At 50.3% G+C, this 55,166-nt stretch carries 70 protein-coding genes and 1 pseudogene (2 of these 71 cut by a window edge); 66 read left to right on the forward strand and 5 right to left on the reverse strand.

The genetic code is table 11. The features are described from left to right. Positions 1 to 208 carry the 3' end of a methylenetetrahydrofolate reductase [NAD(P)H] gene (gene metF, locus ACGG90_RS04680; protein ID WP_390406479.1) on the forward strand. Its footprint begins 665 nt before the window's first position, so only the last 208 of its 873 coding nucleotides appear in the window; its start codon lies beyond the left edge, outside the window; the stop codon is at positions 206 to 208. 406 nt (positions 209 to 614) lie between these two features. Here the strand turns inward: metF and ACGG90_RS04685 are convergent, their stop codons facing one another. Further along, positions 615 to 1,415, reverse strand: a complete 801-nt coding sequence (locus ACGG90_RS04685) for an alpha/beta hydrolase (RefSeq protein ID WP_390406481.1) — start codon at positions 1,413 to 1,415, stop codon at positions 615 to 617. Positions 1,416 to 1,523: 108 nt separating this feature from the next. On the opposite strand from ACGG90_RS04685, the gene ACGG90_RS04690 reads away from it, so the two are divergent. The 7 genes from ACGG90_RS04690 (at position 1,524) to ACGG90_RS04720 (ending at position 9,447) form a co-directional block, all read left to right on the forward strand. Then, on the forward strand, positions 1,524 to 2,363 hold the full coding sequence (locus ACGG90_RS04690; protein WP_390406483.1) for a metallophosphoesterase family protein: 840 nt from the start codon (positions 1,524 to 1,526) through the stop codon (positions 2,361 to 2,363). A 15-nt stretch (positions 2,364 to 2,378) separates the two neighbouring features. Then, on the forward strand, positions 2,379 to 3,182 hold the full coding sequence (locus tag ACGG90_RS04695) for a fumarylacetoacetate hydrolase family protein (protein WP_390406486.1): 804 nt from the start codon (positions 2,379 to 2,381) through the stop codon (positions 3,180 to 3,182). 281 nt (positions 3,183 to 3,463) lie between these two features. Further along, the gene (gene leuB, locus ACGG90_RS04700) at positions 3,464 to 4,507 is read left to right on the forward strand and encodes a 3-isopropylmalate dehydrogenase (RefSeq protein WP_390406487.1); all 1,044 of its coding nucleotides are present in this window, start codon (positions 3,464 to 3,466) and stop codon (positions 4,505 to 4,507) included. Between the two features lie 31 nt (positions 4,508 to 4,538). Beyond that, a complete protein-coding gene (gene leuC / locus ACGG90_RS04705; protein ID WP_390406489.1) occupies positions 4,539 to 5,915 on the forward strand; it encodes a 3-isopropylmalate dehydratase large subunit in 1,377 nt (458 codons plus the stop codon). Positions 5,916 to 5,931: 16 nt separating this feature from the next. Then, a complete protein-coding gene (gene leuD, locus ACGG90_RS04710) occupies positions 5,932 to 6,516 on the forward strand; it encodes a 3-isopropylmalate dehydratase small subunit (protein ID WP_390406490.1) in 585 nt (194 codons plus the stop codon). A gap of 70 nt (positions 6,517 to 6,586) precedes the next feature. Then, complete coding sequence (locus tag ACGG90_RS04715; RefSeq protein WP_390406493.1) at positions 6,587 to 7,882, forward strand: MFS transporter; 1,296 nt, start codon at positions 6,587 to 6,589, stop codon at positions 7,880 to 7,882. Between the two features lie 218 nt (positions 7,883 to 8,100). Beyond that, positions 8,101 to 9,447 carry an FAD-dependent oxidoreductase gene (locus ACGG90_RS04720; protein WP_390406496.1) on the forward strand — a complete coding sequence of 449 codons (1,347 nt, stop codon included), beginning with the start codon at positions 8,101 to 8,103 and terminating at the stop codon, positions 9,445 to 9,447. Positions 9,448 to 9,510: 63 nt separating this feature from the next. Here the strand turns inward: ACGG90_RS04720 and ACGG90_RS04725 are convergent, their stop codons facing one another. Both ACGG90_RS04725 and ACGG90_RS04730 read right to left on the reverse strand, forming a co-directional pair. Further along, positions 9,511 to 10,377, reverse strand: coding sequence for a DegV family protein (locus tag ACGG90_RS04725; protein WP_390406499.1), 867 nt, complete (start codon positions 10,375 to 10,377; stop codon positions 9,511 to 9,513). 125 nt (positions 10,378 to 10,502) lie between these two features. Next, entirely contained in the window at positions 10,503 to 11,054 is a 552-nt protein-coding gene (locus ACGG90_RS04730; RefSeq protein ID WP_390406501.1) for a cysteine hydrolase family protein, read from the reverse strand. Positions 11,055 to 11,458: 404 nt separating this feature from the next. On the opposite strand from ACGG90_RS04730, the gene rpsJ reads away from it, so the two are divergent. The 36 genes from rpsJ to rpsI all read left to right on the forward strand — a co-directional run bounded on the left by rpsJ (position 11,459) and on the right by rpsI (position 31,487). Then, the gene (gene rpsJ / locus ACGG90_RS04735; RefSeq protein WP_057894786.1) at positions 11,459 to 11,767 is read left to right on the forward strand and encodes a 30S ribosomal protein S10; all 309 of its coding nucleotides are present in this window, start codon (positions 11,459 to 11,461) and stop codon (positions 11,765 to 11,767) included. A gap of 24 nt (positions 11,768 to 11,791) precedes the next feature. Next, positions 11,792 to 12,424 carry a 50S ribosomal protein L3 gene (gene rplC / locus ACGG90_RS04740; RefSeq protein WP_390406504.1) on the forward strand — a complete coding sequence of 211 codons (633 nt, stop codon included), beginning with the start codon at positions 11,792 to 11,794 and terminating at the stop codon, positions 12,422 to 12,424. Positions 12,425 to 12,446: 22 nt separating this feature from the next. After that, the gene (rplD, locus tag ACGG90_RS04745; protein ID WP_390406506.1) at positions 12,447 to 13,070 is read left to right on the forward strand and encodes a 50S ribosomal protein L4; all 624 of its coding nucleotides are present in this window, start codon (positions 12,447 to 12,449) and stop codon (positions 13,068 to 13,070) included. After that, the gene (rplW, locus tag ACGG90_RS04750; protein WP_390406508.1) at positions 13,070 to 13,354 is read left to right on the forward strand and encodes a 50S ribosomal protein L23; all 285 of its coding nucleotides are present in this window, start codon (positions 13,070 to 13,072) and stop codon (positions 13,352 to 13,354) included. The genes rplD and rplW overlap by 1 nt, the downstream gene beginning before the upstream one ends. A gap of 32 nt (positions 13,355 to 13,386) precedes the next feature. Then, a complete protein-coding gene (rplB, locus tag ACGG90_RS04755; protein ID WP_390406511.1) occupies positions 13,387 to 14,226 on the forward strand; it encodes a 50S ribosomal protein L2 in 840 nt (279 codons plus the stop codon). 37 nt (positions 14,227 to 14,263) lie between these two features. Next, positions 14,264 to 14,545 carry a 30S ribosomal protein S19 gene (gene rpsS, locus ACGG90_RS04760; RefSeq protein ID WP_390406514.1) on the forward strand — a complete coding sequence of 94 codons (282 nt, stop codon included), beginning with the start codon at positions 14,264 to 14,266 and terminating at the stop codon, positions 14,543 to 14,545. Positions 14,546 to 14,562: 17 nt separating this feature from the next. Continuing rightward, positions 14,563 to 14,916 (forward strand): 50S ribosomal protein L22, encoded by a 354-nt coding sequence (gene rplV / locus ACGG90_RS04765; RefSeq protein WP_390406517.1) that lies wholly within the window; start codon positions 14,563 to 14,565, stop codon positions 14,914 to 14,916. A 13-nt stretch (positions 14,917 to 14,929) separates the two neighbouring features. Further along, a complete protein-coding gene (rpsC, locus tag ACGG90_RS04770) occupies positions 14,930 to 15,589 on the forward strand; it encodes a 30S ribosomal protein S3 (protein ID WP_390406520.1) in 660 nt (219 codons plus the stop codon). Between the two features lie 3 nt (positions 15,590 to 15,592). Further along, positions 15,593 to 16,027 (forward strand): 50S ribosomal protein L16, encoded by a 435-nt coding sequence (gene rplP / locus ACGG90_RS04775; protein ID WP_390406522.1) that lies wholly within the window; start codon positions 15,593 to 15,595, stop codon positions 16,025 to 16,027. Next, positions 16,017 to 16,211, forward strand: coding sequence for a 50S ribosomal protein L29 (rpmC, locus tag ACGG90_RS04780; RefSeq protein WP_390406525.1), 195 nt, complete (start codon positions 16,017 to 16,019; stop codon positions 16,209 to 16,211). The genes rplP and rpmC overlap by 11 nt, the downstream gene beginning before the upstream one ends. 18 nt (positions 16,212 to 16,229) lie before the next feature. Then, the gene (rpsQ, locus tag ACGG90_RS04785; protein ID WP_390406528.1) at positions 16,230 to 16,493 is read left to right on the forward strand and encodes a 30S ribosomal protein S17; all 264 of its coding nucleotides are present in this window, start codon (positions 16,230 to 16,232) and stop codon (positions 16,491 to 16,493) included. A 30-nt stretch (positions 16,494 to 16,523) separates the two neighbouring features. Further along, complete coding sequence (gene rplN / locus ACGG90_RS04790) at positions 16,524 to 16,892, forward strand: 50S ribosomal protein L14 (RefSeq protein WP_125752962.1); 369 nt, start codon at positions 16,524 to 16,526, stop codon at positions 16,890 to 16,892. A gap of 14 nt (positions 16,893 to 16,906) precedes the next feature. Then, complete coding sequence (gene rplX, locus ACGG90_RS04795; protein ID WP_390406530.1) at positions 16,907 to 17,218, forward strand: 50S ribosomal protein L24; 312 nt, start codon at positions 16,907 to 16,909, stop codon at positions 17,216 to 17,218. A gap of 21 nt (positions 17,219 to 17,239) precedes the next feature. After that, complete coding sequence (gene rplE / locus ACGG90_RS04800; protein WP_125752956.1) at positions 17,240 to 17,782, forward strand: 50S ribosomal protein L5; 543 nt, start codon at positions 17,240 to 17,242, stop codon at positions 17,780 to 17,782. Between the two features lie 13 nt (positions 17,783 to 17,795). Further along, entirely contained in the window at positions 17,796 to 17,981 is a 186-nt protein-coding gene (locus ACGG90_RS04805; protein ID WP_054717680.1) for a type Z 30S ribosomal protein S14, read from the forward strand. Positions 17,982 to 18,010: 29 nt separating this feature from the next. Next, positions 18,011 to 18,409, forward strand: a complete 399-nt coding sequence (gene rpsH, locus ACGG90_RS04810; protein ID WP_390406533.1) for a 30S ribosomal protein S8 — start codon at positions 18,011 to 18,013, stop codon at positions 18,407 to 18,409. A gap of 24 nt (positions 18,410 to 18,433) precedes the next feature. Then, a complete protein-coding gene (gene rplF, locus ACGG90_RS04815; protein ID WP_390406535.1) occupies positions 18,434 to 18,964 on the forward strand; it encodes a 50S ribosomal protein L6 in 531 nt (176 codons plus the stop codon). 23 nt (positions 18,965 to 18,987) lie between these two features. Beyond that, a complete protein-coding gene (gene rplR / locus ACGG90_RS04820) occupies positions 18,988 to 19,353 on the forward strand; it encodes a 50S ribosomal protein L18 (RefSeq protein ID WP_390406538.1) in 366 nt (121 codons plus the stop codon). Between the two features lie 21 nt (positions 19,354 to 19,374). Then, positions 19,375 to 19,878, forward strand: a complete 504-nt coding sequence (gene rpsE, locus ACGG90_RS04825) for a 30S ribosomal protein S5 (RefSeq protein WP_390406540.1) — start codon at positions 19,375 to 19,377, stop codon at positions 19,876 to 19,878. A gap of 13 nt (positions 19,879 to 19,891) precedes the next feature. Beyond that, on the forward strand, positions 19,892 to 20,077 hold the full coding sequence (rpmD, locus tag ACGG90_RS04830) for a 50S ribosomal protein L30 (RefSeq protein ID WP_390406543.1): 186 nt from the start codon (positions 19,892 to 19,894) through the stop codon (positions 20,075 to 20,077). Between the two features lie 29 nt (positions 20,078 to 20,106). Continuing rightward, positions 20,107 to 20,547 carry a 50S ribosomal protein L15 gene (gene rplO / locus ACGG90_RS04835; protein WP_390406546.1) on the forward strand — a complete coding sequence of 147 codons (441 nt, stop codon included), beginning with the start codon at positions 20,107 to 20,109 and terminating at the stop codon, positions 20,545 to 20,547. Beyond that, the gene (secY, locus tag ACGG90_RS04840; protein ID WP_390406548.1) at positions 20,547 to 21,854 is read left to right on the forward strand and encodes a preprotein translocase subunit SecY; all 1,308 of its coding nucleotides are present in this window, start codon (positions 20,547 to 20,549) and stop codon (positions 21,852 to 21,854) included. Before rplO ends, secY begins: the two co-directional genes overlap by 1 nt. A 258-nt stretch (positions 21,855 to 22,112) precedes the next feature. Continuing rightward, complete coding sequence (locus tag ACGG90_RS04845; protein ID WP_390406551.1) at positions 22,113 to 22,769, forward strand: adenylate kinase; 657 nt, start codon at positions 22,113 to 22,115, stop codon at positions 22,767 to 22,769. A 138-nt stretch (positions 22,770 to 22,907) separates the two neighbouring features. Next, positions 22,908 to 23,126, forward strand: a complete 219-nt coding sequence (infA, locus tag ACGG90_RS04850; protein WP_054717703.1) for a translation initiation factor IF-1 — start codon at positions 22,908 to 22,910, stop codon at positions 23,124 to 23,126. Between the two features lie 47 nt (positions 23,127 to 23,173). Beyond that, positions 23,174 to 23,290, forward strand: a complete 117-nt coding sequence (gene rpmJ, locus ACGG90_RS04855; RefSeq protein ID WP_003567518.1) for a 50S ribosomal protein L36 — start codon at positions 23,174 to 23,176, stop codon at positions 23,288 to 23,290. A 31-nt stretch (positions 23,291 to 23,321) separates the two neighbouring features. After that, a complete protein-coding gene (gene rpsM, locus ACGG90_RS04860) occupies positions 23,322 to 23,687 on the forward strand; it encodes a 30S ribosomal protein S13 (protein WP_390406562.1) in 366 nt (121 codons plus the stop codon). Positions 23,688 to 23,712: 25 nt separating this feature from the next. Then, the gene (gene rpsK / locus ACGG90_RS04865) at positions 23,713 to 24,102 is read left to right on the forward strand and encodes a 30S ribosomal protein S11 (RefSeq protein ID WP_390406565.1); all 390 of its coding nucleotides are present in this window, start codon (positions 23,713 to 23,715) and stop codon (positions 24,100 to 24,102) included. A gap of 74 nt (positions 24,103 to 24,176) precedes the next feature. Then, positions 24,177 to 25,115: a DNA-directed RNA polymerase subunit alpha gene (locus tag ACGG90_RS04870; RefSeq protein WP_390406568.1), complete on the forward strand. Its 939-nt coding sequence runs from the start codon at positions 24,177 to 24,179 to the stop codon at positions 25,113 to 25,115. A 24-nt stretch (positions 25,116 to 25,139) separates the two neighbouring features. Further along, positions 25,140 to 25,520, forward strand: a complete 381-nt coding sequence (rplQ, locus tag ACGG90_RS04875; protein WP_390406571.1) for a 50S ribosomal protein L17 — start codon at positions 25,140 to 25,142, stop codon at positions 25,518 to 25,520. Positions 25,521 to 26,023: 503 nt separating this feature from the next. Next, positions 26,024 to 26,860 carry an energy-coupling factor ABC transporter ATP-binding protein gene (locus ACGG90_RS04880; RefSeq protein WP_390406573.1) on the forward strand — a complete coding sequence of 279 codons (837 nt, stop codon included), beginning with the start codon at positions 26,024 to 26,026 and terminating at the stop codon, positions 26,858 to 26,860. Next, a complete protein-coding gene (locus ACGG90_RS04885) occupies positions 26,836 to 27,702 on the forward strand; it encodes an energy-coupling factor ABC transporter ATP-binding protein (RefSeq protein WP_390406575.1) in 867 nt (288 codons plus the stop codon). Before ACGG90_RS04880 ends, ACGG90_RS04885 begins: the two co-directional genes overlap by 25 nt. After that, positions 27,695 to 28,489 (forward strand): energy-coupling factor transporter transmembrane component T family protein, encoded by a 795-nt coding sequence (locus ACGG90_RS04890; protein ID WP_390406577.1) that lies wholly within the window; start codon positions 27,695 to 27,697, stop codon positions 28,487 to 28,489. Before ACGG90_RS04885 ends, ACGG90_RS04890 begins: the two co-directional genes overlap by 8 nt. An 80-nt stretch (positions 28,490 to 28,569) precedes the next feature. Continuing rightward, on the forward strand, positions 28,570 to 29,313 hold the full coding sequence (gene truA, locus ACGG90_RS04895) for a tRNA pseudouridine(38-40) synthase TruA (protein WP_390406580.1): 744 nt from the start codon (positions 28,570 to 28,572) through the stop codon (positions 29,311 to 29,313). Positions 29,314 to 29,341: 28 nt separating this feature from the next. After that, a complete protein-coding gene (locus ACGG90_RS04900) occupies positions 29,342 to 30,505 on the forward strand; it encodes an MFS transporter (protein ID WP_390406583.1) in 1,164 nt (387 codons plus the stop codon). Positions 30,506 to 30,634: 129 nt separating this feature from the next. Continuing rightward, positions 30,635 to 31,081: a 50S ribosomal protein L13 gene (gene rplM / locus ACGG90_RS04905; RefSeq protein WP_390406585.1), complete on the forward strand. Its 447-nt coding sequence runs from the start codon at positions 30,635 to 30,637 to the stop codon at positions 31,079 to 31,081. Between the two features lie 13 nt (positions 31,082 to 31,094). Continuing rightward, positions 31,095 to 31,487 (forward strand): 30S ribosomal protein S9, encoded by a 393-nt coding sequence (gene rpsI / locus ACGG90_RS04910; RefSeq protein ID WP_125709042.1) that lies wholly within the window; start codon positions 31,095 to 31,097, stop codon positions 31,485 to 31,487. A gap of 193 nt (positions 31,488 to 31,680) precedes the next feature. Here rpsI and ACGG90_RS04915 read toward each other — a convergent pair whose 3' ends face one another. Together ACGG90_RS04915 and ACGG90_RS04920 are read right to left on the reverse strand one after the other, a co-directional pair. Continuing rightward, entirely contained in the window at positions 31,681 to 32,949 is a 1,269-nt protein-coding gene (locus ACGG90_RS04915; protein WP_003663021.1) for a site-specific integrase, read from the reverse strand. A 128-nt stretch (positions 32,950 to 33,077) separates the two neighbouring features. After that, positions 33,078 to 33,383: a hypothetical protein gene (locus ACGG90_RS04920; protein WP_003663023.1), complete on the reverse strand. Its 306-nt coding sequence runs from the start codon at positions 33,381 to 33,383 to the stop codon at positions 33,078 to 33,080. Positions 33,384 to 33,637: 254 nt separating this feature from the next. Here ACGG90_RS04920 and ACGG90_RS04925 point away from each other — a divergent pair, with 254 nt between their 5' ends. The 22 genes and pseudogenes from ACGG90_RS04925 to ACGG90_RS05030 form a co-directional block, all read left to right on the forward strand. After that, positions 33,638 to 34,063 (forward strand): sigma-70 family RNA polymerase sigma factor, encoded by a 426-nt coding sequence (locus tag ACGG90_RS04925; RefSeq protein ID WP_003663025.1) that lies wholly within the window; start codon positions 33,638 to 33,640, stop codon positions 34,061 to 34,063. Then, complete coding sequence (locus tag ACGG90_RS04930) at positions 34,063 to 34,287, forward strand: helix-turn-helix domain-containing protein (RefSeq protein ID WP_003663026.1); 225 nt, start codon at positions 34,063 to 34,065, stop codon at positions 34,285 to 34,287. The genes ACGG90_RS04925 and ACGG90_RS04930 overlap by 1 nt, the downstream gene beginning before the upstream one ends. 123 nt (positions 34,288 to 34,410) lie before the next feature. Continuing rightward, the gene (locus ACGG90_RS04935) at positions 34,411 to 34,713 is read left to right on the forward strand and encodes a hypothetical protein (RefSeq protein WP_003663027.1); all 303 of its coding nucleotides are present in this window, start codon (positions 34,411 to 34,413) and stop codon (positions 34,711 to 34,713) included. A 940-nt stretch (positions 34,714 to 35,653) separates the two neighbouring features. Next, on the forward strand, positions 35,654 to 35,884 hold the full coding sequence (locus tag ACGG90_RS04940) for a hypothetical protein (RefSeq protein WP_003663028.1): 231 nt from the start codon (positions 35,654 to 35,656) through the stop codon (positions 35,882 to 35,884). A gap of 2 nt (positions 35,885 to 35,886) precedes the next feature. Beyond that, entirely contained in the window at positions 35,887 to 36,225 is a 339-nt protein-coding gene (locus tag ACGG90_RS04945; protein WP_016363138.1) for a hypothetical protein, read from the forward strand. Between the two features lie 1,465 nt (positions 36,226 to 37,690). Further along, positions 37,691 to 38,308 (forward strand): sortase, encoded by a 618-nt coding sequence (locus ACGG90_RS04950; protein ID WP_390406590.1) that lies wholly within the window; start codon positions 37,691 to 37,693, stop codon positions 38,306 to 38,308. A gap of 140 nt (positions 38,309 to 38,448) precedes the next feature. Beyond that, positions 38,449 to 38,868, forward strand: a pseudogene (locus tag ACGG90_RS04955) (thioester domain-containing protein); the annotation flags it as partial. 6 nt (positions 38,869 to 38,874) lie between these two features. Then, on the forward strand, positions 38,875 to 40,362 hold the full coding sequence (locus ACGG90_RS04960) for an MSCRAMM family protein (RefSeq protein ID WP_390406637.1): 1,488 nt from the start codon (positions 38,875 to 38,877) through the stop codon (positions 40,360 to 40,362). Then, positions 40,363 to 42,414, forward strand: a complete 2,052-nt coding sequence (locus ACGG90_RS04965; protein WP_390406593.1) for a SpaA isopeptide-forming pilin-related protein — start codon at positions 40,363 to 40,365, stop codon at positions 42,412 to 42,414. It begins immediately after the preceding gene. A gap of 3 nt (positions 42,415 to 42,417) precedes the next feature. Then, on the forward strand, positions 42,418 to 43,254 hold the full coding sequence (locus tag ACGG90_RS04970) for a class C sortase (protein ID WP_390406596.1): 837 nt from the start codon (positions 42,418 to 42,420) through the stop codon (positions 43,252 to 43,254). After that, positions 43,241 to 44,104, forward strand: a complete 864-nt coding sequence (locus ACGG90_RS04975; RefSeq protein WP_003663035.1) for a pilin N-terminal domain-containing protein — start codon at positions 43,241 to 43,243, stop codon at positions 44,102 to 44,104. Before ACGG90_RS04970 ends, ACGG90_RS04975 begins: the two co-directional genes overlap by 14 nt. 215 nt (positions 44,105 to 44,319) lie before the next feature. Then, positions 44,320 to 44,547: a hypothetical protein gene (locus ACGG90_RS04980; protein ID WP_003663036.1), complete on the forward strand. Its 228-nt coding sequence runs from the start codon at positions 44,320 to 44,322 to the stop codon at positions 44,545 to 44,547. Continuing rightward, a complete protein-coding gene (locus tag ACGG90_RS04985) occupies positions 44,540 to 44,758 on the forward strand; it encodes a hypothetical protein (protein WP_003663037.1) in 219 nt (72 codons plus the stop codon). Before ACGG90_RS04980 ends, ACGG90_RS04985 begins: the two co-directional genes overlap by 8 nt. 16 nt (positions 44,759 to 44,774) lie before the next feature. After that, positions 44,775 to 46,064, forward strand: a complete 1,290-nt coding sequence (locus ACGG90_RS04990; protein WP_016363131.1) for a hypothetical protein — start codon at positions 44,775 to 44,777, stop codon at positions 46,062 to 46,064. Between the two features lie 5 nt (positions 46,065 to 46,069). After that, on the forward strand, positions 46,070 to 47,518 hold the full coding sequence (locus tag ACGG90_RS04995) for an immunoglobulin-like domain-containing protein (protein WP_003663040.1): 1,449 nt from the start codon (positions 46,070 to 46,072) through the stop codon (positions 47,516 to 47,518). Between the two features lie 65 nt (positions 47,519 to 47,583). After that, positions 47,584 to 48,054 carry a single-stranded DNA-binding protein gene (locus ACGG90_RS05000; RefSeq protein WP_003663042.1) on the forward strand — a complete coding sequence of 157 codons (471 nt, stop codon included), beginning with the start codon at positions 47,584 to 47,586 and terminating at the stop codon, positions 48,052 to 48,054. 9 nt (positions 48,055 to 48,063) lie between these two features. After that, positions 48,064 to 48,294, forward strand: a complete 231-nt coding sequence (locus tag ACGG90_RS05005) for a hypothetical protein (protein ID WP_003663044.1) — start codon at positions 48,064 to 48,066, stop codon at positions 48,292 to 48,294. 2 nt (positions 48,295 to 48,296) lie between these two features. Beyond that, entirely contained in the window at positions 48,297 to 49,445 is a 1,149-nt protein-coding gene (locus ACGG90_RS05010; protein WP_003663046.1) for an ArdC-like ssDNA-binding domain-containing protein, read from the forward strand. Positions 49,446 to 49,450: 5 nt separating this feature from the next. Further along, positions 49,451 to 50,041, forward strand: coding sequence for a hypothetical protein (locus ACGG90_RS05015; protein WP_016363420.1), 591 nt, complete (start codon positions 49,451 to 49,453; stop codon positions 50,039 to 50,041). A gap of 146 nt (positions 50,042 to 50,187) precedes the next feature. Further along, the gene (locus tag ACGG90_RS05020) at positions 50,188 to 50,271 is read left to right on the forward strand and encodes a putative holin-like toxin (protein WP_225420736.1); all 84 of its coding nucleotides are present in this window, start codon (positions 50,188 to 50,190) and stop codon (positions 50,269 to 50,271) included. A gap of 259 nt (positions 50,272 to 50,530) precedes the next feature. Then, positions 50,531 to 53,080, forward strand: a complete 2,550-nt coding sequence (locus ACGG90_RS05025) for a VirD4-like conjugal transfer protein, CD1115 family (RefSeq protein WP_003663049.1) — start codon at positions 50,531 to 50,533, stop codon at positions 53,078 to 53,080. A gap of 10 nt (positions 53,081 to 53,090) precedes the next feature. Next, a protein-coding gene (locus ACGG90_RS05030) for a pLS20_p028 family conjugation system transmembrane protein (RefSeq protein ID WP_225441061.1) crosses the window boundary here: on the forward strand, positions 53,091 to 55,166 show its 5' portion. 324 nt of this gene lie beyond the right edge of the window; only the first 2,076 of its 2,400 coding nucleotides appear in the window; the start codon lies at positions 53,091 to 53,093; its stop codon lies off the right edge, out of view.

A 55,166-nucleotide genomic window follows, 5' to 3' on the forward strand; every position in this document is an offset into this window, starting at 1 on the left:
GGTAAGCTTGCCGAAGAAGTTCACCGAGATGATGGCGCATTATGATGGCAATCCGATCGCCATGCGCGATGCCGGCATCGCTTACGCCGTTGATCAAATCGTGGACTTGTTGGTGCATGGCGTTGATGGCATTCATGTGTACACCATGGATAATCCAACGGTTGCCGCCCGCATTGTGCAAGCCACCCGCAGCTTGGTGCGCGCGTAAATTATAAGGACCTGTGAAAACCCGTAGCACGGATTTCACAGGTCCTTATTTGTATCCCAGAGCGGAGCAGCCCCGCACTTAGCCGCAAGTATCACGCCGCAATGCCGCAGCGGCGCCGCTTCGGCGCGCGGGGCAAGCGGCGGCGCTCCTTCGATATTTGAAGCAGGATATTGGGCAGTATGATGCACGAATTTTGACAGGCCAGTTTTTTGGTTGAATGGCAATTCCAGTCAAAGCGGCCTGATTAATGAGCCGAACATCATGATTAGACGACAACACAGTAAGATGCCTTGATATTTCGACGAATGTGGGCGAAGTCTGCGCCACATCTTGAGTTGTGCACAATGTTTCACGTGAAACATCATATACAGGGTAATTTATATGCCGAACGATTGGCGGCTGCGCTTTAGCTTTGACTGCGTTCGGCAAAGCAGCGGGCGATGAAGGTCAGCGTGTCGTCGAAGACATCCGGCAAATACGCGGTGCCATGGCGGCTGCCGGCCAGCATCCGCGTGAAATGAGGGATGCTGTGGGCGTTTAGGGCTGCCGACAATTGGGTGACGCCGCTGGCAGGGACGAATTCTTCCAGTGAATTGGCCAGATACATCGGGCCGCTGTGGCTGCTGACGTGCTTGGCTGGGGTGGCCGGCGTGTAGTCGGCGCGATCCGGCAGGTAGTTGGTGAGAAACCACTTATAGAAGCGGTCGTCGTTGCCACTTTGGTTGACAGTTTCTGAAGCGGCTTGGTCGTTGGCATCAGCGTGGCCTTTGCGCGCTGCCAAGTCTTGGTGGGCGTCAAGCCAATCGTCAATGGTTAAGATGCCAGACAAACTGACAGCGGGCATCCCGTATTTCAGCGCCAATTCCACGGCCAAGTTACCGCCAGCACTAGCGCCAACAGCTGCGATATGGCGGAAGTCAAAAGGCAGCTCGCGGCGCTTGACCCAATCGCACAGCCGCGCCATGTCTTCCAGCGGGGCCGGGTAAGGATCTTTTGGCGCCAGCCGGTAATTGGGGACAATGGCGAAATACCCTTCCGCGGCTAATTGCGTGGCCCAACCGGCGACTTTGGCCTTGTCGCCTTGAAACCAGCCGCCGCCATGGATCACGATCACGCCGCCTTTGGCCACGCCGCGGGTCGGGTAGAGGTCTAAAGCTAACTCGTGCGGATCATCATAGTAGACGTTTTGAATCACATTAGTTGCCATGCTATCCCTCCTATTAGTGATTACACTCCGCCTTAAGCATAAGCGCGAGCAGGGCAGAATGGCAAATTTTTGACATGACAGGTACAATAATGGCGAGGTGAGACCCATATGGAACAACGAATCGCATTGATGGCAGATATTCACGGCAACGTCGGCGCCTTCACCGCAGTGTTGGCAGATGCCAAACAACAACACGTCACCGCCCATTGGTTTCTTGGCGACTTATTCTTGCCTGGCCCTGGGGCTAAGGACTTGTTGGCAACATTAACGACGCTGAAACCGCAAGTGTGGCTGCGCGGCAATTGGGAAGACGCGGTGCTGGCGATGCTGCGCGGCGATTTTCCATTGGCGGATCCTGGCGCGATTTATTTGGCGACGTTATCGGCATATTTGAAAGACCACACCCAACCAGACATTGCCCAATTGTTGGCCAGCCATCCAATCGTGCAGGTGCAAACTGTCAACGGTGTGCGCATTCAAGCCACCCACAACTTGCCTGATCAAGACGAAGGCCGCAGTTTATATCCGGCCCAGCCGCAGGTGAATTTCGAGGAATTGGTGGGCGCAGATATCGATATCGCCGTATATGGCCATACCCATCAACAAGTGATGCGCACCACGCAAGCCGGTCAGTTGATCATTAATCCCGGCGCGGTGGGCCAGCCGTATAGTTTGTGGCCGCGCTTCTTTGCCGATCAGCGGGCGCATTACGCGATTTTGACCGTGGATGACGCTGGCCGGGTGCAGGTGGATTTTCGCAAAGTTGAATATGATCGCGCCCAAGAAATCGCCTTGGCTGGCAAAAAACACCTGCCATACCTTGACCAATACGCCTTTTTGCGCGAAAGTGGGAACACCATCACCCATGATCAAGCGCTGTTGCGGCAAGTCAACGCTGCTCATGATTATGTCAACAAGGTGGCGGCCTATTATCATAAAACGCATTAAACGGGAGGCTTCATGATGAAAATTGCCAATATCAATGCAGTACCACATTTGATCCAAGCTGATCATACCGCGCAAGCAATTACCAACTTCACGTCGGTAGTTGCCGCCGCCAATGCTGGCGCCAAAGCTTGGCAGCTTGGGCCCAAGCAATCTTATACCGATGCACAGCTGCAAGCGCCAGTACCGCGGCCAAGTCAAGTCTTTGCCATTGGCATGAACTTTGCGGCCCATTCGCAAGAAATCAACTTGGCTTTGCCTAAGACCCCAAGTATCTTTACCAAATTCCCCAGCGCCATCACTGGCCCCAGCGCGCACATTCACCGCCACGGTCCGCGCACTGATTGGGAAACGGAGTTGGTGGCAGTGATCGGCGTTGGCGGCCGTGATATCTCGGAAGCTGAAGCCGATGCGCATATTGCCGGCTATATGGTTGGTGAAGACTTATCAGATCGTGATGTGCAATTTGCCAATGACCCGGCGCAGTTCTCATTGGGTAAGTCGTTTGCCAATTTTGCACCGATCGGGCCTTGGCTGACGACGCCAGACGAAGCCGGCGAATTAGGCAAACTTGAAATCACCACCACCGTTGATCAGCAGGTGATGCAGCATGCGCCACTAAGCCAAATGGTGTTTACCCCGCAAGCCTTGATCGCGTATTTGTCAACGATTGTGGCGCTGCAGCCAGGGGATTTGGTATTCACCGGCACCCCAGTGGGTACTGGGGTCGGCCATCAGCCGCCGATTTTCTTGCAAGCTGGCGATCGGCTGATTGGTGAAATCACCGGGTTGGGCCGGCTTGAATTAACGATAGACGATTAAATTATGAAAAACCGTTGACAGAATTATTAGAACTTGTTAATATTACCTCATACTTAATTCACAGGAGGTTGCGATCATGATGAATTCTAATGCTAATTCAGTTAAATCGATTCGTATTGCAGCCTTGTTGTTGAGCACTGTCGTGTTGAGATAGTCGGTGCCCAACTTTTTGAAGCTGGTCACCGACTGATACGGTGGCTAGCCGACAACAATTCGACTAGCTTTGATCGTTGATCAAAACTGGCCGAATTTTTTTGTTTCGCGAAAGGGGAAAAATTAAGATGACTCATCAAATTGCCATTCTACCCGGAGATTACATCGGACCGGAGATCATGCAGGCGGCGTTAGCGGTGTTGGCGCATGCGGCAAAGCAGTTCGACTTTACATATACGACCACGGAATACCCCTTTGGCGGTGCCGCCATTGATGCCGTTGGCGAACCGTTGCCGCAAAGCACCATTGACGGGGCCAAAGCCGCTGATGCGATTTTGCTGGCAGCGATTGGCGGACCGAAGTGGGACGCCGCGCCGAAGCGTCCGGAAGCCGGGTTGTTGGCGATTCGCCAAGCCTTGCAGCTGTACGCCAACATCCGGCCCACTAAGGTCGCCGAATCGCAAATCGATGCCAGTCCGGTGAAGGCTGATATCGTCCGCGGCACGGATTTCGTGATTGCTCGCGAATTGACCTCCGGCGCATATTTTGGCAAACCGCGGGAATTAGCAGAAGATCACGCGATCGATACCATGTATTATTCACAAGCCGAAGTCGAGCGGATCATGATCACCGGCTTTGAGCTTGCCGAAAAGCGTAAGCACCATGTCACCATCGTTGATAAATCCAACGTCTTGGCCACGTCGAAGTTCTGGCGGAAGACAGCCGAACGCATTGCCCAGCGTTTCCCAAAAGTGACTGTCGACTACCGTTACATCGATGCGACCACCATGGCGATTTTGACGCAGCCAACGGCTTTTGATGTGATCATCACCGCCAACTTGTTCGGCGACATCTTATCTGATGAAGCGGCGCAAATCACCGGCTCGATCGGCACCATTCCGTCAATGTCAGCTGGGGCCAGCGGACCGAACTTGTACGAACCGATCCACGGTTCAGCCCCAGACATCGCCGGCAAGGGCATCGCTAATCCCATTGCGATGATCAAGTCGGTGGCGATGATGCTGCAATATTCCTTTGACCGCCAAGACATGGCCGAAGCCATCGAAGCCGCGTGTGATCAAGTGATCGCTTCAGGCACCACCACCCCAGATCTCGGTGGTCAAGCCACCACCACTGAAGTCACGCAAGCAATCATCGCTGCGCTGTCGTAACTCGCATTTATATCGAAAGAAGGCAATTCTTATGACCACCATGTTTGACAAGCTTTGGCAAGATCACGTTGTTGCAGGCAAACCAGGCGAACCTCAGCTGTTATATATCGATTTGCAATTGATCCATGAAGTCACTTCCCCACAGGCTTTTGAAGGCTTGCGGATGAACCACCGCACTGTGCGGCGGCCGGATCTGACCTTTGGGACGATGGATCACGATGTGCCAACGGAGAACATTTTCAACATTCAAGACACCATTGCCAAGGCCCAAATCGACACGTTGGAGAAGAACTGCAAGGAATTCGGCATCACGCTAGCTAAGATCGGCGATTCGCGCCAAGGCATCGTCCATGTGGTTGGCCCGGAACGCGGCTTGACCCAACCTGGCAAAACCATTGTCTGCGGCGATTCACATACCTCAACTCATGGGGCGTTTGGAGCGTTGGCCTTTGGGATCGGCACTTCAGAAATCGAACATGTGATGGCCACGCAAACGATTTGGCAAACTAAGCCCAAAGCCATGGGTGTGCATGTTACCGGCAAGCTGCCGCATAATGTTTTTGCCAAAGACATCATCATGGGCCTGATTGGCAAATACGGCGTGTCATTCGGTCAAGGTTATGCGATGGAATTCTTCGGCGACACGATTTCTGAGATGTCCATGGAAGGGCGCATGACGATTTGCAACATGTGTATCGAAGGCGGCTCCAAAACCGGCATGGTCGCCCCTGATGCTAAGACTTACGATTATGTGGCTGGCCGCGAATATGCGCCAAAAGACATGGCTAAAGCCATCAACTATTGGAAGAAGTATAAAACCGATGACATCAGCGACTATGACAAAGTGATCGAATTTGATGTGTCGACTTTGGCGCCGATGATCACTTGGGGTACCAATCCAGGTATGGCCACTTCTGTGCAGAAGCCGCTGCCAGAAGCCGAAGATGCTAACGACCAGAAAGCCTATGACTACATTGGTTTACGTCCTGGCATGAAAGCCGAAGACATTCCGTTGGATTACGTCTTCATCGGTTCTTGCACCAACGGCCGTTATGAAGATTTGAAGAAAGCAGCCGAGTTCATGAAAGGCAAGCACATTGCGCCTAACATCACGGCATGGGTCGTGCCAGGTTCGCGTGCTGTGCGCAACCGGTGCATGGAAGAAGGCATCGCCCAAACCTTCATTGATGCCGGGTGTGAATGGCGCGAACCAGGCTGTTCCGCTTGCTTGGCGATGAACCCAGACAAGATCCCTGCCGGCAAGCATTGTGCCTCGACTTCCAACCGCAACTTCGAAGGCCGTCAAGGCGCCGGCGCCCGCACCCACTTAGCCAGCCCGGCGATGGTTGCAGCCGCAGCTGTGGCCGGCCACTTCGTTGATATCTCTAAGCAAACCGTTACCGCTTAATAGGAGGAATTCCATCATGGAAGCATTCACCGTTGAAACCAGCAAAGCTATCGTGATCCCCAATGACGATATCGACACTGACATCTTGATCCCGAAGCAATTCTTGAAGAACATCTTGCGCACCGGCTTTGGTATCAGCGCCTTTTACGATTGGCGCTATAACGAAGACGGCAGTAAGAAAATGGACTTCCCGCTTAACCAGCCAGAACACCAAGGCGCCACGATCTTGATCACTGGCAACAATTTCGGTTGCGGCTCCAGTCGTGAACACGCGGTGTGGGCCTTGACAGATTACGGCTTTCGCGCCGTGATCGCCGGCGGATTCTCGGATATCTTCTTCATGAACGCCACCAAGAACGGCTTGCTGCCGATCATCTTGCCAGAAGCCGACCGCGCCATTTTGCGTCAATGCCAAGCCGATGAAGAAGTGACTATCGACTTAGCTGCCCAAACCGTTAACTTCCGCGATCACAAGTTCCATTTTGACATCAACGCCACTTGGAAAGAGAAATTCCTCAAAGGTCAAGACGATATCAGCTTAACGGAACAATATGAAGACCAGATCAAAGCTTATGAAGCCAAGCGGCCGGTATTCAATTAACCCTTTTATATAGAAGCAAAATGCATACGTACCACCCAAGCCCCGCAATATTGAATAAGGAGAGATTCGAATGGAAATTACTCAAACAGATATGTCGATCGACAAACGCATGAACTACGGGAAAGAATCTTCCTTGTTCTATAAGGTATTTGGCTTAGCCAGTGCGGGGATGTTCCTCGACGCCGCAGATGTGTATATGGCCAGCGCAATTAACACCCAAATCGTTTCTGAGAAGTTCGCCACGACTATGCAAAGCTCATATTTTCTCTCAGCCGGGTTCTTAGGGCTGTTTATCGGCGCCATTATTTCCGGCTACATCGGCGATTTCTACGGCCGCAAGCGCTCGTATCAAATCAACTTGTTTATCTTTGGCATCTTTACGATGATCGCCGCGCTTTCGCCGAACATCTACTTCTTGATGGGCTGCCGCTTCATTGCCGCCATTGGCTTAGGCGCTGAAATCGTCACCGGTTATGCGGTGGTTAATGAATTTGCGCCAGTGCAGCGGCGTGGGCACTGGACTGGGATGACCAGCCTGATCGGCAACACCGCCGCCCCAATTACTTTAGTCATTGCCAGCTTCATGATCGCCCATTTTGGCTGGCGCTCGATGTTTATCCTGGTGGGCTTCGTGGCGTTGATCTTATGGGTGGCGCGGCATAATTTTCCAGAATCGCCGCGCTGGCTGATGACCCAAGGCCGTGAAGCAGAAGCCAATGCCATTGTTGAAGAAATGAATCAACGCGGTTACTATGATGTCCCAGATGTTGCCCCAGAAGAACGCGTTTCGAAAACCAGCTTTATGCGCGGCGTCATCGTCGCTTCGGTCGCCGTTTCTGCAGTATGTTTATGCCAATACACCTTCACCACTTGGGTACCGACGCTGCTGGTGCGCAGCGGCCATTCCGTAGTCGGTTCCATCGGCTTCTCGGCGATCATGATGTTAGGCGCTCCAGTCGGCGGCTTTATCGGCACCATGACTGTTGATCATGCCGGCCGCAAGAAGATGATCGTCGGCAGCTTCATCGCCGCTGCGATCCTGGGGGTCATGTATGCGCATGAAACCACCAACCTGGGGATCTTAATCAATGGCTTTGCGATCACCATCACGTTCTACATCTTAATGGCAGTTGCCGTTTCGGTATACAACAACGAATTATTCGACACCGAACACCGTTTCCGCGGGGCCGGCATTGCTCATGGCATCTCTAAAGCGCTAAACGCCTTAATGCCAACGGCGGTGGCTTTTGCCATCAGCCAAGTTTCAGCCAACTACATTTATTACGCTATTGCGGTATTAGCTGTTATCGCTGCGGCAGTAGTTGGCTTCTTCGGTCCGGAAACGGCTCGCAAAGAGATCCGTTAGCTTCAACGAAAAAACAAAATATTTTATCAGCCATGATCGCGTCGTTTGCAATAAGCGGCGCGTTTTTGAATGCTGACGCGGCGTACAAGGTACCGGTTACAATAAATTTACGTATATAACGGGCGTCTGATGGCTATTTGAATATTTTTAATTAGACTTTGCTAATGCCCACGTGCTACAATTTGGTCAAAAGTGTTCATGTGAAAGGATGGCTATAGATGAAAATTGTTGTAATTGGTGCCACGCATGCCGGAACGTTTGCAACGCAACAGATCCTGACCGACCACCCGGATTATGAAGTGGTGGTGTATGAACGAAACGATACCTTGTCGTTCTTGTCTTGCGGGATCGCCTTGTGGGTCGGCGACCATGTGTCAGATCCAAACAAGATGTTCTACTCTTCGCCAGATGCCTTAGCAGAACTTGGCGCAACCATGAAGATGCGCCATGAAGTGACCAGCATCGATGTTGATTCGCGTACCGTGGCAGTCAAAGATCTGCAAACCGGCGCAGAATTCACCGACAGTTATGACAAGCTGGTGTTCACACCAGGTTCTAAAGCTGTCCACCCGCCGATTCCTGGCATCGATAATCCGAATCTCTACCATTGTAAAGATTACAATGATGCCAAGCGCCTGCGCGCGCAAGTTGGCGACATTGATTCGGCGATCGTCATTGGCGCCGGTTATATCGGTGCAGAAATTGCCGAACAGTTTGCTTTGAATGGCAAGCAGGTGACTTTGATCGATGCTTTTGATCGTGTGTTGGCGAAGAATTTTGACGCAGAAATCACCGATCGTGTGGCCCAAGACTATGTGGACCATGGCACAACGCTGGCGTTAGGGGAGAAAGTTGTTGGTTTCTCCGGCGACGACAAGATCACCGTCACCACAGATAAAGGCGAATATACTGCCGATATCGCAGTGTTGGCGATTGGCTTTGTGCCGCGCACCGACTTGTTGACTGGCCAAGTGGACATGCTGCCTAATGGCGCGGTGATCACCGACGAGTATATGCGCAGCTCCCGGCCGGAGATTTTTGCGGCAGGGGATTCAGCAGCGGTGCACTATAACCCAACCGGCAAAGACGACTACATTCCACTGGCCACCAATGCGGTGCGCCAAGGGATGCTGGTCGGCAAGAACATCGCCCAACCCACTGAAGCTTATCTTGGCACGCAAGCCACCAGCGCAGTGGAACTATTCGATCATGCCATTGCCGCTTCTGGGTTGACGGTAGCCGGCGGCGCAGCGCGCGGCTTGACGTTAGAAAGTGTGTCGATTGAAGAGAACTATCGCCCAGAATTCATGTTGACCACCACACCTGTATTGGCTTCTCTGGTATGGGATCCGCAAACTCGCGAAGTCAAAGGCGGGGCTTTCTATTCGGCGCATGATGTAACGATGTCGGCTAACGTGATCTCCATGGCGATCCAAACGCATATGACGATCGATCAATTGGCGATGGTAGATACGTTCTTCCAGCCCAACTTCGATCAGCCGATCAACTGGGTCAACAAAGTGGCCATGGCTGCTGTGGCCAAGCAACAAGAATTCGTGCATTAACCAAAACTGCTTAACAAAAAAAGCGTGTGACGATTGCAGTCGTCACACGCTTTTTTGTTGAGGTCAGCTGCGATCAGGATCGCGCATCCAAGCCAAGGCGATAGCTTTCTCGCCGATGTGGGTGGTGATTGCCGGGCCAAAGAAGGAGCGTTCAATGGTCAAATCAGGAAACTGCTGCTTGAGACTTTCATGCCAGCGCTTGGCCGCTGGTTCATCGCCAGCGTCGATCACCCAGGCTTTTAACGGGTAGTCTGCATCAGCCACGGCTTTGGCGAAAAGCTCTTCCACGCGGGAGTAGGCGCGATTTAAGGTGCGGATCTTCTCAAACACCACGATCTTATGGGTTTCGTCAAACGTCAATAAGGGTTTGATGTGCAGCATGCTGCCTAACATCCCGGCGGTATTGGACAAGCGGCCGCCGCGCACCAAATGCATTAAGTCGTTGACGATGAAGTATTCATCCATCGAAGCGCGCAATTGATCGAGCCGGGCGATAATCTCGTCTAAACTGGCACCGGCTTGGGCCATTTGGCCGGCAGTCAGCACCATTTGACCCATTAAGATCACGGTGATTTGCGAATCATATACGACTGCGTGGACGCCAGGGATCTCTGGTGCGGCGGCAGAAACCGTGGAATTAATGCCGGAGATGGTTTTAGATAAGTAGATATTAAGCACCGTGTCAAAGCCTGCTTGCCGCAGTTCTTCATGCGTGGCCAAAACATCAGCCAAGCGTGGTTGCGAGGTGTGCGGGAAGTCGCTGGCAGCGCGCATTTTGGCGTAGAATTCTGCCGGGGTGATGTCGACGCCTTCATTGAAGGTCTCGCCGCCAACAACCAGCGGGGTGGTGACAATGCGGATCGGTAACCCAGCGATTTGTTCAGGGGTGAGATAGGCAGTACTATCAGTGACAATGGCGATCTTGCTCATGGATACCCAACTTTCTTCTAACGTGGCGATGAAGTCTTCTCCATGTTAACAAATTCACCCAAAAAAACAATCAATGAATAACGATCCACTCAAAAAGCCGCCAGGAATCGGCGGCATGTCACATCTTAATCAACGATTGTGGCGTTCAATGCAGACTTGAAGTGGTTAAGGGCCCATTCCTGGCCGCCAGGATTGAAAGTGGCGACAGCCTGTTCGTGGATCACCATCGGGTAGTTCAAGTTGTATGCGTCAACGGCGGTGTGCAAGACGCAAATATCCGAGCATACACCGACCAAATGCAACTCAGTCACATGACGCTCGCGCAGCCATAAGTCCAATGGCGTACCGGCGAAGCTGGAATAGCGCGTCTTGTCGAATAACTGTACATGAGCGTCGCCTTGGTGGGCAGCATACCATTCGCCTACCTCGCCATATAACTCGCGTCCCCAAGTACCGCGCTGGTTATGCGGTGGGAAGAGCTTGGTTTCAGGATGGTATGGATCGTTGGCGGTATGCACATCAGTCGGCAGATATACAAAGTTACCACTTAATAGGAAATCTTGCGCAAGGGCGGCGATGTTGGCATCAAGGGCTTGGGCAGGCGCACCCGCGGTCAATGCGCCGTCAGCTGCGACGAAATCGTTGGTGTAATCGATGATCAATAAGGCTTTAGGCATGAGTTATTCCTCCTTGGAGTCGTCAGTGAGCCAATGGGTTAATGATTTAGCTGCCTGATGAAGCTTGCTCTCACGATACTGCCGGACCAAGCGCTTGTCAAGACAATGCGAAAAGGCCCATCGAGCTGGCGGTGCATGGCTGCCTGGCCAGCTGCAAGCATTGGCATGGCGGCGTTGGTTGTGAAATTAATTCAGAAAACTCTTGCCTTGGTCAATGAGTTTTTGTATACTAGTCAAGTGCTGTGTAATCCCGATTGGGTTATTCTGCACTTTTGGTTCAATGCGAACCAAGGTAGCGAGGATGTGAGAGGTTGCGACACGCCCGGCCGCTTTGCCACGGCAGCGCGTCGGGAATTCCCACGGAGCTAGTCTACTAAATGATAATGGACGAAGGAGGTACCACAATGGCAAAACAAAAGATCCGTATCCGCCTTAAGGCATACGAACACCGGATTCTTGATCAATCCGCAGATAAGATCGTTGACACTGCAAAGCGCACCGGCGCTACTATTTCAGGTCCGATCCCGCTGCCAACTGAACGCACCCTTTACACGGTGTTACGTTCCCCACATAAATACAAGGATTCGCGTGAACAATTCGAAATGCGCACGCATAAGCGTTTGATCGACATTGTTAACCCAACCCCTAAGACAGTTGATGCTTTAATGAAGCTCGACTTGCCAAGCGGCGTTGATATCGAAATCAAGTTATAATTCTAAAGAATTGGAGGTGTACCCATGGCACGTAAAGGAATCTTAGGTAAGAAAATTGGCATGACGCAAGTCTTCACCGATAACGGCGAACTCGTTCCCGTTACTGTGATCGACGTAACGCCTAACGTTGTCTTGCAAGTCAAGACCGTTGAATCAGACGGTTACGAAGCAGTTCAACTGGGCTACGGCGACAAACGTGAAGTGCTTAGCAACAAGCCAAGCGTTGGTCACGCCAAGAAGGCTGACACAACCCCTAAGCGCTTCATTAAGGAAATCCGTGATGTAGCGCTTAGCGAATACGAAGTAGGCAAAGAAGTCAAAGCTGACGAATTTGCAGCAGGCGACATCGTGGATGTCACCGGTACTTCCAAAGGTCACGGTTACCAAGGTAACATCAAGAAAGATGGTCAGTCTCGCGGTCCTATGGCCCACGGTTCTCGTTACCATCGTCGTCCAGGTTCTCTTGGCGCCATCATCAACAAGGTGTTCAAGGGCAAGAAATTACCTGGCCGAATGGGTAACCATACCCGCACCATGCAGAACTTAACGGTTGTTTCCACTGACTTGGCCAACAACGTCATCTTGATCAAAGGTAACGTTCCAGGCGCTAACAAGTCTAACGTGATCATCCGTTCCGCCGTTAAGGCAGCTAAGTAATACGAAGGGAGGAAAATAACTAATGGCTAACGTTACTTTATTTAAGCAAGATGGTTCAGAGAATGGCACTGTTGAATTAAACGATGCGATCTGGGCAATCGAACCGAACGACAACGTCGTCTTTGACGCAGTGATCATGCAACGCGCTTCCCTTCGTCAAGGTACTAGCAAGGTTAAGAACCGTCACGAAGTTTCTGGTGGCGGTCGCAAGCCTTGGCGTCAAAAGGGTACTGGCCGGGCCCGTCAGGGTTCTATCCGCAGCCCGCAATGGCGTGGCGGTGGTATCGTCTTTGGCCCACATCCGCGTTCATATTCTTACACTATCAACAAGAAGGTTCGTCGCTTGGCAATCAAGTCCGTCCTTTCTCAGAAGGTGTTAGATGACGCTTTGGTCGTCGTTGATGCATTAGCATTCGACCAACCAAAGACCAAGGCATTTGCAGCAGCTTTATCCGCACTCAATGTCAACGAGAAGGCTTTGGTAGTCCTCGAAGATGGCAATGATAACGCCGCATTAGCAGCTCGCAACCTGCCGAACGTCAAGGTCGTTGCCGCAGATGGGATCAACGTTTTGGATGTGGTCAACCACACCAAATTGATCTTGACCCAATCTGCGCTCCAAAAGATTGAGGAGGCGCTCGCATAATGGAAGCACGCGATATCATTTTACGCCCGATCGTGACTGAACAATCGATGGCTGACATGGACAACAAGAAGTACACCTTCGAAGTTGCTCTGCATACCGAAAAAGGTGCGGTTCGCCGCGCTGTCGAAGAAATCTTCGACGTTAAGGTAGCCAACGTCAACATCGCCAACGTTCGCGGCAAGAAGAAGCGCCAAGGTAACTTCGTGGGTTTCACCCGCAAGCGTCGTAAGGCGATCGTTACTTTGACTGCTGATTCCAAAGAAATCAAGTTATTCGAAGACTAGTTCCAGAAATTCACTTATAGGAGGTTATACAATTGGCGATTATCAAGTACAAGCCAACGACGAACGGTCGCCGGAACATGTCCGGCTCCGACTTCGCCGAAATCACCAAGAAGCGTCCTGAAAAGACTCTTCTGGAAGATCAAAGTCATACCGCCGGCCGTAACAGCTACGGCCACATCACCGTTCGTCATCGTGGCGGCGGTCACAAGCAACATTACCGTGTGATCGACTTCAAGCGTCAAAAAGACGACATCGTGGCAAAGGTCGTTGCGATCGAATACGATCCTAACCGGACTGCCAACATCGCATTGTTGCATTACGAAGATGGGATCAAGTCCTACATCTTAGCACCTAAGGGTCTTAAGGTTGGCGACACGATCGTTTCTGGTGAAGAAACTGATATCAAAGTCGGTAACGCTTTGCCATTAAAGAACATCCCTGATGGGACAACGATCCATAACATCGAATTGAAGCCTGGCAAAGGCGGCCAATTGGCTCGCTCCGCCGGTGCTTACGCCCAGCTGTTAGGTAAGAACGATGATGGCAAGTACGTCACAGTTCGCTTGGCTTCTGGCGAAGTTCGTATGATCTTGGCTGTTAACCGTGCAACCATCGGTGCTGTTGGTAACGAACAACACGAACTGATCAGTATTGGTAAAGCCGGCCGCAAGCGCTGGTTGGGCTTCCGGCCAACGGTCCGTGGTTCTGTCATGAACCCTAACGATCACCCGCATGGTGGTGGTGAAGGTAAGGCACCTATCGGCCGTCCATCTCCATTATCTCCATGGGGTAAGAAGACGCTTGGTAAGAAGACTCGTAGTCATCGCGCTAAGTCCGAGAAGTTCATTGTTCGTCATCGTAAGACGAAGTAAACACGTCTGAATCACACCGAATAAAGGAGGTTCCATAATGGGTCGCAGTCTTAAAAAAGGACCTTTCGCCGACGCTCATCTGATGAAGAAGATCGACGCGCAGGCAGATAGCGAAAAGAAGCAAGTCATCAAGACTTGGTCTCGCCGTTCCACCATTTTCCCTAGTTTCATCGGTTACACCATCGCCGTTTATGATGGTCGCAAACATGTCCCAGTCTTCATTTCTGAAGATATGGTTGGTCACAAGTTAGGCGAATTCGTGCCTACTCGGACTTTCCGTGGACACGCTACTGACGATAAGAAAACCAAGGCTCGCTAGAAAGGAGCGCAATCAATATGGCTGAAACAATTACTTCTGCTAAAGCCACGGCTAAGACCGTGCGGATCGCTGCTCGTAAGGCCCGCCTGGTCGTTGACCTTATCCGCGGCCGCGACGTTGCGGAAGCTTTAGCAATCCTCGAATTCACTCCTCGCGGTGCTTCACCGATCGTTGAGAAGGTCTTGAAGTCTGCTATTGCTAATGCAGAGCACAATTTCGACTTAGATGCACAAAACCTCTTCGTAAGTGAAGCTTACGTTAACGAAGGCCCAACCCTCAAGCGGTTCCGTCCTCGTGCCAAAGGTAGTGCATCGCCAATCAATAAACGGACCAGCCACGTTACCGTGGTCGTTTCCGAAAAAGAAGCTTAAGGAGGGATAACGCGTGGGTCAGAAGATTAATCCTAAAGGTTTCCGTGTTGGCGTCATTCGCGATTGGGAATCCAAGTGGTATGCTGAAAAAGATTTTGCCACCTTCCTGCACGAAGACATCAAGATCCGGGAATTCATTAACAAGAAGCTTGCGGACGCATCTGTTTCGACCATCGAAATCGAACGTGCCGCAAACCGCGTCAACATCTCCATTCATACCGCAAAGCCAGGGATGGTTATCGGTAAGGGTGGCGCTGAAGTTGAAAGCTTGCGCAAGCAGCTCAACGATTTGACAGGCCGTAAAGTCCACATCAACATCGTCGAGATCAAGAAGCCTGACTTAGATGCACATCTGGTCGGCGAAAGCATTGCGCAACAACTTGAACAGCGTGTTGCGTTCCGTCGTGCGATGAAGCAAGCCATGCAACGTACCATGCGTGCCGGTGCCAAGGGTATCAAGACCCAAGCTGCTGGTCGCTTGAACGGTGCTGATATTGCCCGTCGCGAACATTACACTGAAGGCACTGTGCCGTTGCATACGCTGCGCGCCGATGTCGACTATGCTTGGGAAGAAGCAACCACGACTTATGGCCAGATCGGGATCAAGACCTGGATCAACCGTGGCGAAATCCTGCCAGACAAGCCGAACCATTCTACGAAGGGAGGCAAATAATCAATGCTAGTACCTAAGCGTGTTAAGCACCGTCGCGAATTCCGTGGGAAGATGCGCGGTGCTGCTAAAGGTGGCAAGAAAGTCAGCTTTGGCGAATATGGTCTGCAAGCCTTAGAATCCTCCTGGATCTCTAACCGTCAGATCGAAGCTGCCCGTGTTGCAATCACCCGTTACATGAAGCGTGGTGGGAGAGTTTGGATCCGCATTTTCCCACAAAAGTCATACACCTCCAAAGGTGTCGGCGTACGTATGGGTAATGGTAAAGGTGCACCAGACGGCTGGGTTGCTGTTGTTAAACGTGAGAAAGTGATGTTCGAAGTTGCCGGGGTACCGGAAGAAGTTGCCCGTGAAGCACTGCGTCTGGCCTCGAACAAACTCCCTGTTCGCACTAAGATCATTACGTCTCAGGAAGTAGGTGGGCAATCAAATGAAGGCTAAAGAAATTACCGCGTTGACCGCTGCTGAAATGCTTGATAAAGAAAAGCAGTATAAAGAAGAACTCTTCAACCTGCGTTTCCAACAAGCTACCGGCCAACTTGAAAATACCGCCCGCTTGAAGCAAGTACGCAAGAACATTGCGCGCATCAAGACGGTCCTTCGTCAGGCTCAAGACAACAAATAACGGAAAGGAGACATACCATTGGCTGAACGCAATTCTCGTAAAGTCTATCAAGGTACCGTGGTTTCTGACAAGATGGACAAGACCATTACTGTCGAAGTTTCCACGACCAAAACACACCCTGTTTATGGCAAGCGTGTTAAGTATTCGAAGCGTTACTACGCACATGATGAAGACAACACTGCGCAAACTGGCGACGTTGTCCGCATTATGGAAACTCGTCCAATGTCCCGCAACAAACGTTTCCGTTTATTAAACGTTGTCGAAAAGGCTGTTCGTATCTAATAAATCGAAGTGTGAAAGGAGGACCTACCCGTGATTCAACAAGAAAGTCGTCTTAAAGTGGCCGACAACTCTGGCGCCCGCGAATTACTGGTGATCAAGGTGCTTGGCGGTTCTTTCCGCAAGACCGGGAACATCGGTGACGTTGTGGTCGCAACTGTCAAACAAGCTACACCAGGTGGCGTTGTCAAACTGCATGATGTTGTGAAGGCTGTCATCGTCCGTACCAAGTCCGGTGCGCGTCGTACAGATGGTTCTTACATCAAGTTTGATGAGAATGCTGCTGTGATCATCAACGCCGACAAGAGCCCTAAAGGCACTCGTATCTTTGGCCCCGTTGCACGCGAACTGCGTGACGGTGACTTCATGAAGATCGTGTCTTTGGCGCCTGAAGTTCTGTAAGAGGAGGTGCAAGCATGAAAATCAAGACTGGTGATAAGGTACGTGTTATGCGTGGTAAAGACGCTGGCAAAGAAGGTACCGTAACCAAAGTGCTTCTCAAAGCGGACAAAGTGATCGTCGAAGGCGTGAACGTTGTCAAGAAGCATCAGAAGCCAAACAATGCCAACCCTCAAGGCGGCATCGTGGACGTTGAAGCAGCTATCCACGTTTCTAACGTGATGCTGCTCGATCCAGAATCCAACAAGCCAAGCCGTACCGGCGTAGAAATCAAGGACGGCAAAAAAGTGCGCATCGCCAAGAAGTCCGGCGCCGCACTCGAAAAATAACGAAGGGAGGACAATACTGCAATGACGAACCGTTTACAAGAACGCTACACTAAGGAAATCGCCCCTAGCTTGATCGAGAAGTTCAGCTACAAGTCTTCCATGCAAGCACCTAAGGTCGAAAAGATCGTGCTGAACATGGGCGTCGGCGATGCAACGCAAAACGCCAAGAACCTTGACGAAGCCGTTGAAGAACTGAAGCTGATTTCTGGCCAACAACCATTGATCACTAAGGCTAAGAAGTCCATCGCGAACTTCCGCTTACGTGAAGGTATGCCGATCGGTGCCAAGGTCACACTGCGTGGTGAACGCATGTATGATTTCTTGGACAAGCTGATCAATGTCTCCCTGCCTCGTGTCCGTGACTTCCACGGTATCTCCGCTAAGTCCTTCGATGGCCGCGGTAACTACACGTTAGGCGTTAAGGAACAACTGATCTTCCCAGAAGTGGATTACGATAAGGTAAACCACGTCCGCGGCTTAGACGTTGTCATCGTAACGACTGCCAACACTGATGAAGAAGCTCTCGAATTGCTTACGCAAGTCGGGATGCCATTCGCTAAATAAGGGAGGGACACACTTGGCTAAGAAGTCAATGATCGTGAAGAACAACCGGCCTGCAAAGTTCGCAGTGCAAGAATATACACGCTGCCAACGTTGTGGCCGTCCACATTCCGTTTATCGTAAATTCAAGCTCTGCCGGATTTGCCTTCGTGAATTAGCCCATGCCGGCCAAATTCCTGGTATGCGCAAGGCTAGCTGGTAAACAACACCCAGTCAAAGGAGGTTAAATCAATGGTCCTGACCGATCCAATCGCAGATTACTTGACCCGGATCCGTAACGCCAACATGGTGCGTCACGAATCCCTGGTCGTTCCTGCATCTAAGATGAAAAAAGACATTTCGGAGATCCTTAAGGTTGAAGGCTTCATCCGTGACTACGAAGTCATTGAAGACGACAAGCAAGGCATCATCCGCATCTTCCTGAAGTATGGGAAGAACAACGAACGCGTCATTTCTGGTTTGAAGCGTATCTCCAAGCCAGGCTTGCGTTCATACGTGAAGTCTGCTGACGTGCCAAAGGTCTTAAACGGCCTTGGCATCGCCATCATCTCCACATCTGAAGGGGTTCTTACCGATAAGGATGCCCGTGCTAAAAACGTCGGCGGCGAAGTACTCGCCTACGTTTGGTAATACCCTAATAAGGAGGAACACACCTTGAGTCGTATTGGTAATAAAGTTATCACCGTACCTGCTGGCGTCGAAGTCAAGCAAGATGGCGACAACATCACCGTTAAGGGGCCTAAGGGCGAATTAACTCGCACTTTCGTTCCAGAAATCAAGATGAGTCAAGAAGGCAGTGAAATTTCTTTCACCCGTCCTGATGACTCTTACAAGGCTTTGCATGGTACTATGCGTGCCAACTTGAACAACATGATCGTTGGGGTAAGCGAAGGCTTCTCCAAGAAGTTGAAGTTGGTCGGTGTTGGTTACCGTGCTCAAAAGCAAGGCGAAAAGCTGGTCTTAAACGTTGGCTACTCCCATCCCGTTGAGATGGAAGCACCAGCCGGTGTGACCTTCGAAGTGCCTAGCAACACTGAGATCAACATCAGCGGTATCTCCAAGCAAGTTGTTGGCCAATTCGCTGCTGTTGTCCGTGCCGTTCGTGCCCCAGAGCCTTACAAAGGCAAAGGTATTCGTTACGTCGATGAAGTTGTTCGTCGTAAGGAAGGTAAGACCGGTAAGTAATCGTTCCTAACTCAATCTAAGAGGTGAATATTGTGATTTCAAAGCCAGATAAGAACAAAACTCGGCAACGTCGTCACGCACGCGTCCGGGGTAAGATCTCTGGTACGAGCGAGCGCCCACGCTTGAACATTTTCCGTTCCAACACAAACATCTACGCGCAATTAATTGATGACGTAGCGGGTGTGACGCTAGCAAGTGCCTCCAGTCTTGATAAGGAAGTATCCGGTTCTACTAAGACCGAACAAGCTGCTTCCGTCGGTGCATTGGTTGCCCAACGTGCAGTTGCAGCCGGTCATAAAGTTGTGGTCTTTGACCGTGGTGGTTATCTCTATCATGGTCGCGTGCAGGCTTTAGCTGAAGCTGCCCGCGAAAACGGCCTCGAATTCTAATCAAAGGAGGATAACCTACACATGGCATCATACATTGATCCAACCCAATTGGACTTAGAAGACCGCGTTGTTGCGATCAACCGGGTCACCAAAGTTGTCAAGGGTGGTCGTCGTCTGCGTTTTGCAGCCATCGCCATCGTTGGTGACAAGCACGGCAATGTCGGCTTCGGTACCGGTAAGGCGCAAGAAGTGCCTGAAGCGATCCGTAAGGCTGTCGACGACGCTAAGAAGAACTTGATCGCAGTGCCTATCGTTGGCACTACCATCCCGCACGAAGTGATCGGTCACTTCGGTGCAGGTAAGGTCTTGCTCAAGCCTGCTGTTGAAGGTTCCGGGGTCGCTGCCGGCGGCGCCGTTCGTGCCGTTATGGAACTTGCTGGTATCACCGATGTTACTTCCAAGTCCCTTGGCCGTAACACCCCTATCAACATGATCCGTGCGACGATGGAAGGCCTCAAGCAATTGAAGACTGTCCAAGATGTCGCTGAACTGCGCGGTGTTTCTGCTGCGCATTTACAAGACTAGGAGGAAGCATACAATGGCTCAATTAAAAATCACGTTGACCCGTAGTGCTGCACACCGCCTGCCTAAGCAACGTAAGATCGTCAAGGAACTCGGCTTAGGCCGTGTTTCCAGCTCCGTTATCAAGCCTGATAACGCCGCGACTCGCGGTGCGATCTTCCAGATCTCGCATCTGGTATCCGTAGAAGAAATCAACGACTAAAATTTTTCGAACAAGGAGGTGCCCAAAGCATGAAGTTGCATGAATTAAAAGCCCCAGAAGGCTCCCGTCAACACGGCAAGCGTCTTGGTCGCGGTACTTCCAGCGGTCAAGGTAAGACTGCTGGTAAAGGCCAAAAAGGCCAATTGGCTCGCCAAGGCGGTAAAACGCGTCTCGGCTTCGAAGGTGGCCAAATGCCATTGTTCCGTCGTATGCCTAAGCGCGGTTTCAACAACATCAACCGCAAAGTATACGCGGTGGTCAACGTCTCTGACCTGAACCGTTTTGAAGACGGTGCCGAGATCTCCAACACCACGTTGGTAGAAGCAGGTTTGGTCAAGAACGAAAAAGACGGCATCAAGTTGCTGGCTAATGGCTCGCTGGACAAGAAGCTCACTGTTAAAGTGGACAAAGCTTCTGCAGCAGCCAAGGCAGCAGTTGAAGCTGCAGGCGGTTCTGTAGAGGTGATCTAATGCTGAAAACCCTCAAAAACGCGCTCAAGGTCAAAGAAATCCGCAATAAGATCCTTTTTACCTTAGGCGTTTTGCTGGTTTATCGGTTAGGTGCACAGATTTCGGTTCCGGGTGTTGATGCCAAGTCTTTGACTGACATCAGCGCGACCGGCCTGATCCCATTGCTGGATACAGTCAGTGGGGGCGGGTTGTCGAACTACTCGATTTTCTCGATGGGGGTTTCACCATACATCACGGCTCAGATCGTTATCCAATTGCTCCAAATGGATATCGTGCCAAAGTTTGTTGAATGGAGCAAACAAGGGGAAGTCGGGCGGCGCAAGCTGAATCAAGTGACGCGTTACTTGACCATCTTTCTCGGATTCTTCCAAGCCATTGGGATCACGGCTGGTTTCCAGCAGTTGTCTTCATTAGGCTTGGTCAAGAATCCCACGATGCAGACTTATATTACGATCGGGATCATCTTGACCGGTGGTACCATGCTGCTGACTTGGATGGGTGAGCAGATCACAGACAAAGGGATCGGTAATGGCGTGTCCATGATCATCTTTGCTGGGATCATTGCCCGTTTACCAGACGGCGTGAAATCACTAGTCAATGACAACATCATCAACACCGATAACATCGCCATGGGGATCGCATTCCTGGTTGCGCTGGTTATCATCTTGATCTTAGTTGTCACCTTCGTCACATGGGTTCAGCAAGCGAACCGCAAGATCCCGATTCAATACACTCGGCGCGTGACTGCCGCCGGCAACAATTCCTACTTGCCGTTGAAGGTCAACGTCGCTGGGGTTATCCCGGTGATCTTCGCCAGTTCGTTCATCGTGACACCGCAAACGATCTTAATGGCTTTCCAGAAGAATTACGCTGACGCCACTTGGTATCAAGTGATGACCAACGTCTTCAGTATGCAAAAGCCGATCGGGATCGCGGTGTACACCTTGCTGATCGTTGTCTTCACCTTCTTCTACGCCTTTGTTCAGGTCAACCCCGAGAAAGTCGCAGAGAACTTGACCAAACAAGGGAGTTACATCCCAGGGGTTTGGCCAGGCAAAGAAACTGAGAAGTATCTTTCCAGCTTATTGATGCGCTTGTCGACTGTCGGGGCTTTGTTCCTCGGCGTGATCGCCTTGCTGCCACAATTGGCTTCGACGCTTTGGGGCTTGCCTCAATCCATCGGCTTAGGCGGCACCAGCTTATTGATCGTCGTCATGACGGCCATCGAGTTGGTTCGCCAACTCAACGGGCTCTTGATGAAGCGCGAATACGTTGGCTTCATCCAAGGGGACTTGATCAAAGACTAACAGAGCGGAGGGTCGCGCATTTAGCCGCGAGTGAAAGACGGGATGACGTTTGGGCGGTTTAGGCCTAAGCGGCGTCACGACTTTCACGCTGTGGCGTTGCGACCCGCAGCTCGACTAACAGAGCGGAGACTCGCGGGTTTTGCGGGTCGGCTAGCCTAGCAATCGGACTTGGGGCTGGGTTTTGCCCCGAGTTCGGTTGCGTCGCTAGCCGCACTCGCATTGCGAGTTGCAGCTCGACTTAAGTAGGAGGAATATCTCGTGGATCTTATCTTAATGGGCTTACCAGGCGCCGGCAAAGGCACGCAAGCGGAACGCATCGTGGATGAATATCCAATTGCACATATCTCCACTGGGGATATGTTCCGCGCAGCGATGGCTGCCGGCACTGAATTAGGCCTCAAAGCTAAGTCGTTCATGGATGCGGGGCAACTCGTTCCCGATGATGTCACCAGTGGCATCGTCAAGGACCGCTTAGGCGAGAAGGATACAGACGCAGGTTACATGCTCGACGGCTTCCCACGCACGATTGCGCAAGCTGAAGCGCTTGAAACTATCACCGCAGACCTCAACAAGCCTGTTGACGCTGTGATCAACATCGCAGTGGCACCGGAGAAGTTGGTGGAACGGTTATCTGGTCGTTATATCTGCAAGAATTGCGGCGCCACTTATCACAAGCTCTACAACCCAACCAAGGTTGAAGGCACTTGCGATCGCTGTGGCGGTCACGAATTCTTCCAGCGTGACGATGATAAGCCGGAAACGGTGAAGAATCGCCTGAAAGTAAACATCGAAATGAACACGCCGTTGTTGGACTTTTATGAGAAGAAGCAGCTCTTATATACCGTCAACGGTGACCAAGACATCGACTTGGTTTTCGCCGAAATCAAAAAGATCCTGGCCGCAGTTGCAAAGTAGATGACTTCGTCTTTTGCCTGACTCCGGCTTTCCAAAGTCATGAAACTATGGTACAATATCGCGGTATGTGCGGTGAGTGCCTAGGCCTCGCCGCTTTAACGCGTGTTAATGATCCAGAATTTTAGGAGGAAATATTTAGTGGCAAAAGACGATGTAATTGAAATTCAAGGCACCGTGGTGGATACGTTACCCAACGCGATGTTTAAAGTCGAACTTGAGAACGGCGCGACGATCCTGGCTCATGTTTCAGGTAAGATCCGGATGCACTACATCCGCATCCTGCCTGGCGACCGTGTGACAGTTGAATTATCGCCATATGATCTGACCAAAGGCCGGATCACTTACCGTTTCAAGTAATTGCCAGCAGTGGGTTCGCTCACTATCCAATGAGGAGGCTCTATACAATGAAAGTACGTCCATCTGTTAAAAAGATGTGCGAGCATTGCAAGGTCGTACGCCGCAAAGGCCGCGTCATGATCATTTGCTCTGCAAACCCGAAGCACAAGCAACGCCAAGGTTAATTCTAAACAATAAATAGGAGGTGTCTATCGTATGGTTCGTATCGCAGGTGTTGACTTACCACGTGGTAAGCAAATCGTCATTGCCTTGACCTATATCTATGGTATCGGCAAGACTACTGCTCAAAAGATTCTGGCTGAAGCCGGCGTTCCCGAGAACGTTCGCCAAGAAGACCTCACCCCAGATCAAGAAGACAAGATCCGTGCAGCCGTTGATACTGTTAAAGTTGAAGGCGACTTGCGCCGTGAAGTCAACTTGAACATCAAGCGTCTGATGGAAATCGGTTCCTACCGTGGGATCCGTCATCGTCGTGGCCTGCCTGTTCGCGGTCAACATACCAAGAACAACGCACGCACTCGCAAAGGTAAGAAAACTACCATTGCCGGTAAGAAGAAATAATTAACTAGAAGGAGGTAAGCATTCGATGGCAGCACGTAAAACAACACGTAAGCGTCGTGTTCGTAAGAACGTTGAAGCCGGCGTGGCACATATCCACTCCACTTTCAACAACACCTTAGTCATGATCACTGACCCTCGCGGTAACGCGATCGCCTGGTCTTCTGCTGGTGCCCTTGGCTTTAAGGGTTCCCGTAAGTCCACGCCTTTCGCCGCACAAATGGCCGCTGAAGCCGCAGCGAAGGAATCCATGGAACATGGCATGAAGTCCGTAGAAGTCTCTGTTAAAGGCCCTGGTTCTGGCCGTGAAGCCGCGATCCGTTCCTTGCAAGCGACTGGCCTTGAAGTGACCGCGATCCGCGACGTCACCCCAGTGCCGCATAACGGTTCCCGTCCTCCAAAGCGTCGTCGTGTGTAATTTGTCACCCCACGACCCATTTGTGTCGGGTAGGCAAAACTTCACTTCTCGTTTTGAAAGGGGTACAGACTTAGATGATCGAATTTGAAAAGCCAAACATCACCAAAGTTGACGAAAGCACCAACTACGGTAAGTTTGTCGTTGAGCCGCTAGAACGCGGTTACGGCACGACATTGGGCAACTCGCTTCGGCGGATCCTGTTGTCGTCCTTGCCTGGCGCTGCTGTCAGCAACATCCAAATTGATGGCGTACTCCACGAGTTCTCCACGATCGACGGTGTGCTGGAAGACGTCACGCAGATCATCCTGAACATCAAGAAGCTTGCTTTGAAGATGAACACGGAAGAAGACAAAACCGTCGAGATCGATGTTACCGGTCCGGCTACTGTTACCGCTGCAGACATCGTCTCTGATAGTGACGTGACGGTGCTCAATCCTGAGCAGTACATTTGTACAGTTGCAGAAGGCGGCCACTTCCACATCCGGATGACCGTTCGTACCGGCCGCGGCTATGTGGCAGCTGATCAAAACAAAGTTGATGACATGCCGATCGGGGTATTGCCTGTCGACTCGATTTTCACCCCAATCTCTCGGGTCAACTATCAAGTCGAAAGCACCCGTGTTGGACGGCGTAACGACTTCGACAAGCTGACGCTGGACGTTTGGACCAATGGTTCGATCAGCCCACGCGAAGCCATCAGCTTGGCAGCGAAGATCCTCACCGAACACTTGGACATTTTCGTCAACTTGACCGATGAAGCCAAGAACGCTGAGATCATGGTTGAGAAAGAAGAGACCCACAAGGAGAAGATGCTCGAGATGACCATCGAAGAGCTCGACTTGTCTGTCCGTTCATACAACTGCTTGAAGCGTGCCGGCATCAATACGGTTCAGGAATTGACCAACAAAACAGAAGCCGATATGATGAAGGTCCGCAACTTAGGCCGCAAGTCGCTTGAGGAAGTTAAGAACAAGCTTAGCGACCTTGGCTTGGGCCTGCGCACCGAAGACTAACTAGGTAAAGGAGGCAAAACATTCATGAGTTACCGTAAATTAGGACGGACTAGCTCCCAACGTAAGGCTTTGCTTCGCGATCTGACGACGGATCTTTTGATCCACGAACGGATCACGACTACTGAAGCCCGCGCGAAGGAAGTTCGTTCCACCGCTGAAAAGATGATCACGTTAGGTAAGCGTGGCGACTTGCACGCCCGCCGTCAAGCCGCAGCATACCTGCGCAACGAGATCGCTGATGTTAAAGAAGACGGCGACACTGTTGTTGTGCAATCTGCATTGCAGAAATTGTTCAGCGACGTGGCACCGCGTTATGCAGAACGCAATGGTGGTTACACCCGCATTCTGAAAACCGCACCTCGCCGCGGCGATGCTGCGCAAATGGTTATCCTGGAACTGGTTTAGTCACCCAAAGCGCAGTGGCGCGCTTGAGCGGGTCAGGTAGCCTAGCTATTGGACTTGAGGCGTTCTTTGCCTCGAGTACAATAGCGTAGCTAGCTGCACCCGCGATGCGCCAAGCAGCTCGAGGACCAGAGCGGAGCAGACCGGGTTGGCCTGCGCAGCTCGACGACAACACCATTTCCACTACCATTAACATTTTCGATGGTCCACCGGCAACGGTGATCATCTTTTCAAAACCGTTGCGACCCTTGAGGCCGCAGCACTTTGGTCATTTGATCGATGGAGCGTTACGATGATGGTTATCCTCGTTTGATAACTTAGTCTAGCTTGTGAGCACCGGGCAACCGGTGTCTCCATCATTAAATGATTTTTTTTGTACATAAGTTTTCAAGAAGGCTGCTGCGGCAGCCTTTTTTGCGTGGGGTGAGCCAAAGGCAGATGAATCGGCCAAAATATGTTATGATATTGCGGTATGCAAAGTGCGTGACGAGAAAGGATGAAGCGGTTTGGCAGATGCCATCGAGATCTCACATTTGAGTTATCATTATCCACAAGAGCAGCGGGCCGCCTTAGATGACGTGTCGTTTGCTGTGCCGGCAGGCCAATGGTGGGCGATCATCGGGCACAATGGGTCCGGCAAGTCGACTTTAGCCAAGAACATTAACGGCTTGTTAGCGCCTGAGTCAGGAACTGTGACAGTCGCAGGCCTTAAGCTGACTGAAGAAACGGTGTGGGACATTCGCGCCAAAGTCGGTATTGTCTTTCAAAATCCCGATAATCAGTTTGTTGGCGCCACAGTGGCTGATGACGTTGCGTTTGGCTTGGAGAATCGCGCCGTACCGCGCGATGAAATGGTAGTGCGGGTACATGATGCCTTAGAGGCGGTCGGGATGCTGGAATTTGCTAAGCGTGAGCCGGCGCGCCTTTCAGGTGGCCAGAAACAGCGTGTGGCGGTAGCCGGGATCGTGGCGCAGCGCCCAGACATCATCATTCTGGATGAAGCCACGTCGATGCTGGATCCGGCTGGGCGCCAAGAAATCTTGGCGTTGATCCGCGATTTGCGCAAACGTCAGGACTTAACGGTGCTGTCGATCACTCATGATATCGACGAAGCCGCGGCAGCGGATCGCATCTTGTTGTTAGATGACGGCAAGGTCTTAGAAGTCGGCACGCCGGCGCAGATCTTCGCGCATGGTGAAGAATTGCTGCACTTAGGCCTTGATGTGCCATATCCCGAGAAGCTCAAGGCAGCCTTGGCTGCCCGCGGGGTCCAATTACCCGCAACTTACTTAGATGAAGAAAAGGCGGTGTCAGCGCTTTGGACATTACGTTCGACCATGTAAGCTTTACTTATCAAGCAGGAACGCCTTTTGCCGGAGTGGGGCTGAAGGATGTTTCCACGACCATTCATTCAGGCAGTTACACCGCCATCATTGGCCACACCGGCTCAGGCAAATCGACGCTGTTGCAGCATCTCAACGCCTTGTTGAAGCCGACCAGCGGCACGGTGACGATCGGCAAGCGGCAAATCACCAATGAAACCTCTAACAAGAATCTGCGGCCTTTGCGCCAGAAAGTCGGGATGGTGTTTCAGTTTGCTGAGAACCAATTGTTCGAACAAACCGTGGCCAAAGACATCGCTTTTGGCCCAATGAACTTCGGCGCCAGCGAACAAGACGCTTTAGCGTTAGCCGCGAAGATGGTTGAACAAGTCGGCTTACCCAACAGTGTCCTGGAACAGTCGCCTTTTGATCTGTCAGGCGGGCAAATGCGCCGGGTGGCGATTGCTGGCGTCTTGGCGATGCAGCCGGAAGTCTTGGTGCTGGATGAACCCACTGCCGGGCTTGATCCAGCAGGGCGGCATGAAATGATGGCGATGTTCAAGCGACTGCATGATGAACAAGGCCTCACGATTGTCTTGGTGACGCATCAAATGGATGATGTGGCGGATTACGCCGATCATGTCTTGGTGATGGCGCATGGCGAATTGGTGCGCCAAGGCACGCCTGCAGAGATCTTCGCCGATCCTGATTGGCTGCGCGCCAATCAACTGGGCTTGCCGAAAACCACCGCCTTTGCGGAACGCTTGATGCAAGCCGGCTTTAAGTTTGATCCAATGCCGCTGACTGTTGATCAATTGGCCGATCAATTGGCCCAGCAGATCGGAGGTGAGGCGCGTGGATAAGCTGATTTTAGGGCGCTATATCCCAGGCGATTCACCGGTGCATCACCTTGATCCGCGCACCAAGCTGGTGGCGAGTTTCTATTATATTGGGATCATTTTCCTGGCGAATAACTGGCAAAGTTATTTGTTGATGTTTGTGGCGACGATGGTGATGATCTGGTTGTCTAAAGTGCGCCTGGGCTTCTTCTTGCGCGGCGTGCGGCCGATGATCTGGTTGATTTTGTTCACCGTGTTGTTGCAAGTCTTCTTCACCAAAGGCGGCCATGTGTATTGGTCTTGGGGGTGGCTGGCAGTCACGCAATTTGGCTTGACCAATGGCGCGTTCATCTTCATGCGCTTTGTGTTGATCATCTTCATCTCCACGTTGTTGACGCTGACGACACAGCCATTGTCGCTGGCTGATGCGGTGGAATCGCTGCTTAAGCCGTTGCGGGTGCTGCATGTGCCGGTCACGGAATTAGCCTTGGTGTTGCAGATCGCGTTGCGCTTTGTGCCGACCTTGATGGATCAAACCACCAAGATCATGAACGCTCAGCGCGCCCGCGGGGTGGACTTTGGTTCAGGTAATTTGTTTCAACAAATGAAAGCTGTCGTGCCGTTATTAATTCCGTTGTTCGTGGATTCGTTCGGCATTGCCGAAGACTTGGCCACTGCCATGGATGCCCGCGGGTATCAAGGCGGCGACAACCGGACCAAGTTTCGGATCTTGCAATACCATACCCGAGACATTTACGCCGCGGTTGTCATGGCGTTGCTGACAATAGCTTTGGTATTCTTACGCCGCTAAGTTGCACCAAGGGCCTGTGTTGCCGCAGTTGCGGTGGCACAGGCCCTTGGTGTGAAAATTGGATTTAATTGGAGAAAACAATGACACATTACAAACTGACCCTGGCCTATGATGGCACCAACTTCGCCGGCTATCAGATCCAGCCGCATCAACGCACCGTTCAAGGCGTCTTACAGAAGGCCTTAGGCAAAATGGCTAAAGTCGACGCGATTCATGTCGACGGCTCTGGCCGCACCGATTCTGGCGTGCATGCCTTGGGCCAAGTTGTTTCTTTTGATTTCCCAGGCAATATTCCCGAAACGGCGATGCTGCGCGCAATGAACTCACTGATGCCGTTGGATATTGAGATCCTGCAGGCAGAATATGCTGCGCCGGATTTTCATGCGCGCTATTCCGCCAAAGGCAAGCGCTATATGTATCGTGTCGCCCGCGGCCGCTTCACCGATCCGTTCAACCGCTTATATACCGGACACTGGCCTTATCCCTTGGATCTGACGAAGATCCAAACGGCATTAGGTGACGTGGTTGGAACGCATGACTTCACGAGTTTTGCCGCCAGTGGTGGGGTGATCGTGGATAAGGTGCGCACGATTTACGAAGCCACGGTGCAAGACGACCCGGCGCATAACGAAGTGGTCTTTGAATTCTATGGTAACGGCTTCTTGTATAATATGGTGCGCATCTTGGTGGCAACGTTATTGGAAATCGGTTCTGGGCGCCGCGATGTTCATGATTTCTTGCGGTTGTACGAAGTCAAAGACCGGCAACAAGCACGCGGTACCGCGCCGGCGTCTGGACTATATCTCAAAGAGGTGTATTATTAGAATATTCTCATATTAGGAGTGGGTCGCGGTGAAAAGCAGGCAAACATGGTTGATCGCATTAGGGGTGTTCTTGATCGGGGCGAATCTGCGCTTGCCGATCACGATGATCCCGCCGTTATTGGCACCACTGGCACAAGCAGGATTATTGCCGCATGCATTGGCGGGTTTGATGACCACGATTCCGTTGGCGATGTTTGCCGTGGCGTCACCTGCGATCGGGCGCTTAGGGGCCAAGCATGGTGTCGGCAAGGTGATCTTGTTGGCGGCTGTGGCCTTGGTGGCTGGTGCGGCTTTGCGCTTGGTGCCGAGTGCTTGGGGTTTGCTAGGCGGCACGGCTTTGGTCGGCGTCGGCATCACGGGTGGCAACGTGTTGCTGCCGGCGCTGATCAAACAAGAATTCCCGCAGCACATCGCGGTGATGACGACGATGTACACGGTGGCCATGGGGCTCATCGCCAGCTTGGGTACTGGTACGTCTGGGCGTTTGGCGGCAACAATTGGTGTCACCAAAACCATGGCGCTGCTAGGCGGCGGGACCATTGTGGCCTTGGTGGTGTGGCTGCTGGTGATGCCGCAGTTGCAGCGCCAAGTGCCATCAGCTGGCGTTTCGCGTTTACGCTTGACCAACCAAAGCTTGGCTTGGCTGATCGCGTTATTCTTTGGCCTGCAGTCGCTATTGTATTATTCACTGCTGACTTGGCTGCCGACAATTTGGCAAAATGCGGGTTTTGCGGCGGTGCATGCCGGCAGTTTGGCGACGCTGTTTCAGCTGTTTAGCATGCCGCTGACCTTGGTGACGCCTAGCGTGGCTGAGCGCAAGCACGGCTTGGCAATCATTGTGGCCATTGCCAGCGGCGGTTTTGCTTTGGGGCTGCTTGGGATCTTGTGGGGACCGATGGTATTTTGGTTTCAAGCGGCGATGGCGATCATTGCCGGTGCTGCCAGCGGGGCGGCATTCTCGATTTGCATCGTGTTCTTTCAGAAGAAAACGACCACGGCTGCGGCGACGGCCAGTTTGTCTGGTATGGCCCAAGCTGGTGGGTATCTGCTGGCAGCGGTAGGGCCGGTGAGCTTCTCGTGGCTGGCGGCGGCGATTGCTTGGCCGGGCGTTTTGTGGTTATGCGTGGCGCTTAGTTTGCTGATGGGCTTGTGTGGTTGGCAAATCATTCACCAGCCGGCGATCACAATATGAAAATTTCATTCGTCGATTGACGCGGCAGCAATTTTGCGGTACATTAGTAGCTGGTATTGTTTGCCCCACGATAAGCCCCGGAAACTTAACGTGTCAAACTCTTACTGAACAAACTGGAGGAAACAAATCGTGCGTACAACATTCATGGCTAAGCCAGGCGAAATCGAACGTAAGTGGTATGTGATCGACGCAACAGACATCGCCCTTGGGCGCTTGTCTTCTGTTGTTGCCAGCATCCTGCGCGGCAAGAACAAGCCTACCTTTACCCCAAACGTCGACACTGGTGATAACGTCATCGTGATCAACGCTGCAAAACTTAAGTTAACCGGCAAAAAGGCCTCTGACAAGATCTACTACCGTCACAGCCAGCATCCGGGTGGTTTGAAGCATGAAGTCGCTGGCGACTTGCTGAAGAACAACCCTGCTCGTTTGGTTGAATACTCTGTCAAGAAGATGCTGCCAACCAAGAACACTCTTGGCCATCAACAATTCTTGAAGCTTCACGTGTATGCAGGGGAAGATCATTCCCATGCTGCCCAGAAGCCTGAAGTACTCGACATCACGAACTTAATCTAAGGAGGATACAACTGTGGCTCAAGTATCTTACAGCGGCACTGGTCGTCGCAAAAACTCCGTTGCCCGGGTCCGTTTGGTTCCTGGTACCGGCAAGATCACGATGAACGGCAAAGACGTTCACGACTACCTGCCTTATGAACATTTGATTCTGGACATGACCCAACCTTTCAGCATGACTGAAACCACCGGCCAATATGATGTCCTCGTTAACGTTAACGGCGGCGGTTACACCGGCCAAGCCGGCGCAACTCGTCACGGCATCGCCCGTGCCTTGCTTACCGTTGACCCAGACTTCCGTGGCGCTTTGAAGCGTGGCGGTATGCTGACTCGTGACCCTCGTATGAAGGAACGTAAGAAGCCAGGTCTCAAAAAGGCTCGTAAGGCTAGTCAATTCTCAAAGCGTTAATCCATTTGATTATCGCCCAGGAAATGCCGGTGCAACGGCGTTTCTGCGAATTTCTTTTACAAAAGTGGTTGGGTGGATTTCCGCTCAATCACTTTTTTTCTCCTACAAATTGGTCCGATTTTGGGCCGATTTTTTTTTGCTCGTAATTGTTAATCAAATTGGTCGGTGAGTTTTTACGTTGCGTTGGGCGTGTTCATGACAAATGTGATGTCTTTTCTTTGGCTTCTGCCTTGGCACGCGCTTCCGCAATTCGTTTAGCAAACATGTTGTTGGTCGTGAGGTTGACGATATCCGGCGTGTTAACGTAGATGCGAGTCGTCGCCACGTCGGAATGCGTTAGAGCCGCAGAAATTGCTTCCATAGTAGCACCTCCTTCTAATGCCAAAGTTGAATATGTGTGGCGCAATTTATGGGGATAGGCATGTTTTAGCGATGGATGTCGCTTCCCTATGGAGTTTAGACGGTAATTCAAAAAATCGGCATGTAGCGGCTGATTCATGTGCCCTCGGTTGTCTGTATAGGTGAAGACAAACTGTTCGCCGTCTAACTTCGTGATGCCTACTGAGGCTAATTGATCAGCTTGATGCTCCTTCCATTTTTTTAGTAATGCGATGATGAAATCCGGCAACTGAATTTTGGTTTGCTTGTGTCCTTTTGTGGGACCAAGTTCCTTATGCTTGTTGAGGGCATTCATGACATAGATATATCCATTCTCTAGGTCAACATAGCGCCAACGCAACCCATAAGATTCGCTTTTACGATCGCCAAGATTCAATGTTAGCACGAAAAGTAGATATTCTTCTTCTGAAAGTTTTCCAGATTCGAGGTCGGTTCTTGCAGCATCAATCCAAGCAATCAATTCATCGGCAGTCAGAGCTTCACCTTCAGCAACACGCTTATCATGAAGCCGCTTTTTCTTTGGTGAATTGACAAAACGCAAAATTTTAGCAATCCGGTTAACTTCGATGAAGTCTGCTGCTTCAGCTACATCAAAAAGTTGACCGACGTAACTTTTGATGGTTCTGATATTAGCGTATTGCTCTCCTAAGATTGCCAATTCTTCCATGACAATCTGGTTATGCTCATTGAGATAGGTCAGTGAGTACTTTCCGAATAGAGGGAGCAAGTGAAGCCGGAAAATGTTCTTGGTTTGGTCAACTGTTGCTTTAGTTGGAATTGTTCGAATACGCCCGCTACCACCAGCTTCATAGAGTGGAAGCCAAAGTGTTTCATAAAAATCCTTGAATGAGATCTCTCCTTTGAGTGACATAACGCGATCAGTTCCGGTTTGTGTCACGGTTTCAATTTTTGTTTGTATCTCCCTTTCTAGGCGTTGCGCCTCTGCCTTGGTTGGAACGGTCTTGCGAAAGCGTGATTCTCCGTTCGCGAGAATTTCGCGTACGTTTTTTGGGAAAAACACTTCAACGCGGTAGTTACCAGCCTTTGTTTCGTGAATAGTCATATCATTTACCTCCTACAGTCAGTTGTACGACGGTAGAACGTAAGAAAACTACGAGGTCATCATACCATCTACCGATTGAAGTTGCATAGTTGTCGATTTTTGCCTGTGGATAAGTTGTGCATAAGTTCTTAGGATTTGTTGAGATGCTCTGACATCTTGTGCATCCACTTGTCAATTTCGACTCGATCTAGACGGATAGTTCCACCTATGACAATCTGCGGTAGTCCGAGCTCGATCCAAATAGTTAGCGTGTTGAATGCAATCCCTAAATATTCGCAAGCTTCTTTTTTTGAAAGGTAGCGAACATTTACCAGCATATCAGCGCGCACCCGCTTGGTCTCCATTAGAATCATTTGGTAGATTTCTTCGCGAAGCTTAGTGAGCTGCTCATCCGCTAATACCACTGATAGTATGTTTTGATTTGATACTTCCATGAATTAGTACCTCCTGGTATACGGTCTATTTCTGCGCTTGTAGACCCTCTCATAGGTACAGTCGAAATTTTTGGTGAAAATGGGACAGCTCTGCTGATTTTTTTCAGTAGGGCTTTTTTTTCGTGGCTGATGAGACCGTGTTATTCGGTATGAGGTAGCAAATAATAAATATTTTTGAATTCGATGTCCCATATTCATGTTTTTTTTCGACTGTAATTGGTGAAGGGGGAAAGCACAATTACAGGAGGCAAGATATGAGAACCGAACTAGAGGTTTCAAGGATATTCGTTCAGTTTATTACGAGCGGTGTGCGCCACGCTCGAATCGATTCCTACCGTAAGCGAAATATGCAAGCCAAAGCGATACCGATTTACCCGATGGAACTCCAATTGATGGATCGATTACAACTTCGTCAACCAGCACGGCTGCTTGAGACGATTCCAATCAATCAGATTCCGCATCTCGAAGATTATATTGTGAACGATCGGTTATCAGATGCTATCGCACGATTAAATGACGAGGAAAAATTCGTTATTTATTGTAAGACTGTTGAGACCATGACGGATGCCGAAATTGGAAGCTTATTAGGCCGTAGTCGGTCGGCAATTAGTAAACTGCGGCACCGGTTATATCAAAAACTGCTGAAAGTTTATCAAGACGATGCTAATGGGGGTAACTAATGAAGCAAGCACGTAATCTTGTTCCTACCATTCGGAAGGCTCAGTCAGGTGATCCAATAGCAATGAAAAAGCTGATGAAGGATTTTAAGCCGTTGATTGAGTACAATGCCCGGTATGGGCGAGCTCATATTGATGAAGACGAATCCCAAAGCTTGTACTTATTGGTTTTCATAATGATTCAAGCGTTTGATTTGGACCTTTATTTAAACGGTGGAGGTCATTAGCCGTTAAATATGCAAACTGCCAATACATATATATCTACGATAGTGGCGTGAACTCTTCCCCCGTATTAAACGCCAGCTGGTCCGGTGCCGGGCGAGTAGATATTGTGTAGAGAGGAGGTAGCGATGAGTGACAGCCGGCGTTTTGATCGGCGAAAATTTCATGAGCGTCGAGTATCCCGATTCTCGATGACGGACATGATGCAGCAAGGAATATTTGTTGAAGATAGTCTAGGTCGAGAGTGGATCAACAACGATAACGGTTATTTCACGTTACAGGCATTCCCTGAAGCAAACAAAGTGGTGATCCTGTCACTGAGTGAAATATATCGCAAAGCAAGGATCGTTCTTGATGGAAATCGGCGGATCATTGCAAGACGACGCAAGTCAGATGATCGCCTTGATCGTATTGCATTTGTCCCTAAGTGAGGTGCTGAAGATGTCAGTTAACCTTAATCCCCATCGAAAAATTCCAGAGTGGGAAGCAAAGCTTTGGGTGTTAGAGGCTCGTTACGGCTCAATAGTCAAGGCGCCGGATGATGACGCCGATTACCTCGCTATGCGCAAAGCGGTGGCTAAGATGTTTTCGGCTAATCGTAGTCGTTGATTTCGGCCAACATAGGCTGAAGTTCGCAAGGTGATACCGTATCAAACCTGAGTATTAACACACGTCACGGGTGCCACCAACTTTACGGAGTTGGTGGTAGTCGTGAGTGCACGACAAATCGTCGTGTACAGCCATGTTCTTTGAAATCTGAATAGCACAAGAACCTAGCCCGCCACGCGCCATACCGTTGCGGTTGCTGCCAAAGGAATAAACCAACGCATAGGCAGTGCTAGAAGCCCAAACGGGAAGCAGTATGGCACATTGCTCGGGGAACTATTGCCTTAGTTGGCTAACACGTTGAAGCGTGTTGGTGCAAGACGTGATGGAACTGCCCCAGGTCGTCGGCTAACCTGATGCCGTCTACCTTCCTGTGATAGAGGTGAACAGGACGTGTGCGTTGGAAAATAATGGTGTGGTCGTAGGACCGCCGAGAAGATTGGGAGAGCAGGGTTCGATTCCTTGCTACCACATATTGGAGTAAGGTGACGTCACCAATGGTGAATAACAAGGCTGAGTGACGTCACCTTGATTGGATGTCGTGAAGCGATTGCATGATTAGCTGATGGAGGGACATAATGGTCGTTAGTAAGGACAAATTTCGGCGTCAGTTTACGCTAACGCCAACGACTGCCAACGAGATCCAAATGATTTGTCATTCGACCGGTGAGAGTTCATCAGAAATGGTGCGCCGCTTGATCGAGTGTGAAGCGATGTTGATCCAGCGTGGTTTTGTAACTCATGTAGCTGGCCGGAGGCGAAAACATGCGTGAAGCAATGATTCAGCGAATGACAAGATGGACTGTGTTTGGTGTAATTCTTGATGATGCACTGTTTTTCGAGAATATTGTATTGTTTGTTTTTGGGCACACGTCATGGCTGCTGGGAATGCTGGTCGTTGGGATCCTCTTTGTGGGAACCGTAGTATTGGCGACAATTACGATCCTGTTGGACTCGTCAACCAAGGCAGAGAGGATAGACAAGGAGAATCAGTAAAGATGCAGGATGAAAATTTAACAACAGTAGATAGTGCCTTTGAGTTCGACGCGTTAGCTCAAGCGATGATTGGCTCACTTTCCGCAGATAAGACGCGGAATTTTAGTGATCCATATTGGCTGAATGCAGCACACCAGGCTTACACCGCAGTGCTCGCTACTCTGCAAAAGAATCAAGAGGAAGTCTCGCTTGAAGATGTAAACCATGACTTGATTTACTTGCTGCGAGATGATCGACGAGATACGCGTCAACGGATGCTTGCACCGCTAAGTGACGAGACTGCTAAGCAAGCATGTATTCTTGCATCGGGGATTGTCGCATGGCACTTAGCCAAATTGTAATCGTCTAAACAACTTGGTGGAGCGGATTTTTTCATGCGCAATGAAACAGACTCCAGATTGATCGGCGGAAAACGATCGCGCAGAGTCTCACTCCTCAGGATTGTTATCGTCCTAACTATGGCGGTGACGTGTTGTCCATGGTGCGTGGAAGGGTTCGATTCCCTTCGGCAGCATACCAGCAGTGATGCTGGTAGTTTTGTTCTCTGTCAGAGCTTGCCTTAGTTCTGTCTTGGCAATTTCAGTTCCCCTGTTGTTGTCGCTGATCTTGACCGCAAATCAAGGTCAGTCATGTTGCTTCCGGTGACGCTGAGGTTCTCAGCAAGGAGAGGTTCGACTCCTTTTGGCGACGTTTATCACTGAAACTTAGGGTGGTAAAGGTGAAAAAGTTATCCACAAGTCAGCTAATTCATTGTTGCACAAGGGATTGCACGTTCGTGACAAGCTGGTGGGCGTGGCGTATTCTTTAATTGTTAAAGCGGGAGCGAGAAGTGGACGGAGAGGATGACAATGAAGAAAATTGCGGCTACATTCACCATAGTGTTCACAAGTGTTTCGATATTGTCACTTGCCGGTTGTGGATCAAAAGGGGCTAAATCCAGTCAAACTCAGACTCAAGTGACAGCACTCTCAAAGAGTCAAAGGGCAAGCTCTCGTACAACTGACAAAGATAAGGCTAGTTCAAACAAGAAGCACGTTCATGGATCAGATGAATCTAAGACGAGTACTGAGAACGGCAAGCAGGCAAAATCTAAGACTGATGTCAAACATGGATGGGTGATTGGCAGTGGGTCAAACGCTTCGAGTAAGTCTAGGACTAGTAGCGCTACTGGAAAGGCGACTACAACCAAGCGTTCTTCCAGTGCTAAAGGGTCTTCTAACACAGAAACTGCTAGGGCGACCAAGTCGAGTGCTTCTGCAAGCACAGCAGGCAGGGCTAATTCGTATGGCCAGACGACAACGTCAGCACAGAAGCAGGTCATAAGTTCACCGGCGAAGTCCGGGCCTGTTGCTTCGAGTGCGAGTTACACCACCGCGCCGGTTACGAAACCAACGACTAGTTCATCGCCGACGACGACAAACACTAAGCCCGTAACCCCACCGACGGCCGTCCACGCTACGGAGCGGGTTGGCTCTGGTGGCCTGTTTAAGACGTTTGAAGCGGCACGATCCGCAGAGGTTGCGGCGGTAATGGCGAGTGACACGTATGACGCGGGACACGTCTTCTCCGTGTATATGAGCGACGGTTCAATGGAATGGTCATGGGAACCCACCACGCTCGGTGATTAATAAGAAACTTATTTAGTGTACAGATTGCACGACTGTTGGCGACTGGGAATTCTTCTGGTCGTCCTTTTTTGTCTTGGAGGTGAAAGTTATCGCTCAACATAGCAAGATGAAGCAACATCGCCGGAAAGTATGGTTGACTCTAGTCATATGTGTGGCTGGCGTTGTGGCTGGCCTTTGGTTGGCCGCAGGATCAACCGTACAAGAGATAATCGATTCGCATCAAGCGGAGACTACCGCCAAAACGTTTAAGAAAACGATGCATACATCGAATTCAAAGGGTCACAGGTTACCTGAAAATGTCGTCAGTGTGCCTTCAGTCGGTATCTACCAGCCGGTCTATGCAACACCGAGTGGCCTGAACTATGGGGTCTATGGTAGTGGCAATGTAAACAACAATTTCATTATTGCCGGCCATTCCAGCTACGTCTCCGGAGTCTGGTTCAGTAATCTCTTCAAGCTCAGGACATCATCTGGCTATGTTGTTCATGATGGTGCACCATACCGTCCCAGTGACTACAAAGGCGACAAGGGTGCTGGCGGTTTGGTGTATCTCTACACACATGAGGCAAAGTACACCTATCGAGCGGATAAAGCGTATACCGTGAAAGCAACTGACACAACGGTGACCGCTCAAGGAGAGGTTGGAGAACCAAGGCAATTACACCTATATACCTGCCCCTATACGAAAGATAAACATCCGACGATTCGTTATGTCGTCCAAGCACAGTTGATCAAAGTTCAGTTAACCAAGTCTGGGGTTCGTGATCACGTTCAGACACAGTTGACAGTCAAGTAAGTTAGGAGGAAATGAATGCGAAGGATTCGAGCTGAACCCCAGGGTTGCTGACTCTCGAAATCGACAACTCACGAGGAGGAATTTTTATGCACAATGTTTTGTGCAAGCGCCCACGTCTAAAAACGTTGGCGCTTATTTTTATGGGTTTGATTGCTTTTGTTGCGACCCTTGGGTTCTCTAACGTGCACACCACACACGCTGCCTCAGTTTGGATCAATTCAGGAGCTGCGGATCTGGCGACATCGTCTAAATGGAAGACTGCTAGTGGGACATCTATTACTGAGGACGGTTGGTGGCGTAAGCGTGATGGGTCGGCGAATGGCACGGTATTATTTTGTGTCCAACTCGGCGCGCCTTTAAACAACAACCTGAACACAGGCTTTGCGGCCACGACAGTAACTGATGCGCAGCATAAGCATATTTCAGAGATCGCATATTACGGATACTATGCGCAAGCGCATACGTATACCAACGAAATGTTTACGCAGTGGGCAATTTGGCAGTATCTGGGCGACACTTACGTTAGCTCTCCACTGACCTCACAGTACAACGCTTGGAAGGCGAACGTGAATGCTAAGGTTGCGGCATACGACAAAGCACCATCGTTTAATAACACGACGGTCAATATTGATGCTGGGACTACCAAGGCATTGAACGACACCAATGGTACGTTGGGCACATACGCTTCAACGGCAACGGCCACACCCGCAGGACTCAAAGCGTCTATCTCTGGAAATACGCTTAATATCACCGCTGCCAATAATGCGGTGGTGTCTGGCGGTGCCATCAAGTTCGCTGATAACATTGCAGCCACATATGAAGGGGCTGCTTTGCTGTATTCACGTCCTGGTTTTCAATCGGTGATCCTGCCAAAGATTGATCCAACGTTTAAGAAGTTCACGGTCAATGTGAACGTGATCCATTACGGGACCGTTAAGTTGACAAAACAAGATGCTGAAACAGGCACAGCACAAAACGGCGCAACCTTTGCCGGTGCCACGTTCAAACTGACAGATACCAAAACTGGTGCCACAGAAACCTTGACCACAGATGCGTCGGGGACTGCGGTGAGTGGCAAGCATGCGATTGGTGACGGCTATAGCATCGTTGAAACCAAAGCACCAGCTGGCTACAAGTTGAATACCACGCCAGTAACCGGAACATTCACGCATGCTAGTGGCGATACGACTTACAGCGCTGCATCGGTGCAGACTGCCGTAACCATTAAGGACAACTATATTTACCATGCTCGCATCAAAGTCAACAAGCAAGACAGTCTCACCGGTACCAAGCCGGAGAACGGTAATACGTTTGCTGGGGCAGTCTTCAAATTGACGGATACCACAACGAGAATCTCTGAAACATTGACGACTGACAGTAACGGTATCGCAGTATCCAGTGCCAACTTTGCGGTTGGTGATGCGTATACCTTAGTTGAGACGACTGCACCAAAGGGTTATCAGCTCAATAGTGCTGTCGTTTCTGGAACATTCACTCGGACCAAAGAAGACGGCTATGCCAATACCAATGCACTCACGGTTAAGGATGAGGTGATCCCAGATCAGATCTCGATTCATAAGACTGATGAAACGGGAAAAGATCTTGCTGGGATCAAATTCAAGATTTCAGACACCAGGGCTGACTTGATGGCAGGGAAGTTTTTGAAGTTGGCTGCGGATGGAAAGACCGTCGTTTTTCCTAATCAAGCAGGCTATTCGGATAGCTTACAAGATTACGTGGCGACGACGAATGCCAAGGGGATCGCGACTTGGTCTAACATTGTGAAGCCTGCTTCCAAGACTGATCGAACTTACTACTTCGATGAAATCTCGACTGACAAGGATCATCAACTGCTGACTAAGGGGAGCGCAATCTCAGCGGGCGACACTGGCGTGAATAACACCTATGCAGTTGTCAATCAATCCAAAATCAAGCTGCCGAACACAGGTTCACAAGATGCTGGAAAACTAGCAGTCGTTTTGATCATTGCAATGCTTGGTGCTTCTACTGTTGGGGTCTCACTCGTGATCAACAAGAAAAAGGGGAACAACTAAATGAATCAAGTGAAGAAAGTAAAGCATCTACGTTTAGCCTTTACGGTTTGTGGTATGGCTTTGGCCTTGGGAGCTGGGAGTACTTTTGTGATCAATGCCACGAACAGCTTAACGGTACATGCTGCGGAAGTGCAACTCGATGCAAACAGTGATTTCGCTCGCTTGGCACCGACTACCGTTAACTACACCGTTCATAAGGGTATGACGCTGCTTGGGAAGACACAAGCCTCAGTGGTTGACGACGGCAACGCTCAGTCATGGAATAACGATACGACCGACTTTGATCCAGCTAAATACGGGAAGGTTGGCTACACGGCTTACGATATCACCAACACGATTGAATCCGGCGACATGACCGATGCGGGACTAAAGACGATTGGCGATGACATTGCTAAGGATCCAACCGGAAATTATTACATTAAGAATGCTCAGACGAAGACCGCTGAACAGTTCATCACAAGTGGCTCTACGACGACTTTTAAGAATCTTGCTGCGAGTGATGCCAACAGTGAGCATCATGTGTGGGCAATCATTGAAACCACTCACCCCAAAGGCCTCGTCACTCAAATCTCACAGCCAATCATCGTGGCCTTGCCGCTAACGAATACGGCGGGGACAGCATGGCAAACCGAATCCAATGGGTTTCCTAAGAACATCGTGCAACAATTGAAGTTTACGTTGACCAAGCATGGTGATAGTCCTTCCGGGGACGGCAAGACCAGTTACTTGCCGGGGATCCCATTCCAGTTGTACACGGGGAAGCCGGGTTCTGGCAAAGCGACCGGCACAGTCGTTAAGACAGATGCCAATGGTGCGCTGACTGTCAGCGGTTTGGTAAGAGGCGACTACTACTTCGTGGAAGAATCGTCGTCAGACGTTGCGGATATTGATAGTGATAGCGACGCCACCTATTTGTTAGGTGCAGACGCGCGCAACGACAGTGCCAATAAACTGACTTTTAGTATCGGTGAAGACGGTGTGGATCCAAGTACGCTACACGCAGATGTGATGAACTATCATGCGCCAGATATGCAAAAGACTTTGGAAGATGACCACAATTCCTTTACCGAAGGGACGCTAGCGGACTTCAAGACCGCGATCCATATTCCAAATGATATTAATGGTGGCACTGGTAGCGAGATTGCTGGTCAATCCTATATCACCGAGCCTTATGGGGCCTTTGAAGGGACTGATACCGCTGATGCAGGGTTGACCTGGGATCGTTCGGAAGCGAACTTCAAGGCAACTATTGATATTAATAGCAATGGCAAAGTTGATGATGGTGACGTGACCTTAAAGGAAGGCACCGATTATACCCTGACTGATCTTGCTGATGGCCGAGGCTACAAGATTCAATTCATTGTCAATGATGGTAAGGTCTCCAATACTGTGGCGAAGTATCAAGGCGGCGATATCAATCTCACCTACTCGGAAGTGATCAACAACGATGCGGTAATCGACTCTGCTTTGTACAACACCTTCGATCTTGGCTATCAGAATCACCCACTCAATGTTGGGAAGCAGCATACCCGCCACATCAAGCACAAGGTTCCAGTCTACACGTATGGCGCACGGTTCACGAAGCAGTCTTCCGGCCTCTTTGGAACTGGAATCGCACGCACGCGGCTTGAAGGGGCACAGTTTGTTGTCAAAAATGCGGATGGCAAATTCTTCAATGGCTTTAAAGACGGCACTGACGATGATGCGATTGCAGAAGCCCAGTGGGTTGATAAGGCCGCTGACGTCACAGCGGGGATTCTGACTTCTGACAAGGATGGGAACTTTGACATCAAGGGTTTGATTGCAGGCAATTACGTGCTCCAGGAAGTGAAGGCCCCAACTGGCTACGAACTCAATAATCATAGCCAGAAATTCGTTGTTGGACCAAACACCTACACAAATACGGTCTATGTTGCTAGCGATGATGCAAAGCCAACCTTGCCAAATACGGGATCAAATGAATTCAAGGCGATGATCGCTATTAGCATTGTCGTTATCGCTGGTGTCGCGGCGGTTAGTGTCTACGAGGTCAAGAAGCACAAGGCGGCTTAGCGTATGCCAAATAGACAACCAAAGACAATATTGGAAACGGCGGCAAAGTCAAAATCGTACCACAAGCGCAGACAGCATTGTGTCGCGCTGATCTTGTTTGTGGCTTGTCTAGTCGTCGTGGTGAGTGCAGTTGGGTACTATGGATACACGCAATTTGAAATTTATCGCCAACAACAGATTGATATCAATAGCCTAGACCATCAAGGCGCAGTGATCGAGCGACAAGCTCAAAAGCAAACGCGCGGGACGACCAGTGCCATCAACCTGCAGGATCAGGGATTGAAGACCATTGGTGCGGTCATGATTCCTAAAATTGCCCTGCGTTTGCCGATTTTTTCCAAATCTTCTGATGCGGCATTGGAGATTGGGGCAGGCTGGTTGCCGGCTTCATCGCCTTTAGGTGGCGGCGCCGGAACGCATGCGGTTATTGATGGCCATTCGGGTAAGGCCAAGCCCCTGTTCACTTGGATCTCTGATCTGAGAAATGGGGACAAGATTTATCTCAAAGCTGGTAAGAAAATGCTGGAGTATCAAGTCATCAATCGCGTCAAGCAAGGTGATGGTGTGTACGCGCCGACTTATGTCAAAGATTTGACGCCAAAGCCTGGGCAAGACTTATTGACGTTGATCACCTGTTATCCGTTACTTCAAAACAAGCAACGGCTGCACGTCACGGCCAAGCGAGTCCCTTATGATGGTCAGCAAAAGCAGGTCTCATTTTGGGCTTACTTGATGAATTATCGCCTTGAGTTGATCGTGGGGATTATCTTATTGGTGATTCCGTTGGTAGCGTTCATCATCACGAAATGGAGAAAGAAGGGAAACAATGCAACTAAGTAAGCAAAGCGTCGTCTCGGCGCTATTGATTTGTGGTGTCGCACTGAGTATGGGTTCGAGTGCGACCGTGTTTGCATCGACTGATACTGGTGTCGCAGCGGCTAGTAGCTCAAGCGTTGTAAACAGCGATGCTTCTGAAACGGGCAGCGATGAAGCAAATGTGATCACTCAAGATTCTGAATCAAACGCAGATAGTTCTAAAGCTGAAGCGGTGACGACGACCAAAGTGCCATTGACACCGGCTAAGGCAGAACAAGCCGTGAAACAAGTGATCGAGATCCATCAAGTAACCCCAATCGAAGGCGCGGCAGACAAAGGCCTTGCCAGCACGCTTAACGCGGGCGTTAACGGATCGACGTGGAAAGTTTATGATGTGACGCCTCGGTTTGATGAACTGGTGAAGGCTCAAAAGGCAGATACAATAGATACAGATGCCATGGCTCAGATCCAGTTGACGTTAAGTGCCGAAGCTGGGAAAGCTGATGGCTATCAAATTGTAACTAGTGGTGTAACGAAAACTGTTAATGGTGAGCCTGGGGTCTTGGACGTTCAAGTTACCGTTCCGGCTCACAGCTACAAGGCGTACACGTTCGTTAATACGTCTGCGCCGAGTCGTGTTGATCAAGCTGCTAGCTTTACCTTAATCTTGCCAGTGGCTGACGATGATGGGAATTTCCCAACAAAACAAGTGATCGAGCCTAAGTCCGGAGTTACGCCCAAGCCGGTGACGACTACTAAGTTACAACAAACTGGCCACACGTTGAACGAAGGGACGACTGCGGCAGGCATGAGCCTAGCAGCGTTAGGCGCTATTGGCGCCGGAGTTGTGGTCAAGAAACGTAAAGCTGAATAAGGATTAGTTGCTGAGCTTTTCGCTTAGCCTGATTCAGTGAAGAGAAAGCCGCAATTTTGGACTTTCTCTTTTTTGTTGCCGTCGAGACCATCGGGTAACTGATGCGGGGGTTTGACTCCTTCGGACAACGTTGGCCAAGAGGTCAAAAAATGGAAGACGAGTCGCCGATGAACAATCAGTGGCACGTCAATTAATAGCCAAAATAGGAGGTAGCTATGGCAGTTAACAAAAGTGATCTGAGTCGGACGCGGAAGCTTGCGACGACGGTCTTAAAACTCAATGGCGTTGATCCGGATCAGTGGTTATATGACCAGTATCAAGCAGTCATTGATGAAAACACGGAAACCATCGTGAAAGCATTAGGACAAGTAGCAAAGAACCCACTTGCTGCCAACTCTTTGAATGGGAGTAGCAACGCAGGGGAAGGGGGCAACCATGAGTAAAGTTACTATGATTCTGCAATACATTATTACTGCGATTGGGACAATCTCTGGGCTTTATGCAACCGTCAAGTTGGGTATCTATGGCATGGCGCACATGGAGAAGAATCCGCAAAAAGTTGAACAAGCCCGCGATGGTTTGAAAAACGTTGCGATTGGCTTGCTGATCACGATCGCAGCTGCGGCCATCGTATCCTGGCTGAAAGCGGCTTAAAAGGAAGGTGAGTACCGTGCTTTCTGTTAGTTTCCAAGGCGCACGTAAGCTACGCCGAGTGCTGAAGTCTAAGTCGCATCGGTACTCGCTTAACGTTGCCCAGCGCTTGCTCAATGAGGCTGAACAGTATGCGGTCGATCATCAACTCAGTGAGTCGATTGTGATGGTGATTCATGGTGATGATGGCGAAAGTGTCTTTGTTGATCAGCTTGAATTTGGGAAGCATCTTTCCTATATCAACAACTTGATTGCTGTGGTTCAACACACACTTTCGTCAGATCTTTTTGCTGATTATCCGGTTGCTGAAAAGAAAACGTTCTTAGATCGACTTGGTCAACAGCTACAAACCGAAAATAAGGCTCAGCTGGCAACCGATATCACATCAGCGGATCAAGAAATGCATCCTGAGGAGCCTACGAGTGCACCAACACGGTCTGACAATCACTCAACCCAAAAACAAGACTCTCAGGAGTATTTTGTGGAACCTGATCCGGAAACGGTTGAGCCGGAAGCTCCGAGTGTACGAAAGATAGTCGAGGATTTCATAGACCCAGCTCCTACAAAAGCACCAGCCGTCATCAAACCGGACCCAAGCGATGCAAAGCCACAACATGTACCCAGTGAGCGCAACTGGCGACCAAGCGCAATGGTCATCCGACGGTGTTTCATGGTTTTGGGTGTACTGGCAGCTTGTTTCACCCTTTTTTTGGTGGGTCATAGTGCGCTGAATAGCGCAAATCAACCGCCGACCTACTCAGAGTTAATTGCCAAGAAGCAATACTTGGCCGCTGCCAAAGCATATCCGAAGAAGCGAGCTGAGGTTGAGAGCAAACTGGCGTCTGTTGGTAGTGAAAAGACCTTGAAGCAGTTCGTTGCGGTCTATCCATCAGATGAGGGCAAGTTCGATCTGGCCTTCAAACGGGCCAAGTATTCTCAAGTCGTTGGTCTGTCCACTCAAGCGGAGATGACGACTTTGCGAAAGACGATGCTAGCCATCGCTTACGTGAAAACGAATCAGTTGGATCAAGCCGCTGTTTTGAATGCGGATTTGAATAGTTCCAAGCTTACATTGGCGATTGCACTGGCATATGTCCACGCAGCGCGTTTCGATGAGGCCACGGCACTCAACAAGACGCTGAATAATCAGACTTTGGAGAAAGCCATCGACACCGGCCGTATTTATCAGCAAGCAATCGAAAAGTATCAACGTGACGCCAACGACAAGAAGAAATCTACCGCTGAACGCAAGAGCGCAGCCGCAAATGTCCAGGCGTTTACACATCAGTTACAAACATTAGGAGAGTGATATGAATGGAACCTGAACAACAGGAGAATAAAAAGAAGCGGCGTAAGTGGCCGCTAATCTTATTGTTCTCGGCGATCGTGCTAGGTGGTGGCGGGGTGTTTGCGTACAATATTGCCAGCAATCAAAGCAGTTCGACCTCGGATAAGATCCAAGTGCCGATCAAGAAGCACACGAAAAAGAAAAGTTCACCTGACTCATTGATCGACTCGGCGACCAGGTCTTCCAAGCAAGAAAAGCAGTCGAAGCCTGCGGACGACCTAGTGGACTCTCTGTTGGGTGGCGACAGTGAGACGAGTGTTGCCGATGAAATTTTAAAAGCTATCATCAACCCAGTTGGCGCGGTGGCCAACGCGGTTACCTCAGATACTACTAAGGAGTTTGTCGCCTTGGCGGCGAAGGCTTTAGCCGAAGATGATGACGATAAGGGAGAAAAGAGTGCCGATAAGACGACGGTTGCTGATGCTAAAACTAATGACGCTATTTTGACACCGCTTGATAATGTCACCAGAAATACCGCTGACGATCAGTCAAACTTAGACAATACAACTGTATTACCAGGTGATGGGGGAACGACCACCGGCTCAGAAACTACCGGCACAAATACTGGTGGCTCAGATACCGGTGGCAACTCCGTCCAAACGACACCGGTTAAAGTAGATTATGCTCCCGTGATCTTGGCTTTGGGATCAATGAAGTTCCATGCCCATCAAGGTAGTATCAATTATCTTAGTGGTGTGTTTGCGCGTGACGTTGAAGATGGAAATTTGATCAATGATGTTCACGTCGATACTTCAGGCGTTGACTCGAACACCCCTGGGACCTATTGGGTCAACTACTCAGTTACTGATAGTGCAGGCCACACGACTACCGTCAAGCGCGAAGCGGTGATCTATAATGACGCACCAGTGCTTGACGTGACTCATGCTAAGACGTCGGTCGAAGTTGGCACCACGTTTAATGCGATGAGCGGCGTTTTGGCACGGGACTTTCAAGATGGCGACCTTTCAGATCGAGTGGCCGTCAGTGGCAGCGTCGATACGTCAAAGCCCGGCATCCATGACTTGGCCTACCAAATTGCAGACAGCAACGGCGCGACTGCAATAGTCAAGCGGGAGGTCACCGTGTATGCCGATAAGCCAACGTTAGATGTTAGTAAGATCCCGTCTACAGTCAAGTTGGGTGAACCTGTACAGGTTCATGACGTTTCGGCAAGTAGCAAGTATGGCGACGTCAGCATTACGCTTGTCGGTGGTGTTGACTCCAATACTCCAGGCCCGTACAGGCTTACCTACACTGTTACCGACAAATTCGGGCAACAGACGACCGCAAGCACCACCGTTACCGTGCAAACCTCAGATACCCCAACGCCCCGTGATCCCGCCAAAGGGTCTGAGTCTTCCGCTTCGGCGGTTGACTCAGGCTCTACGGCGATTTCTTCAGCCGCTATGAAGTGATATGAATTTACGATTAAGCAGCGTCCCTAATGAGGCGCTGTTTTCATTAGGAGGAAAAGTACATTATGCAGATGCAAAATACGATTTCGTTCATGGGCACCGTCGTCTCACAAGCGAAAGTCAGCGAAAGCAAAAATCGTAAGTATGTGCAGATTTATATGCAGAATACGCGTCACTACAATGACGGCAACATCCATACGGACTCAGCGCCAGTGCAAATTTCAGGAGGTTTAGCCGAACAGTTCCTTGAAGAAATCAACAATGGTCATTTAGGCCAAGGCACCGTTGTTTTGATCAACGGCTGCTGGTCGTCCAATTCTTACCAAACGGATGATGGCAACGCACGCACCAGCTATCGGATTCAAGCGTTTGATTACTACATCTTGGCGGATGGTGCAGATGAAGAGCCTGTTCCTCGTCAGGCGCAACAACGTAGTGCCCAATCACGCCAAGAAACACAAGCTCAGCAGCCACCAGTGCCAGATCCAAGCTTCGGACGGTCTCCCTACGATGATCCGTATCAGTCACGGGGCTAGGAGGTAGTTATGGAAGACTTGATTATTTTGGAGTCGGTGATTGGACCGCAAATCACCGGCATGGACTGTGCGACCGGCGATCGTGTGATTGCCGTAGTAACTCGTGAACGCGCGGGTGAGCTACAAGCCATGCTTGATGACGCTGATGATCGGTTGCAACAAACTGTCGCTGATGATGAGTCGGATGAAGACTTTACGCCAGTGCTGACGAAGTCAGAATTTTTCCGGAAGGAGGTCTAGCTATGGCTCAAAAGAAATATCCCAAGAAAAGTCCAGAGGAATTGCAAAAAGAGATCAAGGATTTGATGACCAATGCCATTCCGCAGATTCGGATGGATTCGATGTCGCCCAAGGATCGCTTAGAGTTTCTGAACTTTATGGCCACCCAATACAACTACTCGGTCCGCAATACTGCTTTGATCCGCTCACAGTATGAAGATGCCTTATACGTCGCGCCATACAAGACATGGTCGGATAAAGGGCTACACGTCAAACGTGGTGAGCATGGTCTCAAGATTTTGGTGCCAGTGTCGTACAAACGGTATTTGGATGATGAAGCTAAAGCCTTTATGTCATACTCCAAGCTTAGTGCGGGTACGAAAGCAAAGGTGGCCGCCAAGGATCCCAGTGTGCCGACGCAATCAGGGACGTACTTCAGCTTGGGTAGCGTTTTTGACATTACTCAGACCAACGCCAAAGCAGCGGACTACCCCAAGATTTTTCCCAATCGGCCTTTCGAGTTTCCCGACGAACATCCAGAAGCCATTAATCGACTGATTGCGGCATTGCGTGACGAAGCCAGTCAACTTGGCGCGCCAGTAACAAACTCGACGACGACCCGCTTTCCAACGGTCACTGGCAAGCTTGGTGCAGCCAAAGGTGCCGCAATCAGCACACCAGATGGCCAACCTGTCGAGATTTTTATAAAGCAGGGGCTGGGCAAGGAGGAGTACGCGGCAACACTGGTTCACGAGATTGCTCATGTTCGGCTGCATAACTCTGAGAGTAAAGACGTGTCAAAATTCTGGGATACTCACGATGTACTGGGCGAAACCTATCGCGGGATCAAAGAGTTGCAAGCGGAGATGACCAGCTATGTTGTCTGCAAGTCCATGGGGATCAACACCTTTGAAAGAGCAAAACCGTATATTGCTGGTTGGACCGAGCAGTTCACGGCGGTTGATGGCGCGTCCGAACAACAGCAGGCCGCTATCATGAATGATATTCAGCGTGGCGCTCACGCCATCATCAATGACGTTTCGGCATCTATGGAAAAGTCTCAGGATCAACACCAAGAACAAAGCCAAGGGCCAGAGCAGGCACAGCCAATCCAGCGGGAAAGCAAACCTGTAAAGGTTAAACAATCCGTTCAAGCGACGATGGGACGGTGATTCTGATGAAAGCCATAAAGACTGTTACTGCGCTTTCTGCGGGCACCTTGAGTGATCGGGTCAGTGATACATTATATGAACTTGAGTCCGCAGGTATGGACGTCTTAGGACTGGTCTCAGCGGGGAATCTGGTGCACACGGTCGTTATTACTTACGATGACAATCAATCGTGTGACGCACGCGTGGCAGCATACAATCGGCGCCACAATAAGATCCATAAGGTGACTCAGTTAGTATGTGTCTTTATTCTCCTGGTCGCAGCCATCTGGATCGCATCGAATCAGATGGGAGAATTGCCAGTTGGCCAGCCATATCAAGTGATTGCGACGATCGCACTGCTGGCCGCCGGCACGGCCTTCGTCGATCTAATCAGCGTCATGCTGAAACTCAGCGTTACGAATCTCGCATTGTACCTGATTGGCAGTTACGTTGGTGGCGGTCTTCTACAGCGAATCATGCCGGGGCTGAATGGCTGGCTAAGCTTGATTATTGCCGTTGCAACAGTGACAATGCTGGTGTTTGGTATCCAAGAAGGGATTGCGGACGCGCAGGACGCCTGGCATCGCATTCGTCTTAAGAAGACTCAACGCCGGTAGAAGTTATCAATGCAGTATATGTGCGCTAGAAATTCTGGTAGAATTTATTTTGGTGAGGAAAGGCCGGACGGTGGCTAGCTGCTTTCGAAAGAAGGGAGTGATGCCTATGAGCCTTTGTTGTAGTCATTGCTCTGAAAGGAGCAAGCATGAGTGTCTATCAGACGCTTTCCTTGATGATCGCCTTTGCGGTGTTAATCGTGGAAATCATGAAAAACGACAACAAAAAATAACCGTCCTGCTTCCCGGCGATGACGGTTATTGAAAAGTAACTTGATTTAGCTGGCCACCGGAGAGATCCGGCCTTGCCTACACCGGCGGCGCTGAATAAGTGTCGTCGGTGTTTTACTACAGCTACATTATAGCGCACTCACGATCAGTGCGGCAATATCTATCCACGGTTTTGAGTTAGAACTTTTCTTGAGCAGTCAGACAGTCCCTTTGTCTGGCTGCTTTTTTCGTGAAATTAATTAAAAAGAGGTGATTGGTTCGATGAATACGCCATTTAAACAATGGAAGAAAATTCTTGCCGATCCTAAGATGATTGCGACTGTTGGTGTACTCAGCTTCTTAGCCATATACATGTTCGCCAACCTGGTGACTCACGTCATCTATTATTTCGGAACGATGGCACATAACCTGATTAAGGCAGGGCCTAAGAATATCGACAACGCGCAGTTGATGCACTTTCCTTGGCGGCAAGTATTCAGCCTGAAATGTCTATTTGTGCCACTGACGACGCCGACGCTTTTGTTGATCCCTTTGGCGATAGCGTTGTTGTTTTGGCTGTGGAAAGTGCCGATGAAACTTTATCAGATGCGGATCGCCTACCGTGACATCAACACTGGATCAATGGGGACCGCACGCTTTGCAGAACCGGAAGAACTAGCGACAGAAAGTGTGGCGATTCCGCTTGACGATAATTTGTATGAAGGGTATCCGGGGACACCGCAACTGCATATCCCTCTGGATCAGGCCGATGCGTTGTCTTTGACGATTCCAAAGACGTACACCATGAATCCTGCGCAAGCAGCAATCGGGTTTGATGCGATTGCCGCACGTAAGCAGCGCGAAGGTGTTGAACTCGTTGAAAATAACCGAGATTCCCAACCTGAGCATGGGTATGACCTGGTTGATCGTAACAAGACCAACACCGCGGCAGTCGCGGGGACGCAATCAGGGAAGACTCAAGCTTTCACTTATCCTAAGTTGGATTTGATCATGCGCGCAATGATCAAAGAATCGGTGATCGTAACCGATCTGAAGGCGGATATGGTCAAGAACACGAAAGCTGAGTTTGAGCGTCATGGCTGGGACGTGAAGATCCTAAATCTGATCACGCCAGAGTATTCGATGGGTTACAACCCACTAGAATTGGTCAAAATCGCTTACTGGAAACAAGATTATGATGAGGCTCAGCGCCTGTGCAACACCTTGAGTTATTCGATTTTTCATAACGACCAGAATCATTCAGATCCGATGTGGGAGGAGGCATCGATTGCACTGTGTAATGCCTTGATCCTTGCAGTGTGTCGAGTCTGTTATCAAGCTGATACGCCGCAGCGTGTCACGATGTATACAGTCTCCGTCATGCTCAATGAACTGGGAACGAATCCGGATGAGAATGGGACGACAGCGCTAGATGAATTCTTCAGTAGCCTGGCGATCAATGATCCCGCCAAGTTGCAATATGGCACGATTACCTTCTCTCAAGGGATTACTCGTTCTGGGATTTATACTGGCGCCATGGCGAAGTTGAAGAACTTCACTCTGAACTCGATCGCTAGATTGACGTCGCACAGTGATATGGATATTGCCCAACTGGCGACCGGCGAGAAGCCGATTGCTTTGTTTATCTGCTATCCAGACTATGATGACTCCAATTATATGATCGTCTCTACATTCCTGTCGCAGATTTCTTATGTCCTGTCGAAGTTGGCCACAATGTCTAAAGATTCGGCTTTGCCGCGGCGAGTGCTGAACCTTTATGAAGAAGTGTCCAATATTCCAGCGATTTATGGCCTATCGCGATCAATGAACGTCGGGTTGCAACGGGGCATCTTGTATGACCTGGTCTTTCAATCGATTCCGCAACTGCAAGACAAGTACGGCGAACGTGGTGCCGAAGCAATCCTTGATGCCTGTGGAAATAAGCTATGTATCCTTCCTGAAGGTAAGCATGATCCTGAGTATTTTGCGTCTCTACTAGGCAAGAAGACTATCATCGCGCCGTCGCGGCATGGCGATCCGTTGAGCCTGGATAAATCATACGGCGAAAGCGAGCAGGCGCGAGACTTAATGACTGCTGAAGAACTGCGCCAGATGCGCAAGGGTGAATGGGTCTTGATCCGTGCCAAACAGCGTCAGGATCTTAAAGGCCAAGACGTCACGGCGTGGCCCGTATTTGCGGACTCTACCAAAGGCTATGGCATGCCGTTTGCCTATGAGTACCTTGGTGATCGTTTCAACCATCCGCAGACGTTTGAACAGTTGAATGACAATAAGCGCTCAATTCATGCGGATCTTGATTTAAGTGAGCTTGTCATCAATCGTGAGGAATTCGGCTTGGCGCCAGAAGTCGAAGGGGCGAAGAATCCAAAGAAACCAACAAAAAAAGAAGCAGAACCTAAGGAGTTTTATGTCCATACATCCGAAAATTTGGAACTTAAAGTCACACAGCAGTCTGATGGCACTCGCAACATCGATGCTGTGAAGGCTGCACCGCATAAAAAGACAATTATAGACCCGTTTGCAGGCTTTAAATCTGCATCAAAAGGAAAGGAGCGTAGTACTGTGAACCCCAATGTCACGAGTGAAATTAACGAGGATCTCCGATCAATCGAAGCAGCCTTCACGAAGGGCCAGCTTGAGATGCTACACAGCATTGTGGAGCACCACATGCCGATTGATCGGCAAATGGTTTTTATGTCATATGAGACAGTTGGCGAGATGAAGGTCTTTTTGATCAAGAACCGGGAGCTATTGCCGGAAGCGTATCGACAACTGAAGCCTCTGTTTCAGATCAAGGAAGAAGAACTGTAGGTGAAATTAATTGAGTGATTCACAAATTATCGCAGTCCTAAGAGCCTATGCAGACTACCTGCACGTCACTAACTTTGTCTCTGACGGGTTGAGATGGATCGGATACATGATCATCTATGGCCTCACCACAGTCGTCAATGGACTTTCTAGTATCTTTGCATACATGTACAAGTTACTAGACTTCTGGGGCTATGCACCATTTCAAAGATTCCTCAAGACGTATGATCCTGTTATCTGGGCTTTAGCCACGATTGGACTGCTCTGGGCAGGCCTGATGATGATGCACAATAAGCGCGTGGATTATCACGAGAAAGGCAATAACTTTTTGGTGGCGGTGCTATTGTTCTTTGGACTGACGTTTCTCATGGCCCAAGGGACGAAGCTGATTACTGCCGGCGCGGAACAGGCCATGGTGAATACGCCATCGGCAGTTTCAATCTATCAAGGTAATATCACTGACGTTTATATGCTGGATAAGGCCGGTTGGAAGACGAGTGGCGGTAAGGCTAAGCTCCCCAGAACCACTAATCAGATCAAAAATATGGAAGACATCAAACTGCTGAGCATTAACGAAAAAGTCGATACGGGTGGCTGGTTTGGCGGCTCTAAGGCTAGCGATGATGGGACTAAGATTCTGTCTAAGCAGTTGTCGATGAACGCGGACGGTAAGTGGGAGTTGCATAACATGCAAGGGGCTTTCAAGATCGATGATAACTACTATCGGTACTCCTGGCATCCGTGGATCCTAGCCGCGAACCTTCTATTATATTTGATCACGGTAGCGATCGTTATTTTCAAACTGGTCAAGATCATTATGGAAATCAACTTCATTGGGTTATTAGCTCAGGGCGCTGCGCTCACCGACTTTGACTCGGGAAAACGTAACCGCCAGATAATTGCAAAGCTCCGCGATTCGTTTGTGGTCGCATTTCTACTGTGTGTGATTCTACAGTTCTATGCACAGTTTTTGAGCTTTATCACACAGGCTGGCGTTGGCGGTGTCGCGCGCGTCTTTGCGATGATCGGCGCCTTCTTATTCGTGCTCGATGGTCCGAATATCATCCAATCAGTCTTCGGTATCGATGCCGGGTTGTCTTCGATGGCACAAACCATGACCAACGTTATGTTGCTAGCGCGCGGTGCTGGTAATACGACTAAGTCTGCTTTGGATGCAACCAAGAAGCTCGGTGGTGTTGCTAAGGGGCTAGCCGGTAAGGGAATCGTTGGTGCGTCAGCACTGGCTGGCTTTGGCAATGGCCTAACTAAAAAACCTGAACTGCCAGGTGACAAGCTTGGTGGCGTGGCACCGACTGCTGCATCGAATAAAAAGCCAGAACTTAATCCAACAAAAGCTGAAGGATCAGACCAAAAGCAGGCTACTAACGGTCCGACTACAGCTACTCAGACCAGCGGCGCCCCAACGAGCACTGCTTCAACAGCCACGGCGCAGCCAAATGTTAGCGACAAGGATCAGGCAGCACCAATTTTGGCTACTGCTGACAACGGTAATAATCCCGCTAACGCCGGTTTAGAAGCTAGTGAGGGTGCGCTTGGTGTTGGGGCAACCAACGGTAACGGTACTGAAGAACCAGCCGTAGCTGCACCTGATTTGCCAGCACAAGCGGACATCGGGACAGGTAGCGCTAGCTCCTTGGGTGGATTGGGTACTACGGCCAATCCGACTAGCGGTGATGTTACAGCACCCCAGCTGCAACAAGACGATGCCAATACCGATGTTGGACTTGGTAACGGACAAGATTACTCTGCGCCTGATGTTGCGGCGCCAGAAATGCCGCAGGCTGCTAAGAATTTAGTTGGTAGCAAGCTTCAACCGGCCCAAGTTGGCCAAGTGTCCCAGCTTGGCACGAACGCTGGATCAGCGCCATCGTTAGGTACATCAGCCGCACGACAAGCGCTCGGCTATGGAACAAGTCTTACACACGCTGTGCCAGATATGAGCAGTGGTGAAGCTGTTTCCGTCGGTCCCGCTGGTACACCTCAAGGGAGTCAACCCGCGATGTCAGGTACAGCAACGCAACCAAGCCTGGGTGGCGCTCAATCGCAACCGACTCAACAGCGGTCACAG

The sequence above is a fragment of the Lacticaseibacillus jixiensis genome (assembly GCF_042847315.1).
GTDB lineage: Bacteria > Bacillota > Bacilli > Lactobacillales > Lactobacillaceae > Lacticaseibacillus > Lacticaseibacillus jixiensis.

What these genes read in the sequence shown, in the direction of transcription:
- ACGG90_RS04685 (WP_390406481.1), bottom strand. Translation starts at nt 1,415, where the DNA reads ATGGCAACTAATGTGATTCAAAACGTCTACTATGATGATCCGCACGAG.
- ACGG90_RS04690 (WP_390406483.1), top strand. Translation starts at nt 1,524, where the DNA reads ATGGAACAACGAATCGCATTGATGGCAGATATTCACGGCAACGTCGGC.
- ACGG90_RS04695 (WP_390406486.1), top strand. Translation starts at nt 2,379, where the DNA reads ATGAAAATTGCCAATATCAATGCAGTACCACATTTGATCCAAGCTGAT.
- leuB (WP_390406487.1), top strand. Translation starts at nt 3,464, where the DNA reads ATGACTCATCAAATTGCCATTCTACCCGGAGATTACATCGGACCGGAG.
- leuC (WP_390406489.1), top strand. Translation starts at nt 4,539, where the DNA reads ATGACCACCATGTTTGACAAGCTTTGGCAAGATCACGTTGTTGCAGGC.
- leuD (WP_390406490.1), top strand. Translation starts at nt 5,932, where the DNA reads ATGGAAGCATTCACCGTTGAAACCAGCAAAGCTATCGTGATCCCCAAT.
- ACGG90_RS04715 (WP_390406493.1), top strand. Translation starts at nt 6,587, where the DNA reads ATGGAAATTACTCAAACAGATATGTCGATCGACAAACGCATGAACTAC.
- ACGG90_RS04720 (WP_390406496.1), top strand. Translation starts at nt 8,101, where the DNA reads ATGAAAATTGTTGTAATTGGTGCCACGCATGCCGGAACGTTTGCAACG.
- ACGG90_RS04725 (WP_390406499.1), bottom strand. Translation starts at nt 10,377, where the DNA reads ATGAGCAAGATCGCCATTGTCACTGATAGTACTGCCTATCTCACCCCT.
- ACGG90_RS04730 (WP_390406501.1), bottom strand. Translation starts at nt 11,054, where the DNA reads ATGCCTAAAGCCTTATTGATCATCGATTACACCAACGATTTCGTCGCA.
- rpsJ (WP_057894786.1), top strand. Translation starts at nt 11,459, where the DNA reads ATGGCAAAACAAAAGATCCGTATCCGCCTTAAGGCATACGAACACCGG.
- rplC (WP_390406504.1), top strand. Translation starts at nt 11,792, where the DNA reads ATGGCACGTAAAGGAATCTTAGGTAAGAAAATTGGCATGACGCAAGTC.
- rplD (WP_390406506.1), top strand. Translation starts at nt 12,447, where the DNA reads ATGGCTAACGTTACTTTATTTAAGCAAGATGGTTCAGAGAATGGCACT.
- rplW (WP_390406508.1), top strand. Translation starts at nt 13,070, where the DNA reads ATGGAAGCACGCGATATCATTTTACGCCCGATCGTGACTGAACAATCG.
- rpsS (WP_390406514.1), top strand. Translation starts at nt 14,264, where the DNA reads ATGGGTCGCAGTCTTAAAAAAGGACCTTTCGCCGACGCTCATCTGATG.
- rplV (WP_390406517.1), top strand. Translation starts at nt 14,563, where the DNA reads ATGGCTGAAACAATTACTTCTGCTAAAGCCACGGCTAAGACCGTGCGG.
- rplP (WP_390406522.1), top strand. Translation starts at nt 15,593, where the DNA reads ATGCTAGTACCTAAGCGTGTTAAGCACCGTCGCGAATTCCGTGGGAAG.
- rpmC (WP_390406525.1), top strand. Translation starts at nt 16,017, where the DNA reads ATGAAGGCTAAAGAAATTACCGCGTTGACCGCTGCTGAAATGCTTGAT.
- rplX (WP_390406530.1), top strand. Translation starts at nt 16,907, where the DNA reads ATGAAAATCAAGACTGGTGATAAGGTACGTGTTATGCGTGGTAAAGAC.
- rplE (WP_125752956.1), top strand. Translation starts at nt 17,240, where the DNA reads ATGACGAACCGTTTACAAGAACGCTACACTAAGGAAATCGCCCCTAGC.
- rpsH (WP_390406533.1), top strand. Translation starts at nt 18,011, where the DNA reads ATGGTCCTGACCGATCCAATCGCAGATTACTTGACCCGGATCCGTAAC.
- rpsE (WP_390406540.1), top strand. Translation starts at nt 19,375, where the DNA reads ATGGCATCATACATTGATCCAACCCAATTGGACTTAGAAGACCGCGTT.
- rpmD (WP_390406543.1), top strand. Translation starts at nt 19,892, where the DNA reads ATGGCTCAATTAAAAATCACGTTGACCCGTAGTGCTGCACACCGCCTG.
- rplO (WP_390406546.1), top strand. Translation starts at nt 20,107, where the DNA reads ATGAAGTTGCATGAATTAAAAGCCCCAGAAGGCTCCCGTCAACACGGC.
- secY (WP_390406548.1), top strand. Translation starts at nt 20,547, where the DNA reads ATGCTGAAAACCCTCAAAAACGCGCTCAAGGTCAAAGAAATCCGCAAT.
- rpmJ (WP_003567518.1), top strand. Translation starts at nt 23,174, where the DNA reads ATGAAAGTACGTCCATCTGTTAAAAAGATGTGCGAGCATTGCAAGGTC.
- rpsM (WP_390406562.1), top strand. Translation starts at nt 23,322, where the DNA reads ATGGTTCGTATCGCAGGTGTTGACTTACCACGTGGTAAGCAAATCGTC.
- rpsK (WP_390406565.1), top strand. Translation starts at nt 23,713, where the DNA reads ATGGCAGCACGTAAAACAACACGTAAGCGTCGTGTTCGTAAGAACGTT.
- ACGG90_RS04870 (WP_390406568.1), top strand. Translation starts at nt 24,177, where the DNA reads ATGATCGAATTTGAAAAGCCAAACATCACCAAAGTTGACGAAAGCACC.
- rplQ (WP_390406571.1), top strand. Translation starts at nt 25,140, where the DNA reads ATGAGTTACCGTAAATTAGGACGGACTAGCTCCCAACGTAAGGCTTTG.
- truA (WP_390406580.1), top strand. Translation starts at nt 28,570, where the DNA reads ATGACACATTACAAACTGACCCTGGCCTATGATGGCACCAACTTCGCC.
- ACGG90_RS04915 (WP_003663021.1), bottom strand. Translation starts at nt 32,949, where the DNA reads ATGACTATTCACGAAACAAAGGCTGGTAACTACCGCGTTGAAGTGTTT.
- ACGG90_RS04920 (WP_003663023.1), bottom strand. Translation starts at nt 33,383, where the DNA reads ATGGAAGTATCAAATCAAAACATACTATCAGTGGTATTAGCGGATGAG.
- ACGG90_RS04925 (WP_003663025.1), top strand. Translation starts at nt 33,638, where the DNA reads ATGAGAACCGAACTAGAGGTTTCAAGGATATTCGTTCAGTTTATTACG.
- ACGG90_RS04930 (WP_003663026.1), top strand. Translation starts at nt 34,063, where the DNA reads ATGAAGCAAGCACGTAATCTTGTTCCTACCATTCGGAAGGCTCAGTCA.
- ACGG90_RS04935 (WP_003663027.1), top strand. Translation starts at nt 34,411, where the DNA reads ATGAGTGACAGCCGGCGTTTTGATCGGCGAAAATTTCATGAGCGTCGA.
- ACGG90_RS04940 (WP_003663028.1), top strand. Translation starts at nt 35,654, where the DNA reads ATGCGTGAAGCAATGATTCAGCGAATGACAAGATGGACTGTGTTTGGT.
- ACGG90_RS04945 (WP_016363138.1), top strand. Translation starts at nt 35,887, where the DNA reads ATGCAGGATGAAAATTTAACAACAGTAGATAGTGCCTTTGAGTTCGAC.
- ACGG90_RS04965 (WP_390406593.1), top strand. Translation starts at nt 40,363, where the DNA reads ATGAATCAAGTGAAGAAAGTAAAGCATCTACGTTTAGCCTTTACGGTT.
- ACGG90_RS04970 (WP_390406596.1), top strand. Translation starts at nt 42,418, where the DNA reads ATGCCAAATAGACAACCAAAGACAATATTGGAAACGGCGGCAAAGTCA.
- ACGG90_RS04975 (WP_003663035.1), top strand. Translation starts at nt 43,241, where the DNA reads ATGCAACTAAGTAAGCAAAGCGTCGTCTCGGCGCTATTGATTTGTGGT.
- ACGG90_RS04980 (WP_003663036.1), top strand. Translation starts at nt 44,320, where the DNA reads ATGGCAGTTAACAAAAGTGATCTGAGTCGGACGCGGAAGCTTGCGACG.
- ACGG90_RS04985 (WP_003663037.1), top strand. Translation starts at nt 44,540, where the DNA reads ATGAGTAAAGTTACTATGATTCTGCAATACATTATTACTGCGATTGGG.
- ACGG90_RS04995 (WP_003663040.1), top strand. Translation starts at nt 46,070, where the DNA reads ATGGAACCTGAACAACAGGAGAATAAAAAGAAGCGGCGTAAGTGGCCG.
- ACGG90_RS05000 (WP_003663042.1), top strand. Translation starts at nt 47,584, where the DNA reads ATGCAGATGCAAAATACGATTTCGTTCATGGGCACCGTCGTCTCACAA.
- ACGG90_RS05005 (WP_003663044.1), top strand. Translation starts at nt 48,064, where the DNA reads ATGGAAGACTTGATTATTTTGGAGTCGGTGATTGGACCGCAAATCACC.
- ACGG90_RS05010 (WP_003663046.1), top strand. Translation starts at nt 48,297, where the DNA reads ATGGCTCAAAAGAAATATCCCAAGAAAAGTCCAGAGGAATTGCAAAAA.
- ACGG90_RS05015 (WP_016363420.1), top strand. Translation starts at nt 49,451, where the DNA reads ATGAAAGCCATAAAGACTGTTACTGCGCTTTCTGCGGGCACCTTGAGT.
- ACGG90_RS05020 (WP_225420736.1), top strand. Translation starts at nt 50,188, where the DNA reads ATGAGTGTCTATCAGACGCTTTCCTTGATGATCGCCTTTGCGGTGTTA.
- ACGG90_RS05025 (WP_003663049.1), top strand. Translation starts at nt 50,531, where the DNA reads ATGAATACGCCATTTAAACAATGGAAGAAAATTCTTGCCGATCCTAAG.